The sequence below is a fragment of the Pontibacter burrus genome (assembly GCF_010686685.1).
Lineage (GTDB): Bacteria > Bacteroidota > Bacteroidia > Cytophagales > Hymenobacteraceae > Pontibacter > Pontibacter burrus.
This window is the reverse complement of record NZ_JAAGWD010000001.1, coordinates 919,085-976,755: the sequence shown is the minus strand read 5'-3', so window position 1 is coordinate 976,755 and position 57,671 is coordinate 919,085. Positions and strand designations below refer to the sequence as shown.

49 protein-coding genes (2 of these 49 running past the window's edge) are annotated in these 57,671 nt (G+C 46.4%); 22 read left to right on the top strand and 27 right to left on the bottom strand.

What is annotated here, in order from left to right:
• From GXP69_RS04480 to aspS, 9 genes are all read right to left on the bottom strand, one after another.
• Positions 1–893 carry the 5' portion of a 2Fe-2S iron-sulfur cluster-binding protein gene (locus tag GXP69_RS04480; protein WP_163912769.1) on the bottom strand. The gene continues 88 nt to the left of window position 1, outside the view, so the window shows 893 of its 981 coding nt (coding positions 1–893); its start codon is at positions 891–893; its stop codon lies beyond the left edge, outside the window.
• 152 nt (positions 894–1,045) lie between these two features.
• Positions 1,046–2,392, bottom strand: coding sequence for an NADH-quinone oxidoreductase subunit NuoF (gene nuoF, locus GXP69_RS04475; protein WP_163912768.1), 1,347 nt, complete (start codon positions 2,390–2,392; stop codon positions 1,046–1,048).
• Positions 2,393–2,518: 126 nt separating this feature from the next.
• Positions 2,519–3,049 carry an NADH-quinone oxidoreductase subunit NuoE family protein gene (locus GXP69_RS04470; RefSeq protein ID WP_163912766.1) on the bottom strand — a complete coding sequence of 177 codons (531 nt, stop codon included), beginning with the start codon at positions 3,047–3,049 and terminating at the stop codon, positions 2,519–2,521.
• A gap of 107 nt (positions 3,050–3,156) precedes the next feature.
• Entirely contained in the window at positions 3,157–4,407 is a 1,251-nt protein-coding gene (nuoD, locus tag GXP69_RS04465) for an NADH dehydrogenase (quinone) subunit D (protein WP_163912764.1), read from the bottom strand.
• Between the two features lie 51 nt (positions 4,408–4,458).
• On the bottom strand, positions 4,459–4,965 hold the full coding sequence (locus tag GXP69_RS04460) for an NADH-quinone oxidoreductase subunit C (RefSeq protein WP_163912762.1): 507 nt from the start codon (positions 4,963–4,965) through the stop codon (positions 4,459–4,461).
• Positions 4,966–4,970: 5 nt separating this feature from the next.
• A complete protein-coding gene (locus tag GXP69_RS04455; protein ID WP_163912759.1) occupies positions 4,971–5,525 on the bottom strand; it encodes an NADH-quinone oxidoreductase subunit B in 555 nt (184 codons plus the stop codon).
• Positions 5,526–5,610: 85 nt separating this feature from the next.
• A complete protein-coding gene (locus GXP69_RS04450) occupies positions 5,611–5,985 on the bottom strand; it encodes an NADH-quinone oxidoreductase subunit A (protein ID WP_163912757.1) in 375 nt (124 codons plus the stop codon).
• A gap of 205 nt (positions 5,986–6,190) precedes the next feature.
• Positions 6,191–7,825, bottom strand: coding sequence for an L-glutamate gamma-semialdehyde dehydrogenase (gene pruA, locus GXP69_RS04445; protein ID WP_163912755.1), 1,635 nt, complete (start codon positions 7,823–7,825; stop codon positions 6,191–6,193).
• A 1,000-nt stretch (positions 7,826–8,825) separates the two neighbouring features.
• Complete coding sequence (gene aspS / locus GXP69_RS04440; RefSeq protein ID WP_163912753.1) at positions 8,826–10,700, bottom strand: aspartate--tRNA ligase; 1,875 nt, start codon at positions 10,698–10,700, stop codon at positions 8,826–8,828.
• A 382-nt stretch (positions 10,701–11,082) separates the two neighbouring features.
• Here aspS and GXP69_RS04435 point away from each other — a divergent pair, with 382 nt between their 5' ends.
• On the top strand, positions 11,083–11,994 hold the full coding sequence (locus tag GXP69_RS04435) for an ABC transporter ATP-binding protein (RefSeq protein ID WP_163912751.1): 912 nt from the start codon (positions 11,083–11,085) through the stop codon (positions 11,992–11,994).
• 3 nt (positions 11,995–11,997) lie between these two features.
• On the opposite strand, the gene GXP69_RS04430 is transcribed toward GXP69_RS04435, so the two are convergent.
• Positions 11,998–12,357, bottom strand: coding sequence for a four helix bundle protein (locus GXP69_RS04430; protein WP_163912749.1), 360 nt, complete (start codon positions 12,355–12,357; stop codon positions 11,998–12,000).
• Positions 12,358–12,427: 70 nt separating this feature from the next.
• Between GXP69_RS04430 and GXP69_RS04425 the strand changes: the two genes are divergently transcribed.
• Complete coding sequence (locus GXP69_RS04425; protein WP_163912747.1) at positions 12,428–16,060, top strand: ABC transporter permease/M1 family aminopeptidase; 3,633 nt, start codon at positions 12,428–12,430, stop codon at positions 16,058–16,060.
• Between the two features lie 277 nt (positions 16,061–16,337).
• On the opposite strand, the gene GXP69_RS04420 is transcribed toward GXP69_RS04425, so the two are convergent.
• The gene (locus GXP69_RS04420) at positions 16,338–16,769 is read right to left on the bottom strand and encodes a hypothetical protein (protein WP_163912745.1); all 432 of its coding nucleotides are present in this window, start codon (positions 16,767–16,769) and stop codon (positions 16,338–16,340) included.
• Positions 16,770–16,948: 179 nt separating this feature from the next.
• Between GXP69_RS04420 and GXP69_RS04415 the strand changes: the two genes are divergently transcribed.
• The 5 genes from GXP69_RS04415 (at position 16,949) to GXP69_RS04395 (ending at position 22,930) form a co-directional block, all read left to right on the top strand.
• Positions 16,949–17,500, top strand: coding sequence for a hypothetical protein (locus GXP69_RS04415; RefSeq protein WP_235925551.1), 552 nt, complete (start codon positions 16,949–16,951; stop codon positions 17,498–17,500).
• Positions 17,501–17,926: 426 nt separating this feature from the next.
• The gene (locus GXP69_RS04410) at positions 17,927–18,382 is read left to right on the top strand and encodes a nucleoside deaminase (protein ID WP_235925550.1); all 456 of its coding nucleotides are present in this window, start codon (positions 17,927–17,929) and stop codon (positions 18,380–18,382) included.
• An 87-nt stretch (positions 18,383–18,469) separates the two neighbouring features.
• Complete coding sequence (locus GXP69_RS04405; RefSeq protein ID WP_163912741.1) at positions 18,470–19,078, top strand: superoxide dismutase; 609 nt, start codon at positions 18,470–18,472, stop codon at positions 19,076–19,078.
• A 155-nt stretch (positions 19,079–19,233) separates the two neighbouring features.
• The gene (locus GXP69_RS04400) at positions 19,234–21,687 is read left to right on the top strand and encodes a DUF2339 domain-containing protein (protein ID WP_163912739.1); all 2,454 of its coding nucleotides are present in this window, start codon (positions 19,234–19,236) and stop codon (positions 21,685–21,687) included.
• Positions 21,650–22,930, top strand: coding sequence for a hypothetical protein (locus tag GXP69_RS04395; protein ID WP_163912737.1), 1,281 nt, complete (start codon positions 21,650–21,652; stop codon positions 22,928–22,930). The genes GXP69_RS04400 and GXP69_RS04395 overlap by 38 nt, the downstream gene beginning before the upstream one ends.
• 82 nt (positions 22,931–23,012) lie before the next feature.
• On the opposite strand, the gene GXP69_RS04390 is transcribed toward GXP69_RS04395, so the two are convergent.
• On the bottom strand, positions 23,013–25,217 hold the full coding sequence (locus GXP69_RS04390) for a protein-disulfide reductase DsbD family protein (RefSeq protein ID WP_163912735.1): 2,205 nt from the start codon (positions 25,215–25,217) through the stop codon (positions 23,013–23,015).
• 570 nt (positions 25,218–25,787) lie between these two features.
• Here GXP69_RS04390 and GXP69_RS04385 point away from each other — a divergent pair.
• The gene (locus GXP69_RS04385; RefSeq protein WP_163912733.1) at positions 25,788–26,096 is read left to right on the top strand and encodes a hypothetical protein; all 309 of its coding nucleotides are present in this window, start codon (positions 25,788–25,790) and stop codon (positions 26,094–26,096) included.
• A gap of 179 nt (positions 26,097–26,275) precedes the next feature.
• Entirely contained in the window at positions 26,276–27,610 is a 1,335-nt protein-coding gene (locus tag GXP69_RS04380) for a hemolysin family protein (RefSeq protein WP_163912731.1), read from the top strand.
• A 70-nt stretch (positions 27,611–27,680) separates the two neighbouring features.
• On the opposite strand, the gene GXP69_RS04375 is transcribed toward GXP69_RS04380, so the two are convergent.
• Both GXP69_RS04375 and GXP69_RS04370 read right to left on the bottom strand, forming a co-directional pair.
• The gene (locus tag GXP69_RS04375; RefSeq protein WP_163912729.1) at positions 27,681–28,199 is read right to left on the bottom strand and encodes a gamma carbonic anhydrase family protein; all 519 of its coding nucleotides are present in this window, start codon (positions 28,197–28,199) and stop codon (positions 27,681–27,683) included.
• Between the two features lie 171 nt (positions 28,200–28,370).
• A complete protein-coding gene (locus GXP69_RS04370) occupies positions 28,371–29,351 on the bottom strand; it encodes a radical SAM protein (protein WP_163912727.1) in 981 nt (326 codons plus the stop codon).
• 190 nt (positions 29,352–29,541) lie between these two features.
• On the opposite strand from GXP69_RS04370, the gene GXP69_RS04365 reads away from it, so the two are divergent.
• Positions 29,542–29,961 carry a RidA family protein gene (locus GXP69_RS04365; protein WP_163912725.1) on the top strand — a complete coding sequence of 140 codons (420 nt, stop codon included), beginning with the start codon at positions 29,542–29,544 and terminating at the stop codon, positions 29,959–29,961.
• A gap of 791 nt (positions 29,962–30,752) precedes the next feature.
• Here the strand turns inward: GXP69_RS04365 and GXP69_RS04360 are convergent.
• Positions 30,753–32,282 carry an AbgT family transporter gene (locus tag GXP69_RS04360; protein ID WP_163912723.1) on the bottom strand — a complete coding sequence of 510 codons (1,530 nt, stop codon included), beginning with the start codon at positions 32,280–32,282 and terminating at the stop codon, positions 30,753–30,755.
• Between the two features lie 154 nt (positions 32,283–32,436).
• Here GXP69_RS04360 and GXP69_RS04355 point away from each other — a divergent pair, with 154 nt between their 5' ends.
• The 7 genes from GXP69_RS04355 to GXP69_RS04325 all read left to right on the top strand — a co-directional run bounded on the left by GXP69_RS04355 (position 32,437) and on the right by GXP69_RS04325 (position 39,583).
• Positions 32,437–33,339, top strand: coding sequence for a S66 peptidase family protein (locus GXP69_RS04355; protein WP_163912721.1), 903 nt, complete (start codon positions 32,437–32,439; stop codon positions 33,337–33,339).
• Positions 33,340–33,472: 133 nt separating this feature from the next.
• Complete coding sequence (locus tag GXP69_RS04350; RefSeq protein ID WP_163912719.1) at positions 33,473–34,222, top strand: hypothetical protein; 750 nt, start codon at positions 33,473–33,475, stop codon at positions 34,220–34,222.
• Positions 34,223–34,308: 86 nt separating this feature from the next.
• Positions 34,309–35,343: an alpha/beta hydrolase family protein gene (locus GXP69_RS04345; RefSeq protein WP_163912717.1), complete on the top strand. Its 1,035-nt coding sequence runs from the start codon at positions 34,309–34,311 to the stop codon at positions 35,341–35,343.
• Positions 35,344–35,424: 81 nt separating this feature from the next.
• Positions 35,425–36,600, top strand: a complete 1,176-nt coding sequence (locus tag GXP69_RS04340; RefSeq protein WP_163912715.1) for a hypothetical protein — start codon at positions 35,425–35,427, stop codon at positions 36,598–36,600.
• Between the two features lie 166 nt (positions 36,601–36,766).
• Complete coding sequence (locus GXP69_RS04335) at positions 36,767–37,750, top strand: glycosyltransferase family 4 protein (RefSeq protein WP_163912712.1); 984 nt, start codon at positions 36,767–36,769, stop codon at positions 37,748–37,750.
• Between the two features lie 287 nt (positions 37,751–38,037).
• A complete protein-coding gene (locus tag GXP69_RS04330) occupies positions 38,038–39,102 on the top strand; it encodes an acyltransferase family protein (RefSeq protein ID WP_204281894.1) in 1,065 nt (354 codons plus the stop codon).
• Positions 39,103–39,199: 97 nt separating this feature from the next.
• Positions 39,200–39,583 carry a hypothetical protein gene (locus tag GXP69_RS04325; protein ID WP_204281893.1) on the top strand — a complete coding sequence of 128 codons (384 nt, stop codon included), beginning with the start codon at positions 39,200–39,202 and terminating at the stop codon, positions 39,581–39,583.
• 18 nt (positions 39,584–39,601) lie between these two features.
• Here GXP69_RS04325 and GXP69_RS04320 read toward each other — a convergent pair whose 3' ends face one another.
• Positions 39,602–40,309 (bottom strand): endonuclease III domain-containing protein, encoded by a 708-nt coding sequence (locus GXP69_RS04320; RefSeq protein ID WP_163912708.1) that lies wholly within the window; start codon positions 40,307–40,309, stop codon positions 39,602–39,604.
• 214 nt (positions 40,310–40,523) lie between these two features.
• Here GXP69_RS04320 and GXP69_RS04315 point away from each other — a divergent pair, with 214 nt between their 5' ends.
• On the top strand, positions 40,524–41,213 hold the full coding sequence (locus GXP69_RS04315) for an MBL fold metallo-hydrolase (RefSeq protein WP_163912706.1): 690 nt from the start codon (positions 40,524–40,526) through the stop codon (positions 41,211–41,213).
• A gap of 132 nt (positions 41,214–41,345) precedes the next feature.
• On the opposite strand, the gene GXP69_RS04310 is transcribed toward GXP69_RS04315, so the two are convergent.
• The gene (locus GXP69_RS04310) at positions 41,346–42,668 is read right to left on the bottom strand and encodes an alkaline phosphatase D family protein (protein WP_163912704.1); all 1,323 of its coding nucleotides are present in this window, start codon (positions 42,666–42,668) and stop codon (positions 41,346–41,348) included.
• Positions 42,669–42,787: 119 nt separating this feature from the next.
• Between GXP69_RS04310 and GXP69_RS04305 the strand changes: the two genes are divergently transcribed.
• Positions 42,788–43,435 carry a DUF2238 domain-containing protein gene (locus GXP69_RS04305; protein ID WP_163912702.1) on the top strand — a complete coding sequence of 216 codons (648 nt, stop codon included), beginning with the start codon at positions 42,788–42,790 and terminating at the stop codon, positions 43,433–43,435.
• Between the two features lie 642 nt (positions 43,436–44,077).
• On the opposite strand, the gene GXP69_RS19130 is transcribed toward GXP69_RS04305, so the two are convergent.
• The 7 genes from GXP69_RS19130 to GXP69_RS04275 form a co-directional block, all read right to left on the bottom strand.
• Positions 44,078–44,209 carry a hypothetical protein gene (locus GXP69_RS19130; RefSeq protein WP_262887400.1) on the bottom strand — a complete coding sequence of 44 codons (132 nt, stop codon included), beginning with the start codon at positions 44,207–44,209 and terminating at the stop codon, positions 44,078–44,080.
• 72 nt (positions 44,210–44,281) lie between these two features.
• Positions 44,282–44,947 carry an OmpA family protein gene (locus GXP69_RS04300; RefSeq protein WP_163912700.1) on the bottom strand — a complete coding sequence of 222 codons (666 nt, stop codon included), beginning with the start codon at positions 44,945–44,947 and terminating at the stop codon, positions 44,282–44,284.
• 312 nt (positions 44,948–45,259) lie between these two features.
• On the bottom strand, positions 45,260–45,997 hold the full coding sequence (locus tag GXP69_RS04295; protein WP_235925549.1) for an OmpA family protein: 738 nt from the start codon (positions 45,995–45,997) through the stop codon (positions 45,260–45,262).
• A 257-nt stretch (positions 45,998–46,254) separates the two neighbouring features.
• Positions 46,255–47,151 carry an acetyl-CoA carboxylase, carboxyltransferase subunit beta gene (accD, locus tag GXP69_RS04290; RefSeq protein ID WP_163912963.1) on the bottom strand — a complete coding sequence of 299 codons (897 nt, stop codon included), beginning with the start codon at positions 47,149–47,151 and terminating at the stop codon, positions 46,255–46,257.
• A gap of 159 nt (positions 47,152–47,310) precedes the next feature.
• The gene (locus GXP69_RS04285; RefSeq protein WP_163912698.1) at positions 47,311–48,369 is read right to left on the bottom strand and encodes a class I fructose-bisphosphate aldolase; all 1,059 of its coding nucleotides are present in this window, start codon (positions 48,367–48,369) and stop codon (positions 47,311–47,313) included.
• A gap of 278 nt (positions 48,370–48,647) precedes the next feature.
• Complete coding sequence (locus tag GXP69_RS04280; protein ID WP_163912696.1) at positions 48,648–49,862, bottom strand: amidohydrolase family protein; 1,215 nt, start codon at positions 49,860–49,862, stop codon at positions 48,648–48,650.
• 98 nt (positions 49,863–49,960) lie between these two features.
• The gene (locus tag GXP69_RS04275) at positions 49,961–51,262 is read right to left on the bottom strand and encodes an amidohydrolase family protein (protein ID WP_163912695.1); all 1,302 of its coding nucleotides are present in this window, start codon (positions 51,260–51,262) and stop codon (positions 49,961–49,963) included.
• Between the two features lie 172 nt (positions 51,263–51,434).
• Here GXP69_RS04275 and GXP69_RS04270 point away from each other — a divergent pair, with 172 nt between their 5' ends.
• On the top strand, positions 51,435–52,103 hold the full coding sequence (locus GXP69_RS04270; RefSeq protein ID WP_163912693.1) for a DUF4136 domain-containing protein: 669 nt from the start codon (positions 51,435–51,437) through the stop codon (positions 52,101–52,103).
• Between the two features lie 51 nt (positions 52,104–52,154).
• Here the strand turns inward: GXP69_RS04270 and GXP69_RS04265 are convergent, their stop codons facing one another.
• From GXP69_RS04265 to GXP69_RS04255, 3 genes are all read right to left on the bottom strand, one after another.
• Positions 52,155–53,177, bottom strand: coding sequence for a M28 family peptidase (locus tag GXP69_RS04265; RefSeq protein ID WP_163912691.1), 1,023 nt, complete (start codon positions 53,175–53,177; stop codon positions 52,155–52,157).
• Positions 53,167–54,657, bottom strand: a complete 1,491-nt coding sequence (gene cysS, locus GXP69_RS04260) for a cysteine--tRNA ligase (protein WP_163912689.1) — start codon at positions 54,655–54,657, stop codon at positions 53,167–53,169. The genes GXP69_RS04265 and cysS overlap by 11 nt, the downstream gene beginning before the upstream one ends.
• A 103-nt stretch (positions 54,658–54,760) precedes the next feature.
• Complete coding sequence (locus GXP69_RS04255; RefSeq protein WP_163912687.1) at positions 54,761–55,879, bottom strand: endonuclease/exonuclease/phosphatase family protein; 1,119 nt, start codon at positions 55,877–55,879, stop codon at positions 54,761–54,763.
• A gap of 301 nt (positions 55,880–56,180) precedes the next feature.
• On the opposite strand from GXP69_RS04255, the gene GXP69_RS04250 reads away from it, so the two are divergent.
• Complete coding sequence (locus GXP69_RS04250) at positions 56,181–56,654, top strand: ribosome maturation factor RimP (protein ID WP_235925548.1); 474 nt, start codon at positions 56,181–56,183, stop codon at positions 56,652–56,654.
• Positions 56,655–56,661: 7 nt separating this feature from the next.
• Positions 56,662–57,671 carry the 5' portion of a transcription termination factor NusA gene (nusA, locus tag GXP69_RS04245; protein WP_163912685.1) on the top strand. 244 nt of this gene lie beyond the right edge of the window, so the window shows 1,010 of its 1,254 coding nt (coding positions 1–1,010); the start codon lies at positions 56,662–56,664; its stop codon lies off the right edge, out of view.

The window sequence follows — 57,671 nt, the reverse complement described above, 5'->3', positions numbered from 1 at the left end:
GAAATTACCGAGTTTCTGTTAATATGGCGCGGGCCTTCAATTGTCCAGTCTTTCGTCTCTTTTTTATCGAAGCGGCAGGTATTACAGATAAACTCCTCAACTTCGTTATACTGGTCTTTGCGAGCAGTTACGCGCAATACTTCTTCGCCACGTGTCCAAAGCGTTACTTTACCTGAGCAGGTTGGGCAATCGCGGTGCGCATCCATCGGCTTGGTAAACCAAACACGGTTTTTAAAGCGCCATGTTTTATCCGTAAGCGCTCCTACAGGGCACACATCAATCACGTTACCTGAGAAATCATTATCGATCACGTTCTCAATGTACGTTCCGATCTCAGCAGCATCGCCACGGCCAAGTACACCATGCACACGGTTCGGCGTGATCTGGTCAGCGGTATACACGCAACGGTAGCACAAAATGCAGCGCGTCATGTGCAGCTGAATGTATGGGCCCAGATCAACTTTATTGAAAGTACGACGCTCTTCTTCGTAGCGGGTTGCGCTCACGCCGTGCTCATAAGAAAGGTCCTGCAGGTCACACTCACCAGCCTGGTCACAGATCGGGCAATCCAGCGGGTGGTTGATCAGGAGCATTTCCACGATGCCTTTGCGGGCATTCATCACATCCTCGTTAGTAGTATTTTCTACCACCATGCCATCCTGCACCGGCGTAATGCACGACGCAACCAGTTTAGGCATAGGGCGCGGATCTTTGGCAGAACCCTGTGTTACTTTTACAAGGCACACACGGCACTTACCGCCACTGCCTTTTAATGGAGTATAGTAACACATGGCAGGCGGCACTACACTGCCACCGATTTTTCTGGCGGCCTGAAGAATGGTAGTTCCATCTTCTACCTCTACCTCAATGCCATCGAATGTTATTTTAGCCATTTTTATTATCGTTGTTCGTTATAGTTGCACTGCTATAGTTGAGTTGAGCAGTGTAACAAACGATTTAAGCTATACTTTCCTTTTTCAGGATATTTTATTTTAGCACTGGCAAAGAAGTCTTATGACTTTTGTCCGGTGTCTTATGTCTGATATTAGGCTTCTATAGTTGCCAGCTGACCTCTGTACACAGCACCTGGCAAGGTTGCTTCTTTCGGATGCTTGATATGCCACTCAAACTCATCACGGAAGTGACGGATCGCACTGGCTACCGGCCATGCTGCTGCATCACCCAGCGGACAGATGGTGTTACCTTCAATCTGCTTAGCTACACTTACCAGCAGGTCAATGTCCTGCTGATGACCATGGCCGTGCTCAATGCGGTGCAACACTTTCTCCATCCAGCCTGTACCTTCACGGCAAGGGCTGCACTGGCCGCACGACTCATGATGATAGAATCTTGCATAGTTCCACGTGTTACGCACGATGCACTGGTCTTCATCGAAAACTATAAAGGCACCTGAACCCAGCATAGAGCCGCTCACAAAACCACCGTCAGATAATGATTCATAAGACATCAGGCGGTCTTCGCCGGCAGCTGTCTTTAATATAAGGTTAGCAGGCAGAATCGGAACAGAAGAACCACCCGGCACTACAGCCTTCAGTTGCTTGCCTTTCCAGATACCACCGCAGTATTCGTCAGAGTAAATGAATTCTTCAACCGGAACACCCAGCTCTATTTCGTAAACACCTGGCTTGTTAATGTTACCGCTGGCAGAGATCAGTTTTGTACCTGTACTTCTACCGATACCGATCTTGGCATATTCCGCACCACCGTTGTTCACGATCCACGGCACAGACGCGATAGACTCCACGTTGTTTACTACTGTTGGCGAAGCAAACAAACCTTTCACAGCCGGGAATGGCGGCTTGTTACGCGGGTTACCACGCTTACCTTCCAATGATTCCAGCAAAGCAGTTTCCTCACCGCAGATATAAGCACCACCACCCGGAGCGACATGCAGGTCCAGGTCGTAACCAGAACCCAATATGTTTTTGCCCAGCAAGCCGGCCGCATACGCTTCCGCGATAGCTTTCTCCAGAATGCGTAACACAAACATCAATTCGCCACGGATGTAGATATAAGATGTGTTCGCGCCCAGCGCGTAGCTCGACGTGATCATACCTTCTATCAGCGCGTGCGGGTTTTTCTCCATAAACACACGGTCCTTAAAGGTACCGGGCTCAGACTCATCGGCATTGCAAACCAGGTAACGCGGAACACCTTCCGGCTTAGCCAAAAAGCTCCACTTCATACCAGTCGGGAAGCCGGCACCACCACGACCGCGCAGGCCTGATGTTTTCACTTCTTCCACCACCTCGTCCGGAGACATCGTTTTCAGGGCTTTCTCTACCGAGCGGTAGCCGCCATGCTTACGATATACTTCCAGGGTCTCGATGCCTGGTACGTTTATATGTTCGGTTAATATTTTAAGTCCCATTGTGTTGCTATTTACAGCTAACCAATTCTAATTCAAGATTATACTTTTCCTGACAAAAGACTTGATGACAAAGGACAAAAGAGATTAAGTTAAAGGTCCTTGGTCTTTTGTCAAATAGTCTATTATCTATTGAGCCTGATGATAAGGTGTTTCTACCTCAGTGTTGCGCAGCATCTCCAGGAACTGATCCAGTTTTTCTTCTGAATCGATGTTCTCGTAGTATTTCTCGCGCACTTGCAGCATAGGGCCTGTACCGCACGAAGCAAGGCATTCTACCGGTTTCAAGGTAAACATGCCATCAGCAGTAGTCTCCCCTTCTTCAATACCCAGTTTATCCTTGATCATCTCGATCATCTGATCAGCACCACGCAAGCAGCAAGGACCTGTACGGCATACTTCCAGCACGTGCTTGCCAACCGGCTTCAGGTTGAACATGGTATAGAACGTAGCCACTTCGTATACTTCGATCGGCTGTATGTTCAGGATTTCGGCAATTTTATCCATTACCTGTGGGCTCAACCAGCCACCAAACTCTGCCTGTGCTACGTGCATAATAGGCAGAATAGCAGATTTCTGGCGTCCTTCTGGGTAATGGCTGATGTAGCGCTGGATCTCGGCCATGCCTGCATCAGAAAACTTTACTTCGTTTATAGTCATTTCAGTTAACAATTAACAGTTAACAGTAATCAATTTATAGTTGGTAACAGATCGGTTATCGATATCAGCATTAACTGTTTACTGCTAACTGATAACTGTTCACTGTATTATGCGTCGAGCTCGCCGGCAATAACGTTCAGGCTACTCAGCGTCAGGATAGCATCAGCCAGCTGACCACCTTTAATCATCTCAGTATAAGCCTGGTAGTAAATAAAGCAAGGACGTCTGAAGTGCAGACGGTAAGGGGTGCGGCCACCATCGGAGATCAGGTAGAAACCAAGTTCACCGTTACCACCCTCAACTGAATAATATACTTCACCAACCGGAGCATCAATTTCACCCATTACAATTTTAAAGTGATAGATCAGGGCTTCCATGTTGCGGTATACCTCCTGTTTTGGTGGCAGGTAATAGTGCGGCGCATCTGCATGGAAAGAGCCTTCCGGCAGGTTTTTATATGCCTGCTCAATAATCTTTAAGCTTTGCCATACTTCTTCGTTGCGCACCAGGTAGCGATCATACGTATCGCCTTTGCCACCAACCGGAATTTCAAACTCGAAATCATCGTAAGACGAGTACGGGTTCATCACGCGCACATCGTAGTCAACACCTGTGGCACGCAGGTTAGGTCCTGTAAAGCCGTAGCTCAGGGCACGCTCCGCTGAAATGGCTCCAACGCCTACCGTACGATCGATGAAAATACGGTTGCGGGTAAGCATTTTCTCAAACTCAGCCCAAACCTTAGGGAAGCGCTTCAGAAACTCCCCGATCAGGTGCAATGCCTTCGGAGAAAGGTCGCGCTCCATACCACCGATACGCCCCATGTTCGTAGTCAGACGGGCACCACAAACCTCTTCGTAAATGTCGTAGATATGCTCACGCTCCTGCATCACGTACAGAAAGCCTGTAAAGGCACCAGAGTCCACACCCAGGATAGAGTTACAAATCAGGTGGTCGGAAATACGAGCCAGCTCCATCATGATCACACGGATATACTGTGCGCGTTTTGGCACTGTAATTCCCAACAGCTTCTCTACCGTCATCAGGTAGCCCATGTTATTGATAGGCGCCGAGCAGTAGTTCATGCGGTCGGTTAGTGGCGTGATCTGGTAGAACGCGCGACGCTCCGCTATTTTCTCAAATGCACGGTGAATGTAACCTATAGTTGGAACAGCGTCCATGATCACTTCACCATCCATCTGCAGGATGTTCTGGAAAATACCATGCGTAGCCGGGTGCGTTGGCCCCAGGTTCAGCGTGGTCAGGTTTTCGTTTTGTTTCGCCTGAAGCTTAAGATCCAGGTTCTCACGAAACTGCTCTAAACCATCAAGTTCAACTGTCTTTTTCTCAGTAGCCATAATATGCTCCTAACGTATAGCTGCCAACTATAAACTGGCAGCGAAAACGGCTTATCGTCCGAAAAACGTATTTATTTTATCTTCTCTTGTCTGATCTTCCAGCGGATACTGCTTCAGCATCGGGTGGTACTCCATATCTTCCACATTCAGGATGCGGATCAGGTTTGGATGTCCGGTAAAGATAACACCATAGAAGTCGTAAGCCTCGCGCTCCATCCAGTTGGCAGTAGCGTAAAGATCCGTCATCGTTGGCATTACCGGGTCCGAGATCGGGAAGTATACCTTAATGCGAAGGCGGTAATTATGACGCAGGCTGTGCAGCTGGTAAACCATGCAAAGCTCCTTGTCTTTCTGATCAGGGTAATGAACACCGCACATTGTGGTCAGGAAACTGATCTGCAGTTCTTTGTCGTCGCGCAGAAATCTGATCAGCTCATGAATAGTAGCACGGTTCGTCTGGAACGTCATGATACCATCCGGATCGTAAGCATCCCAGATGTTCTCTTCGCCAAACTGTTCAATGATCTTACCGAGTACGTTTTCGTTCGTAAGCTCCATTATGCTTATTTAATATTATAAGAGGCTAAAAGCGCCTGATATTCCGGTGAATTGCGGCGACGCAGTGATTCGTTCGCGGCCAGGTCCTGCACGCGCATCAGGCCGTCCAGTATCTGCTCAGGGCGAGGCGGGCAGCCAGGCACATATACATCTACAGGCACAATGCGGTCGATACCCTGCAACACAGAGTAAGTATCGAAAATACCACCTGATGTAGCACAAGCACCTACAGCAATAACCCAGCGCGGCTCGGCCATCTGCTCATACACCTGCTTTACAACAGGGCCCATTTTTTTGGCAATCGTTCCCATCACCATCAGGATATCTGCCTGGCGTGGCGAGAAGCTTGGGCGCTCAGAACCGAAACGGGAAATATCATAGTTGGCTCCCATAGTAGCCATGTACTCAATACCACAGCACGAGGTAGCAAAAGGCAGTGGCCAAAGCGAGTGCTTGCGCGCTAGTCCGATTACTTTCTCAAACGAAGTGGCAAAAAAGCCTGCACCAGAATATCCGTCCGGGGCTTCTACCAATGTTATGTCTTTATTTGAATCGCTCATGTCGAGATTTTTTTGTTCTTCTAAGCGGGGCAATTTACCCCAACTCTGAACAACGGTACGTTCTCAAAAGTTTAATGCACTGCTCTTACTTCAGGATACCTTTTTTAAGCTCATAATAGAATCCGGCAAGCAGCACAGACAAGAAAATGAGCATGGGCACAAAGAACGTCATGCCAAACTCTTTAAAGTTAACTGCCCATGGGTACATAAAGATGATCTCTACATCAAATAACACGAACAGGATAGCCGTCATGAAATATTTGTAAGAGATCGGGGTACGGGCATCGCCCACCGACTCAATACCACTTTCGAAAGCAGCACCCTTAACAGCACTTGTGCGCTTTGGGCCCAGCATATGGGTAGCCACCAACGCAAAAACCACAAAACCCAGGGCAGCTGCAAATTGTATTAAAATTGGCAGGTAGTCAGACGGTAAGTACTGATTTACAGCAGTTTCCATAAAGTTGTAACTCTTTCTTGAAATTTGGGAGCAAAATTAGGCATAAATAGCCAACAATCAAAAGTATAAGTTATCTGTAAATAACAGCCTGTAGCATGATTTATCTCACTTTTACAGGGGGTGTAACAAATCTAAATACCAGTATAACAAAACAAAGGGCCGCTACTCCCGAGAGTGCGGCCCTTTGCATTAAACTATAGGTTTGTTATTTGTTCTCGCCTAAGAACGGGTAGCGGTAATCTACCGGCGGTACAAATGTTTCTTTGATCGAACGGGCAGATACCCAACGCAGCAGGTTCAGCATAGAACCGGCCTTGTCGTTTGTACCGGATGCACGCGCACCACCAAACGGCTGCTGGCCAACTACAGCACCAGTCGGTTTGTCGTTGATGTAGAAGTTACCGGCTGCCTGGTCTAATTTCTTCGTAGCATACTCAACCGCGTAACGGTCCTGCCCGAAAATTGCACCAGTCAGGGCGTAAGGCGATGTAGTGTTCACCAATTCCAGCGTATCTTCGAAGTTATTCTCATCATACACATAGATGGTAATAACCGGCCCAAAGATCTCCTCGCACATGGTAACATACAGCGGGTTATGCGACAACAGTACAGTTGGCTCAACAAAATAACCCTTTGATTTATCGTAACCGCCACCAGCAATAATTTCTACCTCATTGCTGTTTTTCGCATTATCGATATACTTGGCAATCTTATCGAAAGACTTCTCGTCGATTACGGCGTTAACAAAGTTTCCGAAATCTTCCGGAGCACCCATTTTAAACGACTTCAGGTCTTCGATAATGTAGCCCTTCACTTCGTCCCAAAGGTTGCTTGGGATGTAGGCACGCGATGCTGCAGAGCACTTCTGACCCTGATACTCGAATGCACCACGCGAAATAGCCGTAGCAAGCGCTTTGGCATCAGCTGATTTATGAGCTAGGATAAAGTCTTTACCACCCGTTTCACCTACGATGCGTGGATATGATTTGTATTTATGGATGTTGGTACCAATGGTTTTCCAGATGTTCTGGAATACGCCTGTGCTACCGGTAAAGTGGATACCAGCAAAATCGGAGTGGTTAAAGATCACATCTCCGGCAGTCGGGCCATCAACAAACACTAGATTGATCACACCGTCCGGCAGGCCGGCCTCACGGAACAGCTCCATAATTACGTGTGCTGCGTAGATCTGGGTGTTGGCTGGTTTCCAAACTACTACGTTACCCATCAGGGCAACAGATGCAGGCAGGTTACCGGCAATAGCTGTAAAGTTGAATGGGGTTAACGCAAACACGAAACCTTCCAGTGGGCGGTGCTCCATGCGGTTCCAAACACCCGGCGAAGACTCCGGCTGCATGTGATAAATTTCAGTAGCGTACTGCACGTTAAAGCGCAGGAAGTCGATCAGTTCGCAAGCAGAGTCGATCTCAGCCTGGTAAGCGTTTTTAGACTGGCCCAGCATGGTAGCTGCATTCATACGCGCTCTCCAAGGACCTGCCAGCAACTCGGCCGCTTTCAGGAAAATAGAAGCACGGTGCTCCCAGCCCATATTTGCCCAGGCCTCACGAGCAGCCAAAGCAGCGTTAATCGCCTGCTCCACGTGCGTTGAATCGCCCTCGCTGAAATGACCCAGGATGTGCTTGTGGTCATGCGGCTGAAGCATTGGCTTCTTTTTATCGGTAAAAACTTTGTCGCCACCGATGTACATTGGCACATCGATTTCTTTCGACTTCATTTCTTTATAGGTGCGTTGTAGTTCTTCACGCTCCGGCGAGCCCGGCGCATAAGATTTTACAGGTTCGTTTATAGGTGTTGGTACTTTAAAAAATCCGGTTGCCATTTAGTTTATAGTTAAGGATTTAAAATATGCATTAAGTAAGGTTCTAAGACCTTATTACAAAGGTAAGGCTATTTCTGAAAATAAGCTTGTCTGGCAATAGGTTTAACCAGGAGAGGTAGTTAGTGCTTGTTTCATCTGATGATTTAACAGCTTGGCTGAGGTTTTGTTAGTTAATTGTTGGGATTAGTTTAGGGTTGATATTACCAGGTTATAGTTGGTGTTTTGCTACAGGCTATAGTTCTATAGATTTCCCTATTGTCATGTCGAGCGTAGTCGAGACATCTTATGTGTCCTATAGCTAACCATCGTTGCAACTGGGAACAAGTAGTTTCTTTCATAGTTGCAGTTTATCCTGGGAGCTTTACCAACCTACCGTTTTATAGTTGCTTTGGTGCGCTCACGGCCGCGGGGCCTCGTCTTCGGGCATCGCGCTGCTGCCTTCTTGCTACCCTCGCTCTGCTCGTGTTGCCTTGCGGCACCGCAACAAGTCAAAGGCGCTCAACCCAAAGACTGAAATCACTCGATAGCTAACCTATAGTTTGATTCTATAGCTATAGTTGCATCGCCTTTTCGTGGCGGTAATTCCTTGCGACAGGCTGCGCCTGCCTGTTCGTGATCCGTAACTATAGAACTATAACTCCAACTATAGTAATATCAGAGTTCCCCTCCTTGGATAAGGAGGGGGTAGGGGTGGTTTGATTAACCGCAACTATAAAACTATAGCCACAACTATAGTAAAGGCAGAAAGTCCCCCTACGAAGGGGGTAGGGGGATGACAAACGCTAACTATAGAACGATGGCTTCAACTATAGCAGTAGCCGAAAATTCCCCTCTTGGGAGGGGTTGGGGTGGGTTAATAAAGTAACCATAAAACCACAACTTCACCTATAATCAATACCAGATCTCGGCGAATCCTCAAAGTCCCCTTAACCACTGGTACAAACAAAAAGCCTGTAACATATCTGCTACAGGCTTTTTAAACCATAGTTTATAGTTACTGCTACTTCCCTTGCGGAGCAGTAATATTTCTCATTCTGATATGCAGTTCATCCAACTGCGTGTCTGAAATCGGAGACGGTGCATCGATCATCACATCGCGGCCGGAATTGTTTTTCGGGAAAGCGATGTAATCGCGAATGGAGTCTGAACCGCCGAAGATAGAGCAAAGTCTGTCGAAGCCGAAGGCAATACCACCATGTGGCGGCGCGCCATACTCAAAGGCCTCCATCAGGAACCCGAACTGCGCTTTTGCTTCGTCGTTTGAGAAGCCCAGTAAACGGAACATCTGCTCCTGCAAACGGCGATCGTGGATACGGATAGAGCCACCGCCTACTTCCACTCCATTAATTACCATGTCGTACGCGTTAGCACGAATGTCGCTTGGGCGATCATCGATCAGTTCCAGGTCTTCCGGCTTAGGCGACGTGAACGGGTGGTGCATGGCATGGTAACGGCCGGTTTCCTCATCCCACTCCAGCAGCGGGAAGTCAACTACCCATAGGGCCGAGAACGTATCTTTATCGCGTAGGCCAAGGCGGCTTCCCATTTCCAGACGTAGTTCGTTCAGGGCTTTACGGGTTTTATCTTTTCCGCCGGCCAATACAAGCAGCAGGTCGCCAGGTTTTGCATTAAATGCTCTCGCCCACTCTGCCAGGTCTTCCGGAGAGTAGAATTTATCTACCGACGATTTTACAGAGCCATCTTCGTTTACACGCGCATATACCAGACCGGTAGCACCAATCTGCGGACGCTTTACAAAGTCAGTCAGTTCATCCAGTTGCTTGCGGGTGTAATTTGCAGCGCCTTCGGCATTAATACCAACTATAAGCTCGGCATCATCAAATACTTTAAAGCCTTTGTTCTTTACCAGGTTATTCAGCTCCACAAACTGCATCCCGAAACGGGTATCAGGCTTGTCAGAACCATAGAGGCGCATCGCGTCGGCATAGGTCATGCGTGGCATCTTTGGCAGATTAATGCCTTTCACTTTCTGGAACAGGTGATGGATCAATCCTTCAAAGGTGTGCAGAATATCTTCCTGGGTCACAAACGAAAGCTCGCAGTCTATCTGGGTAAATTCCGGCTGGCGGTCGGCACGAAGGTCTTCGTCGCGGAAGCATTTCACGATCTGGTAATACTTATCGAAACCCGACACCATCAGCAGCTGCTTAAACGTTTGCGGCGACTGCGGCAGAGCGTAAAACTCCCCTGGGTTCATGCGGCTTGGCACCACAAAGTCGCGGGCACCTTCCGGCGTAGACTTAATCAGAACAGGCGTTTCTACTTCAATAAAATAATGCCCATCCAAATAATTGCGGGTTTCGCGCATCACGCGGTGGCGCAGCTCCAAGTTACGGCGTACCGGGTTACGACGCAGGTCCAGGTAGCGGTACTTCATGCGCAGGTCATCGCCCCCATCGGTTTCATCCTCTATCAGGAACGGTGGCAGCTTAGATGGGTTCAGCACCTGGATATACTTGTGCACGCCGTTTTTGATGGCATAGCCGCTCGCATTCAGCTCAGATTTAGGGCTCAGGTTTACAACTATTTCTATAGCCCCGGTAGGAATATCATTATTCTTACTGCTTCTTTCCTCCACTATACCCGATACCTTCAGCACGTATTCACGACCAATTTTACTCAGAAAAGCAGCCTTTTTATCCTTTGCTTCCATTTCGGAAATGATGATTTCACTTCCTGCATTTCTATAGAAATTGTTGACATCGACACGAATCTGCGTAATACCGTACCGGTCACGTAAATCAATAAAGATCATCGGCCCAAGGTCTCTGATCTTGGCTACCCAACCAGTCAGGATAACCTCTTCGCCTACATTATCTATTCGTAGTTCGCCGCAAGTATGAGTTCGGAGCATAGTAGTTTTTCTAAGTATATATAGCGCAAAAATAATAATTGTTACGTTAGGTTGCTCCTAAAATAGCAGGAGTATGCCAGATGTTAACAAGTAAGCTGATTATCAACTATAACTGATAGGGTTCTTCCCTATGTACCAAAAGTAACCGCATAAGTTTCGCCATTACAAGCTGCAACTTTAACTCAGGAGATTTTCCTGACAACACAAACCATAAGCCACTAATAATTAACCACATATAGACACAACTATAGTTGCGCCAAAAAACTTAAACAGCTATAACACAGGTTGGTCGGGAAAATAGCGGCATTAGTATAGTTTATTTTGAATAGCCTTATAGTTTGACTTTATTTAACTACAGTAATTTCACCTTAAAGTATAAACTATGGAACTCGTAATACAGAACCTGTCTAAAACTTACCCGAACGGTACAAAAGCCCTTAAGAACATTAACCTGACTATACCTAAAGGTATGTTTGGTTTACTGGGACCTAACGGTGCCGGAAAATCATCGCTGATGCGAACTATAGCAACACTACAGGAGGCAGATACCGGCAGCATTATGCTGGGAGACCTGGACGTGCTGCGCCAGAAAGAAGAGATGCGGAAAGTGCTGGGCTACCTGCCACAGGAGTTCGGAGTTTATCCAAAGGTGAGTGCCGAAGAAATGCTGGACCATTTTGCAGTATTAAAAGGCATCAGCAACCCGAAAGAACGTAAAGAAGTGGTGGCAGCGCTGCTGCAGCAAACCAACCTGTACGATGTGCGCAAGAAAAACCTGGGCGGCTACTCTGGTGGTATGAAACAGCGCTTCGGTATTGCACAGGCTTTGCTTGGTAATCCGCAACTGATTATAGTAGATGAGCCAACCGCCGGCCTGGACCCTGCAGAGCGTAACCGCTTCCATAACCTGTTAAGCGAAATTGGCGAGAACGTGATTGTGATCTTATCGACACACATTGTGGAAGACGTAACCGACCTGTGCCGCAATTTTGCCATCATTAACAAAGGCGAAGTGCTGTTAACCGGCGATCCGCTGGAAGTGATCAACAACCTGAACGGCCGTATCTGGCGCAAATTCATCCATAAGTCAGAACTGGCAGCGCACCAGGCCCAGTACGATGTTATCTCGTCGCGCCTTTTTGCGGGCAAAACCATTATCCACGTGCTCAGCGATGTGCAGCCAGGTGTAGAATTCGAGCCTGTAAATGCAGACTTAGAAGACGTGTACTTCAGCAGAATTTTTGAAGCTACAAAAGGCGAGCGTCATGAGCCTGCTGAAGTAATTATGAATTAAAAATTATGAATTATGAATGGCTTTGGTGGTTAGCAAAATGCTACTCAGGATTTTCTGAAGCTCGGTAGCATCCTGATGAACTGATTCGAAAGATTTAGCGGAAATAAATTCACTGTCTTTCAGTAGTCTCAGCCAATAAATTGTTTCGCGGGTCTCTTTAGCGGCAATATTCAGCTTGTTCACAAAATCGGCACGTGAACTGGCAGCAATAGCTTCGGCCACATTTGCTCCGATAGATGTTCCGCTTCTTAGCACTTGTTTTGAAAGGATGAATTCCTGTTCAGAAAAACGAAGATGCTTATACAATTTCACTACCCGCAAAGCAAAGGCATACGACTTATCTGCCACCACATTCTGTTTCATACAACATTCAAATTTTGACACAAGACATTAATTCATAATTAATAATTCATCATTCATAATTATTAAAGAGATGTTCAAAGAGATATTCTTGTTCGAACTGAAGTACCGGATGAAGCGCCCGGCTACTTATATCTATTTCTTCATCCTGTTCCTGATGGCCTTTTTTGCTATGCTGGGGCTGGGAGGTGCTTTTGGTGCCAGTGTTATAATAGGTGATGCCAGTGGCGGAAAGGTGTTTGCCAACTCGCCTTACCAGATCAATTGGATCGTTACCTTGCTCAGCTGGTTTGGTGTATTAATCACCTGTTCTATGATGGGTACGCCTATCTTCCGCGACTTTGAGCACAAAACCCATTCGCTATACTATACCACGCCTATCTCAAAGGCCGGTTATATTTTTGGCCGCTTTACAGGCTCGTTCCTGGTAACGCTGTTTGTGTTTATGGGCGTAGCACTAGGCGCTATGTTTGCCACCTTAATGCCCTGGATGCAGCCCGAAAAGTTAGGTCCATTTAACCTGATGTGGTACCTGCAGCCTTACCTGACGATCATTATCCCGAACCTGCTGCTTACAGGCGCCATCTTCTTTACTTTGGCAACTCTTACCCGCAGCGCGCTTTCTATTTATGTGGGTGGTGTCATTTTCCTGGTGATGTATGGCATTTCGAGTACCCTTACCAGTGACCTCGATAATGAGCTTATAGCTAACCTGACTGACCCGCTTGGCGCATCTGCCATATACTATACGCAACGTTACTGGACAACTGTGGAGCGCAACACCCTGATGCTGCCTTTCAGCGATTACCTGATCATGAACCGGGCGCTTTGGTTAAGCATTGGCCTGGGCTTGCTGGCATTTTGCTACTATAGATTCAGTTTCTCGTTTGCCAATACAGGCATTAAGCTGTTCCGTCGTCGTAGCAGTGCCGAGGCTGTTGGTGCCATTATTCCGTCTGAGCGTCTCAACCTGCCGAAAGTATCGCAGAGTTTTTCGTTTAACCTGAGCCTGAAGCAGTATTTTAAGCTGAGCAAACTGGAGTTCAACGGCATCATCAAAAGTGTTTACTTTATAGCTATAGTTACAGCCGGCATCATTTTCCTGTTCGTTTCAGGGGCGCAGGTAGGTAAAATGTATGATACCAATACCTTCCCGGTTACCTCGCAGGTGGTAACAGTCCTAAATGGCACCTTTGCGCTGTTTTTCTTGATCATCATTACCTTCTACTCTGGAGAACTGGTGTGGCGCGAGCGCGATAACCGCATTAACCAGATCTACGATGCTCTGCCTATTCCGAACTGGGTGCCCTTTGCCTCTAAAATGACTGCCCTGATGCTGGTACAGGTAGTGCTGCTTTTCGTGATCATGATCTGCGGTATCATCATCCAGACGTTTAAAGGCTACTATAAGTATGAGCTTAATGTGTACCTGCAGGGCCTGTTCGGCATTAACCTGGTAGATTACCTGCTGCTTTGCGTGCTGGCGATGCTGGTGCAAGTGATCGTGAACAACAAGTTTATCGGCCATTTTGTGATGGTGGTGTATTACCTGCTCAACATCTTTAAAGGCCAGCTTGGCTTTGAGCACACACTTTACTCCTATAGTTCCGATCCGGGCATTACGTACTCGGCTATGAACGGCTACGGGCACTTTGTGTGGCCTTTCACCATCTATAAAATTTACTGGGGAGCCTTTGCGCTACTATTAGCTATAGTTGCCAACATGCTTTGGTCGCGTGGTTCGGAAAACATGCTGAAATGGCGCCTGAAGCTAGCCAGCATGCAGCTTACCAGATCCACACTATTCGTTACCGCAGCCGGACTTATCGTTTTCCTGATCACAGGTAGCTTTATTTTCTACAACACCAATATCCTGAACAAGTACCGCACCTCGGATGACCAGGAAGAACGTCAGGCTTATTATGAAAAGACCTATAAAAAGTACGATGGCATTCCGCAGCCACGCATTACAGATGTGAACCTGAACGTGGACATTTACCCGGAAGAGCGCATTTTCGACTTTAAAGGCTACTTCTGGATCAAGAACACACACAGCCAGCCAATCGACTCGGTGCACATTAACCTGTCGGATGAAGCAGAAGTGCGCAAACTGGAATTTGATCAGCCTGCCGAACTAGCCCTGCATGACGAGGACTATGGTTACCGCATCTACAAACTGGATAAGCCATTGCAACCCGGCGACTCTATGCGCCTAAACATGGACCTACACTATGCTACCAAAGGTTTCCGTAACAGCGGGTCCAACACAGGCATCGTTTACAACGGTACGTTTATTAACAGCGATTACCTGCCTAAAATAGGTTACCAGTCTGGGCTGGAGCTGAGCCAGGATGATATGCGCAAAGAGCATGGACTGGAACCAAAACCACGCATGGCCGACGTAAACGACTCAGTAGCCCGCATGAATACCTACATCAGTAAAGAAGCGGATTGGGTTAACTTTGAAACTACCGTAAGCACCATCCCGAGCCAGATTGCCATTGCACCGGGTTACCTGCAGAAAGAATGGACAAAAGACGGCCGACGCTATTTCCACTATAAAATGGATGCGCCGATCCTGAATTTCTATTCCTTCCTAAGTGCAGATTACCAGGTAAAGAAAGACCACTGGAAAGGCAAGAACGGGCAGGATGTAGCCATCGAAATCTACTACCACAAAGGCCACGAATATAACCTGGACCGCATGATCAAGTCGGTGAAGAAGTCGCTGGATTACTTTACTGAGAACTTCAGCCCGTACCAGCATAAGCAGGTTCGTATCCTGGAGTTCCCGGGTTATCAGACGTTCGCCCAGTCCTTCCCGAATACTATTCCTTACTCCGAGGCCATCGGTTTTATAGCAGATGTGGACGATAACGACCCGGAGGATGTGGATTACCCGTTCTATGTAACGGCCCACGAGGTAGCACACCAGTGGTGGGCGCACCAGGTTATCGGCGGCGATGTGCAGGGTTCAGTGCTGATGTCGGAAACGATGAGCCAGTACAGCGCCCTGATGGTAATGAAGCACGAGTACGGCGAAGAGAAAATGAACAAGTTCCTGAAATACGAGCTGAACTCATATCTGCTTGGCCGCACTACAGAGCGCAAAAAAGAAATGCCGCTTTACCGCGTAGAGAACCAGGGATACATCCACTATCGCAAAGGCAGCGTGGTAATGTATGCACTGGCAGATTATATTGGCGAAGAAAACCTGAACAAAGCGCTGCAGAAGTATGTGCAAAAAGTAGCCTTCCAGCGGGCTCCATACACCAACTCTGTTGAGTTCCTGGGCTACATCCGCGAAGCTACCCCAGACTCGCTGCAGTACCTGGTAACAGATATGTTTGAGAACATTACCCTGTACGAGAACAAGACCACCGATGCCAAATACAAGAAGCTGCCTGATGGCAAGTATAAGGTAACCTTTACTGTTGATGCCAAAAAATGGTATGCCGATAGTTTAGGCGTAGAGTCTGCTGCTAAAATGGACGACTGGATAGATATTGGTGTGATTGCCCGTAACAAAGTGAATGGTCAGTGGCAGGATAAGCCGCTTTACCTGAAGAAACATAAGCTAAAGGCAGGCGAGCAGAAATTTGAGTTTGTGGTAGATGAAAAACCAGCCAAAGCCGGCATCGACCCAATGAATATGCTGATCGACCGAAACCCTACCGATAATACCAAGAACGTAACCGAAGGGTAAGAACCTTATAGTTTAGATTAAACACAGAAGCCATACCCCAACAGGTATGGCTTCGTTTTTATAGTTCGGTTTATAGTTACTTGGCCCCTTTTCCCTCGCTCGCGTCCCGCGAGTGTGAGCTACCAGCGGACTCTGGCCGCGCCGAACTATAGTTTATAGCTACAGCTATACTTTAAACCCGGATAGTAACGTGGCGAGACGCCACATAATAACGCACGCGCGCGGGACCCGAGCGAAGGCAGTAGCTTTTATGGTTTCATACAACTATAAACTATAGTTACTTAAACATGCCGCCTAACTTATCGCCTAGGCCGCCCGGTAGTTTATCTTTCAGGTTACCGCCCAGCATGCCCATCAGGTCTCCTTCCGATGATACTTTGCCCGAAAGTTTGCTCATTACAAAAGAGATAACAAACGGCCCAACCTGTTTGGCTACATTTTCAGGCACGCCAAGTTTCGAGCTCAGGTCATTCACGTACTTCCCGATCATGTTGTTTACAGCAGGCTGCTCCGTAGCGCCTTTGTTTCCTTTCAGCACATCCAGTATGCCGCCAAAGTTGCCGCTGGTTGCTTCGCTCTTCAAGCCAGTTTCCAGGTGGTCTTTTGCCAGGTCCACAGATTTGTTAGCCGTGTCGGGTTGAAGTTGAAATTTGTTTTGCAACTCGCCTGTGAGCTGGCCTTTTACAGAGTTTATTAAGTCGTTTAACATAGCTATAGTTTAGTAGTTGATCTATAGTTTGTAAACGGCTACATCAACTATAGGATACTTCAGAAGCAGTGATTGGCAATCGGTATTTCAAACTTTTAGCAAAGAAATTGCACCACTTTTACTTACATCCTGTTATTTGATCAATAATTTTTAGCTTTGCCTACACAATCCCTATGAACATGCGTTATCTAGCGTTTTTAGCCATCATCCTTATCGCAGGCGCTGCATTTGCTGCACCTAAACTTAAAAAAGTAAACCTTACCAAGGAAATTTCCATCCAGTTGCCCAAAGATTTCCTGCCCATGACTGATGATGATCTGGCACGGGATTACCCCGCAACTACAAGACCCTTAGCTGCTTACACCAGCCCGGACGGTAACATAGATTTCAGCCTGACACAGAAACGCACCACATTCCGCCAGAACGACCTGAGCATGCTGCGCGAGTTTTATAAGGCAAACCTGGTAGAGACTTTCACTAACATCGATTTTATCATACAGGAAGTAACTGAGATTAACGGCCGCCAGTTTATTGTTTTCGAGTTTGTATCGCATATGGCTGATGAGCGCGGCGCTTCTAACCTGCGCCCGGTTCAGAAATACAGCATTATTCAATACACCATCTCGGGTAACCAGTTGCAGATCTATACACTGCACATCCCGTTCCTGATGAAAAACCAGTGGCAGGAAACAGCCCGTGAGATCATGAACTCGGTTAAGTTTAAGAAGTAAATTACCACAAGTATAGTTTAAAAGCCTTTCCCTCACCTGGAAAGGCTTTTTTTATGGGCCGGGGCTAAAGTGGACTTTTAGGATTGGGCTTTAGCTATAGTTAGAGTTATCATTCTATAGCTGCTATTCTTTCTCTTGTTTATCATCCTGGAAGGATCTTGTAGGCTTATTGCAGAGGCTTCTACTATAGTTGCTGACATAAACCCACCCCTACCCCTCCCAAGAGGGGAATTGCTGCCACTGCTATAGTTTTGGCTATAGTTTTATGTTGTTAGTCATCCCCCTACCCCCTTCGAAGCGGGACTTTTCGGCTATTGCTGTAGTTTAGCTATAGTGCTATAGTTGCAGCCATTTTCTAACAACTATCAACCAATAACTAATAACCAAATCTTGCTTAACCAACCGGTAGCCTATACCTTTACAACTATGGCTACAGATTTTCTTTCGATTTATAGTGATGAGTATTTTATGCAGCAGGCTTATCGGCAGGCGCAGCAGGCTTTTGAAGAAGGCGAAGTACCGATTGGTGCTGTTATAGTTGCCAACAACCGCATTATAGCCAAAGCCTATAACCAGACCGAAAAATTGAACGACGTAACCGCCCACGCCGAGATGCTGGCCTTTACTGCCGCCGCCGAATGCCTGGGTAACAAATACCTGCACGATTGCACCCTTTATGTAACCGTAGAACCCTGCGTAATGTGTGCCGGCGCCAGCTACTGGGCACAGCTCAAGCGCGTAGTGTTCGGAACAAACGAGCCCAAACGCGGTTATAGAAGAGTAGGCAATTTACTACATCCTAAAACCGAGATGGTTAGTGGCATTTTGGCACACGAATGTGCCGACCTGATGGCAACTTTCTTTGCAGCCAGAAGAAAATAACTAATTTTGAAACTAAGAGTTTAAACGCATACGTACTCATACAACTGCTACGTATGTAATTGTTCACATATAAAAATATACAAAACTATGGCTTTCGAACTTCCGAAATTACCTTATGCTTACGATGCACTGGAGCCGCACATTGATGCACGCACCATGGAAATCCACCATACAAAACACCACCAGGCCTATACTGATAACCTGAATAAGGCTATTGCCGGCACTGACCTGGAAGGTAAGACTATCGAGGAAATCATGACCAGCATTGATGGCGAAAACAAAGCGGTTCGCAACAACGGTGGCGGTTACTATAACCACAACCTGTTCTGGACGATCCTTTCTCCAAATGGCGGCGGTCAGCCTTCAGGTGAACTGGCAGAAGCAATCAATTCAGCATTCGGTTCTTTCGACCAGATGAAAGAGAAATTTAATGCTGCTGCAGCTACGCGTTTCGGCTCTGGCTGGGCATGGCTATGTGTTAAAGATGGTAAACTGGAGATCTGCTCTACGCCTAACCAGGACAACACCCTGATGCCATTTGCTGAAGGTTGTGGCGGTCAGCCAATCCTGGGTCTGGACGTGTGGGAACACGCTTACTACCTGAACTACCAGAACCGTCGCCCAGATTACATCAATGCTTTCTGGAATGTAGTGAACTGGGAAGAAGTAACCCGTCGTTACAACGCAGCAAAATAGTCTTTAACAGACGTAAGACACCGGACAAAAGACATCAGACTTTTGGCCTGAACAAAAGCCCCACCAGAAATGGCGGGGCTTTTGTGTTATCAGATTGTCATTCTTTTATATTCAAAAGAAAATATATAATATAGAGTTGAAATATACCCAGCTCTATGGAATTACTCCTCCTGCTTTTAATAGCCATTTTAGTTATATGGTACGGAAAGCAACTTTCAGACAAACTTAATTCAAACCAACAGGATCTCTTTCAGCTGCACAAAGACATAATACGCTTAAGGGAGCAGCTGGAAAAACAAGCGACAAGACCTGCGCCGGATACTGTACCGGCAGCACCTAAAGCAGCTCCTGAACAACCGCAGGTTACAAAACCTGTAACACCGCCTGTAGCGGCTACACCTCCGCCTGTAATAGCAATACCAACACCACCCCGACCGGAGCCTTTACCAAGACCAGTTCCACAAGCGCAGCCACTGGAGCAGCCTGTAACAGCAACTATAGCAGCTTATACAGAGGTACCTGAACAACCGTACGAGCACGAGCCTTCTATTTTCGATAAGTTCAGGGAGAACTTGGATTGGGAGAAGTTTATTGGCGAGAACCTGATCAACAAATTAGGGATAGCTATTCTGGTACTGGGTATTGGCTTTTTTGTAAAGTATGCCATAGACCAGGACTGGATTAATGAAGTAGGACGCGTAGCGATAGGTATACTGGCTGGTGGCGTATTACTTGGGGTTGCGCACCGTTTACGTCAGTCTTACCAGGCGTTTAGTTCTGTGCTTGTGGGCGGTGGTATGGCCGTTTTATATTTCACAATTGCCATCGCCTTTCACGAGTACCGCTTGTTTAGCCAAACGGTTACCTTCCTGCTGATGGTGGGGATTACAGGTTTTACCATCTTCTTATCTATAGCTTATAACCGTATTGAGCTGGCTGTGCTGGCACTGGTTGGTGGCTTTGCAAGCCCTTTTATGGTGAGTACCGGCGAAGGCAATTACATCGTGTTATTCACCTTTATCTTGATCCTGAACCTCGGCATTCTGGTACTTGCTTACTTTAAGAAGTGGAACCTGCTGAATTACATCGCCTACGTTTTCACGATCATCCTTTACGGCGGCTGGCTTACAACAAGAGTTCTGGATGCGGCCAATCCTCCTTACCTGGGCGCACTTGTATTTGCCACCATCTTTTATCTGGTGTTCTTTGTGATGAACATCATTTACAATATTAGGGAGAAAAGAAACTTTACGGCTCCCGAAATTATGGTGCTGCTCAGCAATACGTTCCTGTATTACTCAGCGGGTATGTTTGTACTGCAGCATTTAGCAGGCGGTAATTACCAGGGCTTATTCACTATTGCTATCGCGGTATTCAACTTCATTTTCGTATACATTTTATACCAGAACCAGAAAACGGACCGTAACCTGGTGTACCTGCTCATCGGGCTTGTGCTCACGTTTGTAAGCTTAACGGCCCCTGTACAGCTAAAAGGAAACTATATTACTTTGTTCTGGGCTCTGGAATCGGTATTGCTGTTGTGGCTTTCGCAGCGTTCAGGAATAAAGCTGATCAGGGTGGCATCTGTTGTGGTGCTTGGACTCATGTTCTTTAGCCTCGTGCTGGACTGGAGCATTTACTACAACCAGCAACAGGAGCCGTTAACTATAGTTTTAAACAAGGTATTTATAACAGGTATAGTGGCAACTATAGCTTTAGCTGCAAACTTATGGTTACTCCAACGCGAACCTGAAGAGGAGCTGATCCTGATCAGGCTTTTACCGCTTGAGGTATACCGTGGGTTAATCACTTTTACGCTTGCCCTTACCCTATACCTTGTACTACTGTTTGAGCTCAACCACACGCTCGATCTGCTGGAAGTAAGTTATGCTACCTCCTATTTTATAGTTGGTTTCTATAATTACCTGTATCTGATCCTTTTATTATTCCTGAGTTTACGGCAGCCAAACCTGTTACTACAAAATGGTATAGAGGTGCTGGCCCTGGCAGGTATCTTTTTGTATTTTACTTTACTGCACCCCGCTACCTACCAGGCCAGAGATGCCTATTTAACTGCCGATGGCGAAACGTTGGGCAGCTTTATGCTTCATTACCTGCCTTTGGGTCTGGTACTGCTTATAGTAGCTCATCTGCTGCGCAGAGTGGCACAAAAGTTTGGCTTCAGCTCTACGGTAGGCAAGGTAGCTCTATGGGTTGCCAGCTTTATAGCAGTGTTTGTGGCAAGTGCCGAACTGGAACATCTGGCTCTACTACAATTTTATGAGCCTGAAACCAAATTGCATGCTCTGGTGGTACAGATCCGTAAAATAGGTTTCCCTATCCTTTGGGGCATCAGCTCATTTATGCTGATGATGATCGGGATGCAGCGCAAGCTTAAAACATTGCGGATTATTTCGCTCTCGCTTTTCTTTCTCACGCTGCTCAAACTCTTCCTGTTCGATATCAGAGGTATTTCTGAGGGAGGAAAGATTGCTGCCTTCATTTGCCTGGGTGTGCTGTTGCTGGTAATCTCTTTTATGTACCAGAAACTAAAAGTGCTGATCCTGAACGATGACAATACTACGCCGGATGTTGCCGAAAGTCAATAAGCTACAAATACTGCTCATTCTGGTGCTGGTTGGCTGTTTCAAGGTAACTGAAGCACAGCAGTATAACTGGCAATCGTCTGTAGCAACGCCAAAGCAGCAGGGCTACCACAGCATACTACTTAGCCCTGAAGTTATCGGCAGATTAAAGGCTGATCTTTCTGACATCAGGCTTTACAGTGGCGGGAAGGAAGTGCCTTACCTGCTTCGGGCTGAGGAACCTGTGCAGTATAAGCGCCTGTTCAAAAATTACGACATTGTTAGCTACACGCATCAGAAAGGCTGTTGCTCTGAGCTGCTTATCTCAAATCCTGAAAAGCGTAAGCTGAACAACATCAGCCTGCTGATCAGTAATGCCGATGCACGCAAGCAGGTAAAACTCAGCGGCAGCGATAACCGGCAGGATTGGTATGTGCTAAAGGAAAAGGATATCCTGTATGCTATAAATAACCGTGCAAGCACTGCAGAGGTTAAACTACTGGACTTCCCTTTAAGCAACTATCGTTACTTCCGGTTGCAGCTCAACGACTCTGCCAGTGCTCCGCTTAACATTCTACAGGCCGGGTATTACGATACCTATACCGAAGCTGGCAAACACATAGAGATACCGATTCGGGAGTTTACCCGCAAAGACAGCTTATCTACCAAAAGCTCTTATATACATGTGCGTTTTGCGCATCCGGTTTACCCCGAAAGACTGGAATTCACTATTTCATCGCCACAGTTATATTACCGTCATGGGCAGATCATTCTGGGGGCACCTGCACCTGAGAAACGCCGCAGAAGTAAGCGCAGAAAGCAGCGGCAGCAGCCCCGGCCAGCCGTGTCTTTTGTCCTTAACTCCAATGCTCCAGCTATAGTAGAACTTCCGCGGCAGAAGTTACGGGAGTTAACCATTGTTATTCAGAATGACGATAATCAGCCGCTGGAGATAACAGGATTAATAGCGCTCCAGCTTAACCGTTACCTGGTAGCAGAGCTATCTCCGGATCAGGAATACACATTACTTTTTGGCGACTCTACAGCTAAAGCTCCTGCTTATGAACTGGAGTATTTCCAGGACAGCATCCCTGCGAAATTGCCCGTGGTACAGACCGGAGAACTACAGCAGTTACAACCTGTCAAAAAAGAGAAAAACAAAACGTCCACTATACTTATCTGGTCAGCCATAGCCGTTGTTGTGGCCGGCCTCTCTTACATGACCGTTAAGCTGCTGAATGAAATGGACAAAAAGAAACAGGCATAACTTTAGAAATCATCTTATAAACAAGAAGGCCTGAAGCACAACTATAGCTTCAGGCCTTCTTGTTTATAAGATGTTCAGAAAATCAATTTTGTGCGATGCTGTTCTGCTTGTTCTTGTAAGCTTCCACTCCAGCATCCAGGAACTTCACAAAGTTGTTCACATTCAGGTCGTAGGCAGTTGGTTTAACCAGTACGTTCTCGTTCTCGTCCATCAGCACATAGTAAGGCTGGGCATTTACGTTAAACTTCGTGATCTGGTAATCAGCATACTTTCTGCCTATCGTTTTCTTTAACTTCCCATCATACGAACTCACATACTGCTCGCTTTCCGGAAGCTCGGTGCGGTCGTCCACATACAGAGCGGCGATTACGTACTCTTCGCGCAGGCGTTTCAGCACTTCAGGGTCCGACCATACGTTCTGCTCCATCTCGCGGCAGTTTACGCAACCATGGCCTGTAAAATCAATAAAGATCGGCTTGCCTTGTGCAGCGGCACACTTCTTAGCTTGCTCCAAGTCATAATAACCGGTTAATCCGTGTGCAATACCAGGCATGTTCTCGGCATATTTCGGTGCCTCGCACTGTTCGCTTTTATTGCCAGCCAATAAGCTTATGTTGTTACTGCTGCCGGCATTCTGCCTCACAATCTTGTTAATGTCGAAGTCTTGGGTAGTTTGCGGTGGCAGGTAACCAGAAAGCGCTTTTAAAGGTGCACCAAACATGCCCGGAACCAGATATACTACAAAGCCAAAGGTAACTATAGCAAAAAACAGGCGCGGCACGCTTATGTAGCTAACATCCGAGTCGTGCGAGAACTTGAGTTTGCCCAGCAGGTAAAAGCCCATCAGGGTGAAGATCACGATCCACAGGGCCAGGTAAACCTCGCGATCCAGGAGGCCCCAGTGGTAAACCTGGTCGGCAATGCTCAGGAACTTAAGCGCCAGTGCCAGCTCTAAAAAGCCCAGTACAACTTTCACGGAGTTTAGCCAGCCACCAGATTTAGGCAGGCTGCTCAGCCACGACGGGAAAATAGCAAATAGCGTAAATGGCAAAGCAAAGGCCATCGAGAAGGCGAACATGCCCAGAATCGGGCGTATAGTTTCGCCGCCGGCAGAGGCTACCAGTATGCTGCCAACTATAGGACCGGTGCACGAGAAAGAAACCAGCACCAGCGTAAATGCCATAAAGAACACCCCGATCCAGCCGCCACGGTCTGCCTGCGCATCTACTTTTGTGAGCCATGAGCTTGGCAATGTTATTTCAAACATCCCGAAGAAAGACATAGCAAACACTACAAACACCAGGAAGAACAGCACGTTAGGCAACCAGTGCGTGCTCAGGAAATTGGCGCCATCGGCACCAAACACACGGGCAACTATAGTTCCGATAATGGTATAAATGGCAATAATGGATAAACCATAAACCGCTGCTTTAATGATGCCTTGCGTGCGGCTGCCACTGCTGTTTGTAAAGAAGCTTACCGTCATAGGCACCATCGGGAACACGCACGGCGTCAACAACGCCACTAAACCAGAACCAAAAGCGATCAGCATAAAGGCCCAGATGCCCCCTTCGTCGGTAGCGGGTGCTGTAAAATCAACAGCATCAGCTTGTAGTGTTTCAGAAGGTGTGCCGGCAGCTGCATTGTTAATAGTTGTTGCACCACCCTGTGAAAATGCAGGAGAAAGCGCTGTATCAGCATTAGTTAAAGATGGCTGCGGCTGACCTATAGTTTGTGCATCGGCTGGCTCTTCAGGTTTTCCGGCGTCAGTAGCAGATGCTGCTGTTGCTTTGCCAGTTACTTTTATCTGCTTGTTAGTGAATGTAAATTCGTCGTCGAACGGAATGCAGCGGCCGTCTATATCAGTACAAACCTGGTATTCGTAAGAGCCTTTTACCTGCAGGTCCGGCTTAAGCACTTTAATTTTCTGACGGAACTGCGCGGTGCCTATAAAGTAAGTGTACTCACCTCCCCACAGGTCGTCGTACTTCTTTTTAGGATTAACAGGCTTTATTTTACCCACCAGCTCATACGACGGGTGTTTTACGAACGTGAATTCAGTAACCATCGGCCCCAGCTCCGGATCGAAGTCTGAAGAGTACAGGTACCAGTCTTTGTCGATTTTTACATTAAAGATGAGCTCTACCTCTTCTCCTACAGCTGCTTCTTTTTTAGAAACATCGTAGCTCCAGGTGGCAGGTTTTAGTACCTGTGCAGTGGCCGAAAAGGCAACCAGCCAGAACAGCGTGATGGCCAATAAGCTCTTTAGATATGTGTTGGTAAGCATATGTGCTTCTTAATTAATAGATTTTGCAGTTAATTCTGAATATAACCAATCTGCATGTGCTATGTTAGCGCAATTACAAAAGTAAAAAATATATCAGTGGTATGCCCAACTCAATTCAGGTATGCTACTAATCGCTGATGTAAAACCACCTGAACAGTACAAACTACGCCAACTATAAGACTAAAACTCCTGTACCTGCCCACCTGGTTCCGCCTTCAGCATGTTCCACGGATTTCTAAACTTTTATACTTTTCCATTACCCTTAGCTTACAACAATTAGTTATACAACTCACTGTTTAAACGACTATAACTATAACTTTAAAAATATTTATTTCAAAATATTAAATTAATATATAACTATTTTTAAATATATTCCGTATATTATACAAATACAGCAAAATAAAACCGACTCCAGATTAATCTGTTTTTTACACGCAAAAATTTGAAGTATACCATTATCAGCGCTCCATTCACGGGTAACTATAGTTTTATAGTGGCAGAGCCGGAATTTTAAGGCTAGCTTTAATGTACTGTAATAAAGAATAAATATAACTCGACCAACATTACACGATGAAACAAAGTCTACGTAACCAAGAAGTACAGCTACTACAGACCGAGTGCGGAAGAGTGTTTGATTACGTTTTTAAGGCCATGAAGCTTGTACGTGATGAAAAACATAACTTCCACGTCGTGTATAAGACCATGACGGATGAGTACATTTATTCTTTTTGCAATCCCTTCCAGGATACACTGGCAACAAACACGTATAAACTGATCTCGGAAGCAGAAGCCAAGAAAATTTTTCTGCCGCGACTCACTTCCGAAAACGCCCACGAGTTGTTCACAACCGCCAAGGCCTCTTTTGCACTGCATGCATAGTTTGATGCCAGCGTATCTATAAACCAAAGGTGCCCTACAAGCACCTTTGGTTTTTTTATGCTTATGCTGTATACCCTGTTATTTTAGCTAATATTTGCCGAACTATATACATTTGTAGCTTAATATCGTAAATTGGTTATTTTAACAACTATGGCAGCCAAACCCTGCCGCTACAAATTATGATCCTCGATATATTACTGACTATATTCCTGGTACTACTGAACGGCTTCTTTGTGGCTGCTGAGTTTGCTATAGTTAAGGTGCGCTCCTCACAGATCGAGCTGAAAGCACAGGCTGGCAACACAATGGCTAAACTGGCAGCGCACATGATCTCGCACCTGGATGCATACCTATCGGCTACGCAGCTGGGAATTACGCTGGCATCGCTGGGCCTGGGTTGGATCGGGGAAAGCGTGGTATCGCAGATCATTATCAACGTAATGGCAACTTTTGGCTTTGAGCCAAGCCCTGAGGTGGCACACAGAATTGCTCTGCCGGTTGCCTTTGCTCTTATTACGGTGCTACACATTGTGTTTGGTGAGCTGGCGCCAAAATCGCTGGCCATACAGCGCCCTGAGTCTACAACGCTGGCAATTGCACTGCCACTGCGTTTTTTCTACATTATCTTTATCCCGTTTATCTGGCTCCTCAACGGGTTCTCGAACTTTATTTTGCGCTCTATCGGCATCCGGCCTTTACATGGCGCTGAGGTACACTCTGCCGAAGAGTTGCGCCTGCTGTTTGAGCAAAGTGCCGAAGGGGGTGCCTTGCAAGACTCTCAGCATGAGCTCATAGAGAATGTATTTCAGTTTAACGAGCGCATGGTGAAGCAGATACTGGTGCCCCGCACTAAAATGGTAGCTGTAGACATCAACATTTCGGAGCACGATCTAATGGAGATCATCTTTAACGAAGGTTACTCCCGCCTGCCCGTGTATAGTGGCAACATCGATAATATTGTGGGTGTGCTGTATGTAAAAGACCTTCTGAGCCTGATGCGCCTCGGGGAAAAGATCGTGCTCGAAAACCTGATACGCCCGGCTTACTTTGTGCCTGAAACCAAGAAGATCAACCGCCTGCTAAAACAGTTTCAGCGCCGCCACCTGCACATGGCCATTGCTACCGATGAGTTTGGCGGTGTTTCGGGTATCGTAACGATAGAAGATATTATTGAAGAACTGGTTGGCGAAATACAGGACGAGTACGATGAAGAAGTGCCGCTGGTAGAAATGGTAGCCGACTTTGAGTATAAGGTAAGCGGTTCTGCCGCTATTTCAGATGCCAACGATTACCTGCCTTACCCGCTACCGGAAGGCGAGGACTATGAAACAGTGGGTGGCCTGGTGAGCGTGATCTATGGCCAGATCCCGGAAAACATTACCGACCCGATCGAATTTAACGAGTACGAAGTGCATGTGCTCGAAAAATCAGAAAGAAGCATAGACTCTGTATCGTTTAAGGTGCGGGACGAATTACGCGAAAGCACCGTGCAGCGCGAAATGCCGGAGCATTAAGCCACAACTATAGTTTATAGCTTTTAAGCCTGCTTTGTCAGTTTATAGTCTGCAAAGCAGGCTTCTTTTTTTACTCTTTACCCGTAAACCAGCCACTGTACATCACATAGTTATTGGCTACTTTGTCCAGGCCATCAATCTGCTCCTGGCTTAGCTGCTTTACTTTTTTAGCCGGTATACCTGCGTAAATCCACCCTGATTCGCAAACGGTGTTCTCCAATACTATAGCGCCGGCAGCAACGATGCAATTCTTCTGAACTATCGCATTATCCATCACAATTGAGCCCATGCCTATCAGCACGTTGTCTTCTACGGTGCAGCCATGCACAATAGCATTGTGCCCCACCGATACGTTGCTACCAATGGTTGTAGCGGCTTTCTGGTAAGTGCAATGTATCACGGCGCCATCCTGAATGTTGGTTTTATCGCCAATCCGGATCGCGTTCACATCTCCGCGGATAACGGCGTTAAACCAGACAGAACATTCGCGCCCCATCACCACATCGCCAACTATAGTTGCGTTTTCTGCTACAAAAGTCTCTTCGCCTATCTGAGGCATCACGCCTTTAACCGGAAGTATAAGGGGCATAGTTTTAATTGTTGATGGTTAAATTGTTGATTGTTTATCTGGTAAAGTTATAGTTTATTGTTGAGGGTTGAATTGTTATATGATTGTGATCACACCGGGGTAAATTTATTATTTATCCTGCCAATCCTAAAATTCTGGTAATCCTGATTCCGACAATTTAATAATCTGCGATTAAACCAATAATCTTTTCCAGGTGCCTTTGCTATAGTTGTATTTCAGGGTGCTGGGCAGGGCTTTCCAGAAGTACTTGTTTATGTTTACGGCAAAGCTGGGCTGCATGTAGCAATTTATAGTACAACCTTCGCACGCAGGCAGGCGGCCTTCCTGTTGTTTTAGCTGCTCTACTTCGGGACTATAGTATAGCTGGTGCAGGTTACCATTTATGGGGTAGCTTTTAGTACCCAGGTGGTAACATGGCAGCACCAGCTCATTCTCGGGAGAGATAACTATAGTTGTACTGGCAGCCTTACAAACCGGCTTATCTATATGATTTCCACCATCGCGACGTAGTTGTATAAAGCCATCGTTCAGGTACACGCCTTTGCGCTTGCCAAATTGGGTCAGGTAATCCAGTTCTTCTGCTGTTAATCTTTCGCCGGTTTCAACAGTATTGTATTCAAAAGCCGGGTTCAGAATCAGTACTAGTTTGTTGGGTTGTGTTATGGTTCGGTACACCTCCTCCAGTTCGTGCAGATTATGCTTAAAAACGGTAAAAAGTATATCTGGCCGCTCTCCCAACTCCTTCGCTACTTTAATAGATTCCATCACAAAATCGTAACAAGCTACTCCCCTGCCGGTATCATGCTTTTCCCTGTCAGCGGAATCGAGGGAGAAATGCAGCATGTCCACCTTGCCTTTTAAGCGTTCAGCGTACTTTGGGTAAAGCAAGGCATTGGTGGTGAGCGTCGTGATGAAACCCATATCATGTGCCATGCCCAGCATCCGGTCTATTTCGCGATGCAGCAACGGTTCGCCACCTGTAAAGTCTATCACCTGTACGCCCAGCTTTTTCAGATCGCGCAGGTTTTGTTGCACATCTTCCAGCGTAATGTAAGGCGAAGGTTTCTCCCAGATGTCGCAGAACGAGCACTTTGCGTTACAGCGGTAGGTAACGTAGTAGTTGCAAAGCACAGGTCTGGTTCTCAGGAGCATATTAGGGGAATTTTCCGAAATTATGAATTCAAAATTATGAATTATGAATTAGTTATTACGAGTTTTAGAACACAAGAATGGAAATGGCTTAAAGGCTGAATTGTTAAATGGCTGATTGCTGTATTTAAAGTCTAAAAACTTTCTAACTTTCTAACTCCAAAACTCTTAAATTCCTAAACTTTCTAAGGCTTTGAAAAGACAGAACATCTCATCTGGCGTAATCTGGGAAGATATTGTTGGTTACAGTCGTGCCGTGCGTGTAGGCAATGTAATTGAAGTAGCAGGAACTACCGCAACCAATGGTGACCAGGTAATTGGCAAAGGCAATGCGTATGAGCAGACAAAATTCATTTTCCAGAAAATAGAAAAAGCTTTAAAAGAAGCTGGCGCAACTTTAGAAGATGTTGTTCGCACACGCATGTTCGTTACTGACATCAGACAGTGGGAAGAGATTGGCCGCGCCCACGGCGAAGTGTTCCGAACTATAAAACCTGCCGCAACGATGGTACAGGTAAGTGCCCTCATTAACCCCGAGCTTTTAGTGGAGATAGAGGTCACCGCCCTGTTAGCAGCAGAACACCAGCAAACCGAAGGCTTCTCGCTCAGGTAAAGCGAAGGCTTATAGTTGTATAGTTGCTGTTGGTCCAACCACCCCTGCCCCTCCTTGTCCAAGGAGGGGAGCTTTAAGCTTATGCTATAGTTAAGCTTAAAGTTCTATAGTTAGCATTAGTCATCCCCCTACCCCCTTCAAAGGGGGACTTTTCTGCCTTCGCTATAGTTTCAGCTATAGTTCTATAGTTTCTCTTTTAACCCACCCTTACCCCTCCCAAGAGGGGAATTCCCACTAGGGCTATAGTTTGAGCTCTCGTGCTATAGTTACAAACCAGGAGCAGGCAGGCGCAGCCTGCCCCACGAAACTACTACCACGGAAAGGCGATACAACTATAACCTATTAATAAACTATAGCTTAGCTATCGAAGTGATCACAGTCTTTGGGTTGAGCGCCTTGTAGATTTCTGGTGCCGTCAGGCATTGCGACAATAGGAGCAAAAGAAATGTACACCGCGCGATGCCCGAAGACGAGGCCCCGCGGCCGGGAGCGCACCAAAGCAACTATGCCAACTGTAGGCTGGTAGAGCTCCTAGGGTAGAAGGAAATTATAGCACAAACTGCTTGTGGCAATAGATAACAGACTTTAACTATAGGACCTATAAGATGTCTCGACTAACGCTCGACATGACAAAAGAGAGCTATAGTCAGTAATAGATTTCTCGTTACACGCGAAATGACAGTAGAAGAAAACTATATAACATTTAAGATCCCTGTAAACTTAAAACAGTAACGCCGGAAAGCAGTTAGCTCTCCGGCGTTACTATAGTTACAAAGTCTTCTCTCAAAACCTTATTTCGGCATATACATCTCGGCGCCAGGTCCTACCGGCCATCCGAAAATGATCCAGACGATAAACAATAAGGTCCAGCCGATCAGGAATACAACCGTGTATGGCAACATGGTAGAGATAACCGTTCCGATACCCGCTTTCTTATCATAGCGCTGTATAAAGGCCACAATCAGGGCGAAGTACGACATCATGGGTGAGATAATGTTGGTAACACTATCACCGATGCGGTAAGCTGTTTGCGTGAATTCTGGTGTGTAGCCCAGGAGCATAAACATCGGGATGAAAACAGGTGCCATAATAGCCCATTTAGCCGAAGCCGAGCCCATTACCAGGTTTATAGTTGCTGCCACCAGAATGAACATGATCATCAGCGGGATATCGCTCAGACCCATGGTTTGCAGTACTTCAGCGCCGTTAATAGCCAGTATAAGCCCCAGGTTAGTCCAGTTGAAGTAGGCTACGAACTGCGCTGCAAAAAATACCAGTACAATGTAGGAGCCCAGTGTTTCCATTGATTTAGCCATGCCACGCATCACATCGCTGTCGTTTTTGATGGTTTTAGCACCAATACCGTAAGCAATACCGGCCACACCAGCCAGGATGAAGATGAACGCCACAATGCCCGACATAAACGGTGAATTCAGGATATCACCAGTTTCAGGGTCGCGCAGATAACCATTTTCCGGAATAAGGCCGCCCAGTATAAATGCCGACATAAGCAGCACCGCTATAGTTGCGTAAAGTATGCCGCGCTTTTCCAGCGGGTTCAGGCGGTCGATGCTTTCCGGTTTTTCTTCACCCGTATACTCGCCAAGGCGCGGAACTACGATTTTCTCGGTTACCCAGGTGCCCAGGCCAGCAATCAGGAACGTAGATACGAACATAAAATAATAGTTAGCGGCAGGGTTTACCACATAGTTCGGATCGATGATTTTGGCAGCTTCCGTGGAAAGGCCGGCAAGCAAAGGATCAACAGTGCCGAGTAACAGGTTGGCACTATAGCCACCCGACACGCCGGCAAACGCAGCAGCCAGACCGGCCAGCGGATGACGTCCCGCAGCAAGGAAAATAATAGCAGCCAAAGGCACTAAAAGGACATAACCCACTTCAGAAGCCGTATTAGACATAACACCGGCAAATACAATTACGAACGTTAGCAATCGCTTCGGCGAGGCCAGCACCACTAAACGCAGTACCGCACCTATCAGGCCGGTGCCTTCAGCAATACCAATACCAAGCAACGACACCAGTACTGTACCCAGCGGCGCAAAGCCGGTAAAGTTGGTAACCATACGCGTCAGGATCATGTGCAACCCATCGGCAGAGAGCAGGTTTACGGGTGTAACGGTTTCGCCGGTGCCCGGGTGTACCACGGCCATATCAAAGAGGCTGGCAACCCACGATAAAATAATGATTAAGAGCGCGAAACCGGCAAACAAAGTAGCAGGGTGAGGCAAGGCATTTCCGATTCGTTCTATAACAGATAAAAATCTGTCGATACCGGACTTTTTCTTTTGTAAGGTGGTCATAGGTTAGGGTGATGTGCGTTTAGCCGGGCAGGAAAAAGTAAGATGCCCGGCAGTTTAAATTTAGTTTAGCTCCTGAAATTGCTTAAAAACACGGACACCTGCAAACTTTACCGGAAATCCCTAACTTGGCAACCGCTTATAGTTTAACCTGATTATGATACCAGCCCTGCAACCCGGCGACAAGATTGCCATCGTTTCTACTGCCCGTAAAATAACCGCACAAGAGCTTGTGCCTGCAATCCAAACCTTCGAAAACTGGGGCCTTCAGGTGGTGTTAGGGCAAACAATCGATGCCAGCTATAATCAGTTTGCCGGCGAGGATGCATTGCGTTTGCAGGACTTCCAGCAGATGCTTGATGATGAAACGGTAAAAGCCATCGTTTGCGCACGCGGCGGTTACGGCACCACCCGAATCATCGATCAGGTTGATTTCACAAAGTTCCGGCAGCGCCCCAAGTGGGTAGTTGGCTTCAGCGATGTAACCACCATTCACAGCCATATCCATAACCTGGGCATCGAAACCATACATGCCATTATGCCCGTGCTGTTTGGCCGTGAAGGAACGATTGATTCTGTAGAAACGCTAAGAAAAACCCTGTTCGGGGAAAACTTAAATTATAGCTCGGCTCCACATCCCTTCAATCGCACCGGCACCGCCCAAGGCCAGTTGGTAGGCGGCAACCTTTCCATGCTGCACACGCTCACCGGCACTAAATCCGACATCAATACCGAAGGCAAAATTCTGTTCCTCGAAGACCTGGACGAATACCTTTACCATATAGACCGTATGCTGGTGCACCTCGACCGCAGCGGCAAGCTCAGCAACCTGGCCGGTCTTATAGTTGGCGACATGAGCGACATGAAAGACAACTCCATCCCTTTCGGTAAAACAGCTTATGAAATTATAGCAGAACATACCGGCAAGTACAACTACCCTGTTTGTTACAACTTTCCGGTGGGCCACGAACCCCTGAACCTGGCACTGATCTGCGGCAGAAACGCGATGCTTAACGTGAGTGACCTAGGAGCTAAATTGGAGTATGTTCTATGTAAATAAAATCGTATATTAAACTTCTTGTATATAGTATATTCGTTAATCCAGTTCCGTTTATCCGCCGTATTTGGCCCTATAAACGGAATAAACTCCTGTTATACTATAGTTAGCTGCAACCTGAATACAGAAGAACTAAATGAACATAGAAGATAAAATTGAATGGAGTGGTTGGATGTTACTCGTTGCAGTTCTTGCTCTCGTTGCTTCTGTTATAATTCCTTTTGCTCAAAAGAAGTATGAAGAATATAGAGCAAGGAGAAATTTTCAATACTATCTAAAGAAGCAGATTGGTTTGATATTGAATATACTCACTTCAGAAAAGTTAGAATATCATGAACCAAGTGTTAAAAATGAACCCAAAAAAGAGTATTTATTCATTAATGACTTCATCGAAACATTGCAAAAAGACTTTAAGGAACACAAGAATACAGTTCAGCCAAGAGTGATTTTCATGCTGCTAATGAATGTCCAAAAGCTTTGTCACTTTGCATATCAATTACGAAGAATAATATCCACAATTGACTTACAGGGAATTACAGACAAAACATTAGAACATGGAAAAGAATTATCAAAGCACGAATTGAATAAAATCTATGGCTTAATTCTAATTTGTGAGAGCTTTATGGGGATTAGTTTATTTCATGACAAGTTTGATTCAATTAAATCAATCAGCCGAGATGTTGAAAACGACATATGGAAAGGACTTAAGGTTGAAAAGGACTTGCTAACCAATCAAAACAGACTTAATGAAGATTTACTGATTTTAAATGATAACGAGAACAGCCTGAAAGAACTCTCAGATATTTTGCTCATCATCAATCAAGAGACAAAAAAGTATTTTGATTACGATATTCTACTGAAGAAAAGAAAAAAAGGCAGCAGCTAACAAGACCTATAAGCCATAGCGCCCTGTGGGACGCTACTGCTCATAGCCAAGCCGTTACCGCCCAAAACCATAAAACAAACCGAAGCTTGAAACGACTTTACCTCCTGTTCTTATTATTTCTATTCTCGGTTTTACAGGCTGCTGCCCAAACGCAAAAGCCAGAAGACTTTGGATACCGCCATCTGCAGATAAGCTTCCTGAAAGATCCCGTAGATATTCTCATACTTTCTAAGAAAGACGAAGAACAGAAAGCGAAACCAGTTATCCTTTTCGACCAGGGCTCACAGGCGCGGCCATTAATATTGTTAGATACTGAAGGAAAACCTTACAGGGTGTTTCCATTCCAGACAGATAGTTTGCTGGTTAATTTCCACCTGGCCATCATCAGTAAGCCTTTTGTGCCATTGATCGCATACCAGAAGGATCTGAAAAATGGTGCTTATGCTGACCCCAAAACAGGTATCCCTCCTGCCCAGTTCTACTCCAGAGACAACGTAGATTACTATGTTAACCGCGCGCAGGCAGTGATAAAACACCTGAAGAAACAGCAGTGGGTAAAAAAAGATAAACTAATAGCGGCAGGCCATTCCGCGGGCTCAACCGTGGCAGCCAAGCTTGCCCTCGAAAGCAAAGACGTAACGCACCTCATTTATTCAGGTGGCAACCCCTTCGGTCGGATGGCTACCATGGTCGCGCAGGCCCGGGCATACGACGACTCCACCGGTACCAGATCAGAAGAGATGTTCAGGTACTGGGAAAACATTGTAAGCGACCCAACAAGTGTAGCCTCTCAGGGCGGAGACGCCTACAAAACCACCTACGACTTTTCTATCCCTCCTATTGATTACCTGATGAAGTTTAAGATTCCGGTACTGATTAGTTATGGCACAAAAGATTATGGGGTCACCTTTAACGATTACCTATGGCTTGAGACAATCAGAAAAGGGAAGAGCAACTTTACCTTTAAGCCATACATTGGAGTGGAGCACAACTACTTTGGTTTTGACAAAGAAGGGAAAATAGACTACGGCAAGTTTGGTTGGGACCAGGTGGCAAATGACTGGAACAACTGGCTTACAAAAGAAGCTGATGTTCACTCAGTAAAACCTATAGTTCCCTGAACTACTTCTTAGCCCAGTCCATTAACCTAAACTTAACATTCCATATTGCAGGTCTATTGTTCCTAATACTCCTCCCCTGATATGAAAACTATAAGATTCAGCCTGCCGGTAATATTTGTGGTTCTGTTTTCCTGTAGTGCTTTTGGCCAGGTAAAACCGGCCATTACAGCCCGCATAGACACTACCCGTTCCGAAGTAAAAGCAGTTTACCAGCTTATTGGCAACTACTTCAACTCCAGCCCCGATAGCGTGTACCAGAACCCTTACTGGAACGAGCAGGAAGTGAATTATTACTATAAGCAGCAGAATGGCAACTTCGACCTGGCCGCTCATTTTCTGTTTGCCCACATGAACGCAAAGCAATTATTCAGCACCTTTAAACCGACTGTGCTGAGCATAGAACCTGCTGGCGAGAAGTATGTAGCCCGCATATTGCTCGCCGCCGACACCGTGCAGCAATGGATGGTCGACTATAAAATGAATCCGCCGTTTCTGTTGCGTTACTATGCCGCAAGAGATAAAACAGGAACCTGGAAACTGGAGAATACTTGGTCGAACGAGTTGAGCCGATGGGGCAACTATAAAACCAAATGGGTTACATTTTATTACCCGCCCACTTTCAACTTTTCAGCAGCTAACGCCGAGAAAGCAAGCCGGTTTGTTGAGGATGTAGTAGCCAGGATGGAGCTAAAGGAAGCCAGACCATTCGATTTTTATGTGATGAGCTCGGAAGAAGAATTGGGCAGGCTGCATAACCTCGATTACTGGCTCTCTTACAGCACCGGTTTTACTCAGAAACTATACAACAGGGCCTTATCAGCAAAAGGGCGCGAGGAGCACCTGCACGAGTTTGTGCACATGGTTTACCCGCTGCTGCAAAACCACTTTCTGGCAGAAGGGGTTGCCACCTGGCTGGGCGGAGTTGATGGCTATACTCCCTTCCAGGAAACGCTGCACGCCGTATCGAAAGACATTTACGAGAATCATCCTAACGTCACTTTCCATGACCTGTACAGCAACAAATTCAGGTATGCTACGGAGCAGAGTCCGCGTTATGTAGCTGGTGCTGTTGTGTATCAGCTGGTTTATGAAGAGAGAGGACTACAGGGAATAAGGCAGTTTGAGAAAAGCCAGAACACGTACGAGTCCCTTATAAAAACTTTTGCCAGCGTCATGAAAATGAAAGAAAGCAAGGTAGAAGGATTCCTGACAAACTATATCCGGCAGTATCACTTAACAGGCGGCGCCAAGTCTTAGCAACTATAATTTCCGGCTTACAGTACAATGCAAACTATAGCTGAAACTATAGTTGCATAGGTTACCTGTTTGTACGCCATAGGCAGCTTATCAAAAGTGTTCAACCATAACACGGGAACATTTAAGTTATCTAAATTTAACGCTGCTTTTTTTAAGTTAAGACTGCATGCATATCCTGATCGTTAACAGTGGGCAGCTACCTGTTACAACCTATGGCGGCACCGAAAGAGTAATCTGGTACCTGGGCAAGGAACTGGTGCGCATGGGGCATAAAGTAACTTTCTTGGTTAAGCCGGGCTCCTATTGCCCCTTTGCAGATGTATTACCTCTTAACCCGGTAAAACCAGTTGTAGTGCAGATACCAGACTCGGTGGATGTGGTGCATTTTAACATTGTGCCGCCCGCTGATGTGCCCAAGCCCTACATTTTTACCATGCACAGCAACTACAACGTGTACGATGAATTCGACCTCAACACGGTGTTTGTATCGCGTAACCATGCCAGCCGTTTCAATTCCACGTCTTTTGTATACAACGGCCTCGACTGGAACGACTATGGCCCTGTGCAGCTCGATAATGAACGGAGCTATTTTCATTTTCTGGGCAATGCAGCCTGGCGCGTAAAAAATGTAAGAGGCGCCATACAAGTGATCAGTGCGGTGAAAGGTGAGAAGCTGAAGGTGCTTGGCGGCAACCGACTGAATATAAAAATGGGCTTCCGGCTTACGCTTAACCCTAACATACATTTCCATGGTATGGTAGGCGGCCCCGAAAAGCTGAGATTGCTGCAGAACTCCAAGGGGTTAATTTTCCCGGTAAGGTGGTCCGAACCCTTTGGGCTGGCCATTACAGAAAGCTTATACTTCGGCTGTCCTGTGCTGGGCACACCTTATGGCTCGTTGCCCGAGCTTGTAACTTCGGATGTAGGCTACCTTTCTAATAACAGTGCTGAGCTGGCAGAGGCGGTAAAAACGATAGACCGGTTCTCGCGCAGGCGCTGCCACGAATATGCCGCAGATGTTTTTAACTCCAGAAAAATGGCCGAAGCATATCTTGAAAAATACACTTCCGTACTAAACGGCCAAACGCTTAACCCTGTAAAACCACGCTTAAAAGAAAAGCAGACCGTTAAGTTCCTGGACTGGCATTAAACCATAGTTTGAGGTCTACTTCAGCAGTTCGCTCTAACCATTCATCCTGCGAAATACCAACTATAAACTATAGTAAAATTGCCCCCTCAGCCCCTCAGATAAGAGTGGCTACGAGGCTGAGAAAATACCCTGCAATTAAGTGACCGAAGGCCAAGAACTAAATATAGGTTATAGTCTATATTATTTATATTAGCAAAAACCTATATTGCACGGTTCCTAATTCTAGCCCGCTTAGCTATAAACTTAGATATAAAGCAAGACTGAGATTTCTGTTATTAGCCACCATCATGAAGAGCTCAACTGATAGACTAATTTACATCGACCTGATCAAAGTTTTCCTGACTTGTATGGTGGTAATCCATCATGCCGGGCAAGCTTATGGAAATACTGGCGGGGTCTGGATAGTTGATGAAGCTCAGAAGGTAGACTACTTACGTCCGTTTTTCTTCTTTAACGCTGCCTATATGATGGGTTTCTATTTCTTTATATCCGGCTTTTTTATCCATTTTTCGCTAAAACGAAAGACCAAAACTAAACTTATTGGAGAAAGACTGATTAAACTCGGCGTGCCTTTAGCTGTTTTTATATTCCTGATTTTTACACCACTTCATTTTCTTTTAAGTGATAGCAAAAGCAGCTACATCAATTTTGCCCTTGACCTGCACTTTAATCAGCCACCACTTTCAGTTGGGCACCTTTGGTTTGTGGCCTCATTACTCGTTTATTCTATTATTTATCTGTTCTTTAAAAGAGCCGATACAGTAAATAAGCAAGCACAACCATTTAAGGTATGGTATCCCTTAATTTATCTTGCTTTTTTAATTCCGATTAACGTTTTGGTCAGACAGCAATACCCCATTGATAAATGGGTAACCTGGGGTTTCCCGTTAGAAGTTGCACACCTGCCTCAATATTTTAGCTTGTTTATTCTGGGCACTGTATTTAATAAATACAAATGGTTGGATAGCATTAAAACATCTACAGGTTTTATGTATCTGGCATTAGCCATTCTGCTATTTGTATCTCAGAAATTCATATATGGTTATTTACCACAGCTCTGGGCCGAGTCAATCATCGAATCCTTTATTTGTGTCGGGTTATGTTTAGGGTTTATTGTTGTTTTTAAAAAGTATTTTAACACAATGAATTCCTTTACAAAAGTATTATCCAATAATTCGTATGGCATCTACCTGTTTCATTTACTTATTGTAATTGGTTTACAGTTAGCGTTTAAGCCCTTTATTCTAAGCAGCCATATAAAATTTATTCTGGTTAGCGTATTAGGAATTGCACTGTCCTGCGCATTAAGTTCTGTGTTAAGAAGAAACAGAATTATACAGAAAGTAATATAGCAACTGAACATATAGCAACTCACCAAAGGAGGCAGCAAAACTATGGATCTTCTTAATTGCCACCTTTGCTGAGCCGGGAGGGTTAATCTATAAACTCATGCTCAAATATTTCCTTCTATGGTTCCCGATGATTGTGCTGGCTGTTATAAATGGCACAGCGAGAGACTTGTGGTATAAGAACTATACAGGAGAGCTAGCTGCCCGCCAGATTTCGACAATCACACTCCTGTTACTTTTTGCGGTTTATATCTGGTTTTTAATTAAAAAATACCCACCTACTACATCGGAGCAAGCCATAACCATCGGGACTCTCTGGCTGATTTTGACACTGGTTTTTGAGTTTGGCATGGGCTATATGTCGGGCAAAACATGGCCGCAAATGCTCGAAGACTATAACATCGTTAAAGGCCGCCTTTGGGTGCTGATTCCAATATGGGTTGCCTTTGCACCATACCTGTTCTTCAGAATTCTGAAAGAGTAACTATAGTTTACCTGAGCTCTACGCCGCCTTATCAATTTCCTTAAACCGTACATCCTCGTAATAATTGCAGATGTTGTGCAGCACGCACTCTTCGCATTTAGGCGCGAAAAACGTGCATACCCGCTGGCCATGGCGCAGCATGTGCACATGAAAGTTAAACAGCTCAACCGGCTCTTCGGGGAGCATTTTAAGCAGCAGGTCATGGGCCTTATTGGCAGTAACTTTTGCACCGATCAACCCCACGCGCTGGCTTATCCGGAACACGTGCGTATCAACGGGCATTACCGGTTTATGAAAGTTAAAGAGTAAAAGTAAGGTTGCTGTTTTTGGTCCCACGCCCGGCAGTTTGGTCAGCCAGGCCAGTGCTTCGGGCACAGGCAGGTCATCCAGAAAATCGATGTTAAATTCTCCGCGCTCTGCTTTTATAATCCGTAGCGTTTCCTGTATCTGTGGCCCCTTCTGGCCGGGGTAGCGGGTGGTTTTAATGGCATCGGCCAGGGCTTCAAAATCCGCATTCATAACGCCCTCCCAATCCCCGAAGCGCTCCATCATGGTATAAAATGCCGTTTCTTCGTCTTTGTGGTTTGTGCGGTGTGAGAGCATGGTTGAGATAAGCTCGTGCATGTGGTCGCGACGCTTCTCTAACTTCAGCCGTTTATAGGTCTTGTTCAGCAGCTCGTGCGTAAGCAAAGCTTTTTCCTGTGGTGGTAGTTCGTGTGCATCCATGGGCCTCTGTTTTGCACATTTTCTTACGCACTTTCGTTCTGTTCAGTTAATTTGCAGGCAGCTATAGTTGTAAAAAGAGCTTTGCAGGCACGCAGCTATAGTTTGGCAGAGCAAACGGGCAACTTCTATAGTTGAACTTTCTGTACAACTATTTGCAGGTTTATACGCTATACGATAAAGCAAAATTCAGAGCAGATGTATTAAACAGGAACGTATGCAGATAAAATTTCTAGGCACCGGTGGCGCTTTTGATGTTGATTACCTGAACTCGGCGGCGCTGCTTTCTTTCAGGGGAAAGAATATTTTGATCGACTGCGGTTTTACCGTTTTTACGACACTGGTACATAAAAGCCTGATCTCGAAGGTAAGCTACATCCTGCTAACGCATCTGCACAACGACCACATCGGTAGCCTTCCCACACTGCTTCTCTACAAAAGCATTATCGAAAAGAGCCCGCGCCCGGTTATCCTTTACCAGTCGGAGCAGTTTAAGCAACAGCTCTGTAGTTGGCTGGAGCCTCAGCTAAAAGATCCGGATAAATATGCGGAGTTTGTACCCCTGGAGCAGGTGGAGGGCATAAGCGCCATCGATACGCTAAACCTCCACTCTGAAAACCTGCAGACTTATGCTTTCGTGTTTGAAGATGAAACCAGATTAGTTTACTCGGGAGATCTGGGCAAGCCCGAGCCACTGTTCGAACGGCTGGATAAAATGCCAATCATGCGCACCTGCGTGTACCACGACATCACGTTTAATGCAGAAAACACCGGCCATACTTTTTACAAGAAACTACTGCCTTATATCAGCAACTACGAAATATTCGGCTACCACTGCGACCCCACCAAAAATCCGTCAGACAACCCGATCCGCTTAGTGCATTACCAACCGGGCCTGATGGCTTGAACTATAGCCTGAACTATACAGGGCTTTCTTACCTTGGTGCCTACTGCCTTCGCTCGCATCCTGCGAGTGTGAGCTACAAATGGTGTCCCGGCATGTTACTGGGTAGCTATAGTAGCACGTTTAAACTATAGTTTACTGCAACTCCGATGCTTTCACTTCCCGCGTCCAGATCTCAGCTCCTTTTGCGTTGTAAATTGTTACTTTAAAAGCGCGCTCTTTGGCCGGCCCATGCACACTAACTATAGCAAAGTTGTGCTCCTGCACCAGCGTACCCGGCACACGCAGTGTGTTGGCTTCATCCCTTGGGTTAGAAATACCGGCAGTAAGCGGCGATACCGTGAAATCGTAAAGCGGGTAAGTGCCAGGGCGCTCCAGTTTGGTGAGTTCTGTAAAGTGGCGGTCGCCATCCATAAAGATCACACCTTTAATTTTTGCCTGTGCAATGGCGTCCAGTAGTTTCTGGCGCTCTTCGGGGTGGTTGCTATAGTTTTCCTTAACGGCAGCCGGGTTTAGTACCTGCCCGCCCACACAAATCACCTTAAAGGTAGCCGGGCTTGCATGCAGCGCATCTATCAGCCAGTTCAGCTGTTCTTCGCCTAAATAAGCTTTGTCAGTAGTGCGGCTGTTCGGGCTTTTAAACCAGCGGTCATCCATCATAAAGAACTGTACATCGTTCCACTGGAAAGTGCCGGTAATGGCTCCATTGTCGAAAATATAGTTTGGGTTAGCCCAGAAAGTCTTGAAAGCTTCCGAAGTCAGGTTTTTCTCCCAGAAGCTACGGTCAGCGTTGTTGGGGCCGTAATCGTGGTCGTCCCAGATGGCATAGTTGTGCACCGAGCCCAGTAGCGGCTGTAACTCTGGCACCGAGCGGGTATGCGTGTAGCGGTATTGTATTCCTGTTTTGCTGTTCCAGTCTGGTTCACGCAGGTAGGTATTGTCGCCAATCCAGAGCATAAAGTCCGGTTTTTTCTGGTGTATCGAGGTCAGGATCTCGAAGCTGGTGCTGCCATACGGTTTGCCCGGACGGTCGTAATGCGGGTCGTTTACATAAAAGCAGCTGCCCACAGCAAAACTGAAATCCGGGGCATCTTTGCGGTGCTGCCACAAATCCTGCGTCTGAAACTCTAAAAGATAATTGCGCTTTACTTTCTTGTTGTTGATATAAAGTTCATAACTATACTTCTTGCCATAGTTTACCTGATCTGCAACTAAATGCGTGGCAAAGGCATTGTCAGCCTCGGTACGCACCTCAGCAGTAGTAAATACTTTTGCGGGTTCGTCTTTGGCCCAGTATTTTATTTTTACTTTGGCTGCCTCTTTTGTCTGCACCCATAGTTTTACTTCACGCATTTCGGAGTAGCCTACCATCGGTCCCGATTGCAAAAATTTTTCCTGTGCTGCTGCCGTAAAGCTTACACACACAAAGTATAATGCTGCCAGTAATCGTAATGTCATGGTCTTCTGGTTTAATTCAGAATAGGTTAATTTTTGCCAAAGATACACGCCCTGTATCAATTTTAAGAAAACAGGTGTATTAGTTTTTAAGACTTCAAAAAGCTGTAACAGTTTCTGATATGCCCATAACCTCTAGACAACACATCACCCGGAAGCCATTTCTGCAAAGGCCGCTTCATGTTGCGTATATGGCGCTGTTTCTGATTTATTGGGTTTATTCAGCTATTACAACACCTGACCTGCTCAACTGGGCTACTGAAAACCTGCTTACCTTGTCGCTGCTCATCTGCCTGGTGGCCTTCTACAACATTTTCCGCTTCTCCGATACCAGCTATACTTTCATCTTCCTGTTTCTGCTTCTGCATGTGTACGGCAGCCAGTATCAGTACCCTGACGCTCCCGTCGGCGAATGGCTTAAACAACAGTTCAACCTGAACCGCAACCACTACGACCGGATGGTGCATTTCGGTTTTGGTTTGCTGCTCTCCTACCCTATGCACGATGTGCTGGTGCGCGGCCTTAAGGTGAAACGTTCCCTAAGTTACCTGCTACCCATAGAATTTGTGCTCTCGCTGGGCGCATTATATGAGTTGATAGAGTGGGCTGTAGCTGATTTACTTTACAAGGGCAACGAGCAGGCTATGGACTTTTTAGGAATGCAGGGAGATATCTGGGACGCGCAGAAGGATATTGCTTTAGGTTTGCTGGGGAGTATGATCACAATGTCGATTGTGTTTTTGCTCCACAATAGAAAGAAGCGTCTATAGTTTCTCTATTGTCATGTCGAGCGTTAGTCGAGACATCTTATTTGCCCTCTAGCTAACTATAGTTGCCACTTGCCACGAGCAGTTTGTGTTATAGTTACCTCTGATCCTGGGAGCTCTACTCACCTATCGTTTTATAGTTGCTTTGGTGCGCTCACGGCCGCGAGGCCCCGTATTCGGGCATCGCGCTGCGTACATTTCTTTTGCTCCTATCGTCGCAATGCCTAACGGCACCAGAAATCTACAAGGCGCTCAACCCAAAGACTGACATCTTTCGATAGCTAACCTATAGTTTGTTCAAGAGCTATAGTTCTGTCGCCCTTCCATGGTCATATTTTCGTGGGGCCAAGTAAACCTGCCCTGCTCTTGGTGTGTAACTTTAGCACGATAACCTAAACTATAACTATAGCCGAAATTCCCCTCTCGGGAGGGGTTAGCGGTGGGTTAAAATGCTAACTATAAAACTAAAAGAACCTACTATAGCAAAGACAGAGTTCCCCGCCTTAGACAAGGAGGGGATAACGGGGTGGTTGGACCAACAGGAACTATAAAACTATAGCCTCAACTATAGCAACGGCCTTAATCCAAATAATCCAAATAATCCTAATTAATCTGCGGCTCAGCCAGAAATAACTGCACAAACACTTACTTCAGAAAGGCTGGCAGGAGTGTCGTTTTCTGCTTTTGTATAGGGTTGAATTGGGTAAAACGTTCGCAGGCACTTGCAACCAGTACAATACCGGCGCTCAGTAAAGCCATTTTTAAGTATCGTTTCATAGGTAGGGTACAAAAAACAGCCGCACCCAAGGGTACGGCTGAAAAATCAACTAATCACACTTTTAATTTACACTATAGCTCACCGCGTTCTGCGGCTTTTTTCATCTTTTCGTTCGCGAAAATGGCAATCTCCACACGGCGGTTCTGCTGACGACCGGCTGCTGTTGAGTTATCAGCAACTGGCTGGTCAAAGGCATAGCCTTGTGTAGTCATACGGTTGCGGGCTACTCCCTGCTGAGACAAGAAGTTAGAAACAGACTCGGCACGACGCTCTGATAAACGCTGGTTCAAGTCACGGGCACCTGTATTGTCTGTATGGCCTTCAATCAGGATGTTGGTGTCAGGATATTTCTGCAGGGTTTGGGCCAGCTGTGTAATCTCGGTTCTGGCGTTAGATTGCAAGTCTGAAGAGTTAGTGGCAAACAGGATACCGGAGTTAAATGTAATTTTGATACCCTCGCCTACACGCTCAACTTTAGCATTTTCAAGGTCGCGCTGCAGTTCTGCAGCCTGCTTGTCCATATGGCGGCCAATCAGGGCACCGGCAGTCCCACCCACGGCAGCACCTATAATGGCACCCGCAGCTGTGTTACCGGCAGCTTTACCAATTACACCACCTACTACAGCACCGGAACCGGCACCAATAGCACCACCCTTAACTGTTTTGCTGGCATTACATCCGGTAATTAGTAAACCAACTACTACCAGCAACGATAAATAAATTCTCAATCTTTTCATATGTCTTATTCTTTTGGTCTGTGTTACGAATCCTCAGGATTCAAATTCAAGTGCTTATTACTGTTTCTTTCAAAAAATGTTCAGGATTTTGCACCGCTTTCTTTGCTAATCCTGAACCCAACTATAGGCTATTTTTCTATAGTTTACTGATTATCATCTTTTTATATAGTTTTTATAGTATACATTAACGTCTAATATATTTCACAGGTTTTTAAAAAAAGCTAAAGCATCATTACACAACATATCCGCCTTTAAAACAAAAATGCCCGCCAACCGAAGCTGACGGGCATTTCTTACTTTTCTAAACAGTTATTACTTCAGCTGACCACTTTCAGCAGCCTTTTTCATTTCATCATTCGCAATAATGATGATCTCTACACGACGGTTCTGCGAACGGCCTTCTACAGTAGTGTTATCAGCAATTGGCTGGTCGTAGCTATAGCCTTTTGCCTGTAAACGCGAAGCATCTACACCCAAGCTTCTGGCATAGTTAAGCACAGACTGGGCACGACGCTCAGACAGCTTCTGGTTAAGCTCATAGCTACCGGTGTTGTCGGTGTGGCCTTCAATAATTACGTTAGTACCTTCGTACTCTTTCAAGGTTTGCGCGAGTTTGGCAATGTCCTTTTTAGCAGATGCGCTCAGCTCAGCAGAGTTAGTAGCGAACAGGATACCAGAGTCAAAATTGATACGGATTGCTTCGCCTACACGCTCTACGTTCGCATTCTCCATGCTCTTCTCCAGTTCAGCAGCTTGCTTGTCCATACGGCGGCCAATAACAGCACCTGTTGCACCACCTACAGCAGCACCAACTATAGCGCCGGCAGCAGTGTTGCCCATTCTGTTACCAATAATACCACCGATTACGGCACCAGAACCAGCACCTATAATACCACCTTTCGTGGTCTTGTTCATTCCTTTTTTATCGCCGGTCTGAGTTGTCTGAGTTGTTGATCCCGAGTTATCAGCTACAGGGCGTGTGCTCTGGCATGATGTAAAGAGCATGGCAGCAGCCAAAAATGATGTCAGAGATAATTTTAAAGCTTTCATGTTTTTTGTAGTTGGTAAAAGTTGGTTTACGGTTTTTAATAGCTTAATGATAAAAATTTATTTGCTTTTGCTACGGAGGCACTTGCAATACAAGTGCCAACTTTTCAGAAACGACCAGAATCCTTAAAACAATACAAGTATCCTGAAAATAATATTTACTTCTATAAATATATAGATCTTATTGTAAGAGTTGTTGCAACACAAAAAAGCCTGCCACCAAGTGCTGGAAGCAGGCTTTAGAAAAATTATATTTATCCTTAAGATGCTTTGGTAGCTTTCTTGGTTTTTACTTTTTCAGGTTCAGCTGCTGGCTGGCTGATCATGCTCAACAGGTCTGTCAGTTTCTGCTTCAGCTCTTTGCGGTCAACTATAAAATCAAGGAAGCCGTGCTCCAATACAAACTCAGCACTCTGGAAGCCTTTAGGCAGATCTTTACCTATAGTTTCTTTAATTACACGCGGGCCGGCAAAACCAATAAGTGCGCCCGGCTCTGCAATGTTAAAATCGCCCAGCATGGCGTAAGATGCCGTTACACCACCCGTAGTCGGGTCTGTCAGCATCGAGATATATGGCAGGCCTTCTTCAGACAACTGTGCCAGCTTAGCCGACGTTTTCGCCATCTGCATCAATGAGAAACCAGCTTCCATCATACGTGCACCACCCGATTTTGAGATCATCATAAACGGAGTGCGTGTTTGGCGGGCATGGTCAATAGCACGGGCTATCTTCTCTCCTACCACCGATCCCATCGAACCACCTATAAAGTTGAAGTCCATACAGGCGATGGTTATTTCCTGTCCATTCATTTTACCATAAGCTGTTCGCACAGCATCCTTCAGGCCGGTAGCTTTCTGGGTAGCAACTATACGGTTCGGGTATGGCTTGGAATCAACGAAATCCAGCGGGTCGCCTGAGGTAAGGTTAGCATCCAGTTCTGTAAACTCGTTGTTATCGAAAAGTATGGCAAAGTACTCTTTAGAGCCTACCCGGTCGTGGTGGTTACACTTAACGCAGGTGCTCAGATTTTTGCGATGCTCGGCCATGCTGGTTACAGCTTTGCAGCTCGGGCACTTATACCATAGGCCATCGGGGGTTTCCTTCTTCTGCTCTGTAGGCGTGTGTATTCCTTTTTCTACGCGTTTAAACCAAGGCATCATAGGTTAAAAGTGTGCTCAGGGCACATAAAATGTGATAAAATACTTGCAGCCACCCGGCTGGGTACATCAAAAAAGTGACCTGCCTTTCTGGGCTCCGGAGAGCTTTGTAAAAGACAGGTCACAAAATTATGTAATTATCAGCAGTTCTGCTACAAATTACGCTAATGTAATCTCGTTGCTCAGGTAAACATCCTGAATTGCGTTCAGCAACTCAACGCCAACTTTCATATCTTTCTGGAACGCTTTACGGCCAGAGATGAGGCCCATACCGCCCGCACGCTTGTTAATTACAGCTGTACGAACTGCATCTGCCAGATCCGATTCGCCTTTAGACTCACCACCGGAGTTGATAAGACCTGCACGGCCCATATAGCAGTTTGCCACCTGATAACGTGTTAAATCAATCGGGTTGTCGGTAGTCAGCTTATCATACATCGCCTTATGAGACTTCGCGAAGTTGATCGCTGTGAAGCCACCGTTGTTCTCAGGCAGTTTCTGCTTGATGATATCGGCCTGGATGGTTACGCCCAGGTGGTTGGCCTGTGCTGTAATATCGGCAGCTACGTGGTAGTCTACACCGTCTTTTTTGAAGGCATTGTTACGCGCATAGCACCATAGGATGGTTGCCATACCTAGCTGGTGTGCTCTTTCAAAAGCCTCAGCTACTTCAATTATCTGGCGCGAAGACTCTTCTGAACCAAAGTATATAGTTGCGCCAACGGCAGCAGCACCTAAGTTCCAGGCTTCATCTACAGAACCGAACATGATCTGGTCGAACTTGTTAGGGTAAGTCAGTAGCTCATTGTGGTTGATTTTTACGATGAACGGAATGCGGTGCGCATATTTTCTGGACATCATAGCCAGGTTACCAAATGTGGTTGCAACCGCGTTACAGCCACCTTCAATAGCCAGTTTAATGATGTTCTCTGGGTCGAAATAAATAGGGTTTGGTGCGAACGATGCACCGGCAGTATGCTCAATACCCTGGTCAACCGGTAGGATAGACAGGTAACCCGTGCCACCAAGGCGGCCATGGTCGAACAGTTGCTGTAAGCTGCGCAGTACTTGTGGGTTGCGGTTGCTCTGCGCAAAAATACGGTCCACGAAATCAGGGCCCGGCGCATGCAGCTGCTCTTTAGAAATAGTTTTGCTTTCATACTGAAGCAGGCTTTCCCCTTCAGAACCAAGTAAAGAAACGATGTTATCGTAATTCATTTGTCTTTTAATAATTTGTGGTAAGAGACACTTTAGGTTTGGTGGTACAAATATAGCAAGGTTAATATTATTTCTGTTATACTTTTCAGGAACAATATTGCAATTTACAGGCTTTATGCCGAAACATGGTTCGTCCGCGACAGACGTATCCTAACACAGCCTGCACAACAACTCCCACATCATACTTGGTCGCGCTGAAAAAGTTGCTAAAATAAACAGCGCCTGCTTCTGATAAAGCAGGCGCTGTTTATTTTAGCTAAACTATAGTTCAGTTGTTCTTACATACATTCTTCACTTACCACCTTGCCGTTCACCAGCACCGTGCATACGTGGGTTGTATACTCAAACGGGTCACCATCAAAGAGTACCACATCAGCATCCTTGCCTTTCTCCAATGAGCCTATACGCTTTTCGTGGCCCAGCATTTTGGCAGGCGTGGTGGTGATAGCGGCCAGCGCCTGTTCTGGTTTCATGCCGTTGGCTACGGCCACGCTAGCCTCAAACAAAAACACGCGGGCACGCGGCACATACGCCTCGAAACCAGTTTGGATCGCTACCGGCACACCAGCATTAGCAAGTACAGCAGCCGTTTCGAAAGAGATGTTCTTGTTATCGCCATTTGCACGCGCCATTGTTGGGTGAACGATGACCGGTATGCCGGCAGCTTTGATTTCATCTACCAGCAAGTAAGCTTCAGCAGCGCCATCCAGCACCAGGTCGAGGTTAAATTCTTTTGCCAGACGCAGGGCCGCCATAATGTCCTGTGCCTTGTTTGCTGTGATCAGAGCTTTGTATTTTCTGTTCAGTACATCGGCAAGGGTTTCCATTTTCAGGTTTCGGTCGGGGCGCTTGGCAGCATCGGTGTTTGCCATTTTTCTGGCATAAGCTTGTGCCGCCTGTAGTTCTGCCCGCAGCATAGCCATCCCTTTAGCTGATGTTTTCGGCGAATTGTAGTTATCAGCAACGGTAGTACCCAGCGTAAAAGCTACCATGCTGGTCGTGTCCAGCACACTGCCAAAACCATCTTCCGAGGTTTTCAGTGTCATAAGTTGCCCGCTGGCAAGTGCGCCGGGTGCATGGCCTGTATTTATAGTTGTGGTGCCATAGCTACGCACGTATTTTACAAGCTCCTCATTTGGGTTATAGGCATCTATGGCACGTAGTTCCGGTTGTATGGGAGCCGTTTTCTCGAGCTGCTGCTGATCGGCAGGCACATTGTAAATACCCGCTAACCCTACTGAGGTGTGAGCATCTACAAAACCTGGTGTAACTACTTTGGCACTATAAGTTTTATAGTTTTGCGGTACCTGCAGGTTAGCTCCTACGGCCTCAATTTTACCGTCTTTTATCAGCACTACGCCATTTTTTATAGGAGTTCCTGCCATGGTATAAACGGTTTCGCCTTTTATAGCTACCTGCGCCTGCACCTGCTGCACGCCAACTATAGCCAGGCCGGCAATTATAGCTGCAGCAAATTGTATATGTTTTTTCATGATGATTTTCTTGGTTGATTACCTGACAAAAGACTGTTTGACAAAGGACAAAAGAGAAAAAGCACATCTCTTAAAAAGTCCTATGTCTTTTGTCAAAATTAATGTGCGTGATAATGGAGCTCGCTTTGATAGGCATTGTAGCCGCCGGTAGCAAACTTCTTGTCGTCCGGGTTTTGAATATCGAAGCGTTTTTTGCCTTCTACCCAGGTTTGCTCTACTTTGGTGTATACACTAAATGGCTCTCCGCTCAACACTATAAAGTCAGCATCTTTTCCTTTCTCCAAAGAGCCAACGCGACTATCTAGCTCCAGCATTTTGGCTCCGGCTATAGTTAGAGCTTCCAGGGCTTTTTCACGGCTCATGCCGGCACGCACACCCAATGCAGCACCACGCATAAACAGGCGCGAATCAGTGATACCATCATCTGTATGGAAGGCTGTTAACACACCCGCTTTCTCCAGCGCGGCACCATTTGTATTGCTTATCTCTACGGTCTCGGCTTTACCGCCCGGTGAGTCCAGGGTGATGATGGATGCAGGGATACCAGCTTTGGCAATTTCGTCGGCTGATTTCCAGGCTTCGCTTACGTGGTGTAGTACCATTTTAAAGCCAAACTCTTTCTGCAGGCGCAGCGCTGTCATTATATCATCCTTCCGATGTGTATGGAAATGTACAATGCGCTTGCCTTCCAGAATTTCAACCATTGGCTCAAGGTTAGGTTTGCGCTCCGGCATTTTATCGGCTTTGCCTTTCGCTGCCTTTATTTTGCTCTGGTACTGTTGCGCATCTAAAAAGAGCTGCCTTGCCATAGCTGCCGATTTTGCCCGCGTGCCCGGAAACGGAGCGGCTTTCATGGGGTTAGTACCATTGGCCATTTTCATACCGCCACAGATGCCACTTCCCGGGTCTTCGCAAAAGGTCAGGTCGCCTATGGTTTTGCCTTCGCGCATTTTCAGGTACACGGTTTGTCCGCTCATCAGGTGACCCGAACCTGGCATCACGTTTACTGTGGTGATACCACCCGCCAATGCCCGCTTAAACGAATCGCTCATTGGGTTTATGCCATCTATAATGCGTACATCCGGGTGCAGCGCGCCGGAGCCATCGCCCCCCGAACCTTCGCCAATATGGGAGTGTGTATCCACCAGCCCGGGCATCAGCACTTTGCCGGTTACATCGATTTCAGTGGCACCTTTGGGCAGTTTTACCTGGCCGGCAGCACCAACAGCAGTTATTTTACCGTGCTGTACTACCAGCACGCCATTCTCGATTGGCTTGCCGGCAATAGGAATAATGCGTGCGCCTTTAAATACGTGGGGTTGCTCCTGGGCCATCGCGGTGCCGGATAACAGAAAGCCTGCCATGCCAAGCGCTGCCAGCAACTTGTTTCTTTTTTTCATGAGTAAGGGTAAAGTATAGATAAGGTTAGTTTTAGCACCATTAACATAGTCATTTTAATATATATTTAAAACAGATACCCCTCTATTTCCCTTCACTAAATGTATTCACGGTTTTATTACCCATTTCTGAGCTTGTATCGTTAAATAAATGTACTATAACACAAGGCAAATCATGAAAGCAACTATAGAAAAACTTTGCAAAATTGTGTGGGTTTGGATGCTGCCATTGCTGCTAACCGGCTGTGCCTCATCTACCCGCATTACAGGCACCTGGAAGAGCCCCGAAGCCACAAGCACTTACAATAATATTGTTGTAGCCGCCTTAACCGAAAACATTCTGGCCCGCCAGAAAGTGGAAACCGACATGCAGAACCAATTGCGTCAGCATGGGGTAAATGCCACGCGTAGCATGGATATCTTTCCGCCTGCCAGAAGCAGCAAAAATGGACCGGATGTAAACCTGCTGTTGGAGAAAATGCGCAACGATAATTATGACGCTGTCCTGACAGTAGCCTTAGTTGATGAAGAAACACAAACGCGCTACGTTCCGGGCAATGTAGGCTACAGACCTGTAACAACCTTTGCGTGGTATGGCAATTTCAGAAGGTACTATACTTACTGGTACCCGATTATGTATGACCCGGGCTACTATACCGAAGACAAGGTTTACTTTCTGGAAACGAACTTGTATAACGTGAAGGATGATAACCTGCTCTGGTCTGCGCAATCGCGGTCCTATAGTCCGTCAAGTATGCGCAAAGCTGCCGAAAAACTTGCTGAGATAACGATAAACCAGTTAGCTACCGAGGGCCTGATACATGCGCAGGCAAATCCGCAATAAAAAAAGGACGCTCTTTACAGGAGCGTCCTTTATAGTTTGCTATAGTTTGGGCTATTCGTTGTAAACCACGTGCAGTACCGTTTGCCCTACAGCCTTCAGTGTTTTCGGGCTGATGATAGCCATACTGTCGGAGTGGCGGTGGTGGTAATCGCCGAAGTAGTCGCCATCCGTGCTGCTCATGTTATATTCCACAATATCGATCATCGGGATCTTGGCCCAGGTGTTAATGTATAGGTGATCATCGGTAATTGAAGGTGCATTTACGTACTGAAAGTAGTCTGAATACCCTAACTGACTTCCGGCTTTCCATACCTTGTTTACCACATTGCGGGCATATTGCATCGAAACGCCTTCGCGGGCAAAGCGGGCATTCTGTGCGCCAACCATATCCAGCAAAATACCATACTTAGCCTTATAGTTTGGCTTGTGCATGTTGCGGCTCCAGTACTGCGACCCTAGGCACCAGGTATCATCCTGATAAGGAAGATTGCTGTTGTCCGGCTGGCCGTAGTCTTCCCCATCAAAAAAGAACAGGTCTACCCCTACTTCCGGATTTTGCTCGGCTGCATTTATCGTTCTGGCAATTTCTAAAAGCACTGCTACACCACTGCCGCCATCGTTTGCACCATCTATCGGCTTATTTGTGTTATGGCTGTCTTTATCTGCAAAGGGGCGGGTATCCCAGTGGGCAGCCAGCATAATGCGCGTTTTTGCTTCCGGGTTATAAGAAGCAATGATGTTGCGCAGATCGAGCATGGTACCATCAAAGGCACGCATCTTAAATTCCTGCACCTGCACATCGGCTCCAAGCTCTTTTAGCTTGGCAATGATCCAGTCGCCGGTAGCTTTATGCTCTGGCGTATTGGGTACGCGCGGCCCGAAGGCTACCTGCTTTGCTACAAACCTGTAGGCCGAATCGGCATTAAACTCCGGGGCAGTAACTCCGGTTGGTTCTGCTGTCTCTTCTGTAGCTACCGTATTTTGCTCTGCGTTCCCCTTGTCAGCTGAGTCACAACTATAGAGTGCCAGCGCACCGCAGAATATGGCAGTTATCAGGTTCAATTTATTCTTCATAAGCCCAGTCGATACCGGTTTTTAAATCTTTTATTACAATGCCCTGCTTCTTTAGTTCGGCACGGATGGCATCTACTTTATCATACGCTTTAGCTTCTTTGGCTTCCTTGTAGAACTCCAGCACCAGGTGCAGCATTTCTTCCTGGTCGCCCAGCGGCTCTTCTTTCAGACCGAGAATATCCAGCACCAGCGTATTGTAAGTCTCCTTTATCGTATCAAATGTTCCACGTGTGAGACTGCCAATCTGCAGCTGACCCAGGTATAAACTGTTGATCTTTTTGAGCAGGTTGAACAGTGACGCTATAGTTCGGGCCGTGTTCATATCATCATTCAGGCCACGGAAGCAATCCTCCGTTAGCTTCAACAGTTCTTCATTCAGCTTCTCGTCTGGTGTAGCGGCTTCATCCGGGTACTGGATCTTCTGCAGCACGCGCAAGCCATTCATCAGTTTGGTGTAACCTTTGCGGGCAGCCTGCAGCGCTTCGTTGCTAAAGTCGAGGGTGCTTCTATAGTGTGCCTGTAATATAAAGAAACGCACCGTCATAGGCGTATAAGCCTGCTCCAGTAGCTCCTTGTTACCACTAAATAACTCGCCCAGCGTAATAAAATTCCCAAGCGACTTACCCATCTTCTGACCATTTATCGTGATCATGTTGTTGTGCACCCAGTACTTGGCTTCATCAGATTTACTGTTACTGGCCTGACTTTGTGCTATCTCGCATTCGTGGTGCGGGAACATCAGGTCCAGGCCGCCGCCGTGTATATCAAATATCTGCCCTAAGTATTTGCGACTCATGGCCGAGCACTCCAAATGCCATCCCGGAAAACCATTGCCCCACGGCGAAGGCCAGCGCATGATGTGCTCAGGAGAAGCATTTTTCCAGAGAGCAAAATCAAGCGGCGAACGCTTCTCATGCTGCCCCTCTGTTTCGCGGGTATTGCTTAGCAAATCTTCAATAATGCGGCCTGAAAGTTTGCCATAGTTATGGTCTTTGTTGTAAGCCGGCACATCAAAGTATACCGAACCATTTACTTCGTAAGCAAAACCGTTGGCTATAATCTCCTGGATCATCTCGATCTGCTCTAGAATGTGGCCCGAAGCTCTGGGCTCAATATCCGGCGAAAGTATGTTCAGCAAGGCCATATCCTCATGGAAACGATTAGTATAATGCTGTACCACTTCCATGGGTTCCAGGTGTTGCACTTTAGCAATTTTGGCAATTTTGTCTTCGCCTTCGTCGGCGTCGTTCACCAGGTGGCCTACATCGGTAATGTTGCGCACATAACGCACCTTATAGTTCAGGTATTTCAGATAGCGGTAAAGTACATCAAACGTTACATAAGCACGTGCATGCCCTAAATGCGCTTCTCCATAAACTGTAGGTCCGCAGACATACATACCCACAAACGGAGCATGTAGCGGTTCAAATACTTCCTTCTTGCGCGTGAGCGTATTGTATAGATTCAGTTTCTGTTGCATAGTTATAAGTATAGGCACCAGCGGTGCCGCACTTTATAGTTTGTTTAGCCTGTTACGGCTTTTATAGTTCAAAATTAAAAAGATTGGCTTCTAACTCCTAACCTTACTCCTTTTCCAGCACATATTCGGCAGTAATCGGGAAGTGGTCGGATAGCCCCATCTCGTAATGCGTTTCGAAGCGGATGGCTCGCAGGCCTTCGCTGTAAAATTGGTTGTCGATGCGCAGGAACGGCAGTGGTCCGTTATAAGTTGCCCCTATACCGGCACCGGCTTCTACAAAAGCATTCTGCAGGGTACGCGCTAGTTTGTTATAGGTATAGCTGGTAGGTATATCGTTAAGATCACCGCAAACTATAACCGGGTATGGCGATTCCTGTATGTGTTCCAGCAGTTTCTCTACCTGGTGGCCGCGGGCTACAAAACCTTTCTTCAGCCGCCTGGCCAGGTTGCGGCCTTCCTTCTTAAAGCTCTCTTCGTTCCCAATTGCCGAATAGGTATTTTCAATGTCCTGCGACTTGATGCTCATAGACTGAAGGTGCGCCGTGTATACCCGTATCGTATCGCCTTCCACATTCAGGTCGGCCCAGATAGCGCGGTTGTGGCTCGATTCACCAAACCTGATCACACCTTTGTTTACAATAGGGTAACGCGAAAAAATAACCGTACCGATATCGGCTTTGTTGCGGTCCACAAACGAAACGGAAAAATAGCGGTGCTTGTCGTAGCGGTTACCAATGCGGCTTATCGTGTTATAAATGCTGGAACCACGGTTACTATAGAACTCTTGCAGGCAATAGACATCGGCCGGATGTGTTGCCACCCAATCTATCATTTCGCTGGAGGCTTCGCGCTCACTGCCGTCGCGGTCGGCGTAGGCATTAAACACATGCACGTTATAGCTAAGCACCGTCAGTGTTCTTGCTCCTTCGGGCGCTTCATTTTCTCCTAAATTAAAAGCTATTAACCGGTTATAGTATCCCCAGCCCAGCACAATTACCAGCAGCGGCAGCACCAGCAACCAGGAGCGCTTAATAAGCCAGTATAGCAGGAAAAGCACATTCAGTAACAGGGCGCCGGGCAGGGTCAGGGCAAGGAACCCGGCAGGCCAGAACTCGTGTGGCGGCACCTGCAGGCACAGCACGCCGAGCAGTACCCAAAACACAACCAGTATGTTCAGGATAAGCCATATTCTGCGACGTATTCTCTTAAATGTGCCGGGCATAAAACAAACATACAAAGAATCATTTTACCTACACTATGCCGCCTGCAGAAAATGAAATGAGGAAACCTGAAAGGCTCATCAGAACTATAATCCTACTGCTGCTGTTATCTCCCAGGCCACCCTCCTGCCACAGGTATTCAGACACCTGTAAAAGCTCGCCACAGATTTAAACTATAAATTAATCCGGCTCCAAAACGGACTGTATTGTATATATAATGTTTTTGTTGTAAATTTGTGGCATTATTTCCAAGGAGATGAGGGGACATGAAGTCCCCTTCTTTATTTCTTATACTTGTAAACAATGGCAATAACTGCTAAAATCATACAGGAAATGGCGGAGGCCAGCCTCCCGGACAACGAGCTGTTTATAGTTGACGTTACCGTGTCAGATTCAGCTGTAAGGCCAAAAATAACAGTACTGGCTGATGGCGAGCAGGGCATAACGATAGACCAGTGTGCTACGATCAGCCGCCGCATAAATGCCAAGATCGCCGAAACTTTTGGCGATGAGCTGTCTTATGTGCTGGAAGTGAGCTCACCGGGCGTGGATTTTCCGCTTACACAGCCAAAGCAGTTTAAGCGTAATATCGGTCGTAACCTGAAGCTTAAACTACAGGATGGAACCGAAAAAACCGGCAAACTGGAAGAAGTAACCGAAACAGGCTTAAACCTGACACAAGAAATAAAACAAAAAGGCAAAAAGGCAACGTATGAGCCTGTGCAAATACCTTTCGGGGAGATTGTAAAAGCAAATGTTGTAATATCATTTAAATAAAAAGATAATGAACAGTTCAGTCCTGATCGAGTCGTTCGCTGAATTTGCGAAATTCAAGAACATAGACCGCCCGACCATGATGCGTATACTTGAAGACGTATTCCGCACCATGATCCGTAAGAAATGGGGTACCGACGAGAACTTTGACATCATCCTGAACGTGGAGAAAGGTGACCTGGAGATCTGGCGTAACCGCGAAATCGTGGACGACAATTCGGAGGATATCTGGGATCACGATAAGATCGCTTTATCGGATGCACGCAAGATAGAACCTGACTTTGAAGTGGGTGAAGAAGTATCGGAAGAGATACAGCTGGAAGACTTCGGACGCCGTGCTGTACTTACTGCCCGCCAGACGCTGATCCAGCGCATCAAGGACATGGAGAAGGAACTGCTGTTCCAGAAGTATAAAGACCTGGTAGGTGAGATCATCTCCGGAGAAGTATATCAGGTTTGGAACCGTGAGGTATTGTTACTTGATCAGGAAGAGAACGAACTGCTTATACCAAAGGGCGAGCAGATCCCGAAAGACCGTTACCGCAAAGGCGATGTAGTTCGTGCTGTGGTACAGCGTGTTGAGATCGTAAATGGTAATCCGAAAATCATTCTTTCCCGTACATCACCATCGTTCCTGGAGCGTTTGTTCGAGAACGAAGTACCGGAAATCTATGATGGTCTGATCGCGATTAAAAAAATCGTGCGTGAGCCGGGCGAACGTGCCAAAGTAGCCGTAGAATCTTTTGATGATCGTATTGACCCGGTGGGTGCCTGCGTGGGTATGAAAGGATCGCGCATACATAGCATTGTACGTGAGCTGGAAAACGAAAACATCGACGTAATCAACTATACTGATAACCTGGAACTATACATTCAGCGTGCGCTTAGCCCGGCTAAGATCACAAGCATGAAGATCGATAACGAGAACAAACGTGTATCGGTGTTCCTAAAGCCGGACCAGGTATCGCTTGCAATTGGTAAAGGTGGCCAGAACATTAAACTGGCAAGCCGTCTGGTTGA

Bases quoted from the DNA above. Each gene is read 5' to 3' on its own strand.
- nuoF (WP_163912768.1), bottom strand. From the start codon at position 2,392: ATGGGACTTAAAATATTAACCGAACATATAAACGTACCAGGCATCGAG.
- GXP69_RS04470 (WP_163912766.1), bottom strand. From the start codon at position 3,049: ATGACTATAAACGAAGTAAAGTTTTCTGATGCAGGCATGGCCGAGATC.
- nuoD (WP_163912764.1), bottom strand. From the start codon at position 4,407: ATGGCTACTGAGAAAAAGACAGTTGAACTTGATGGTTTAGAGCAGTTT.
- GXP69_RS04460 (WP_163912762.1), bottom strand. From the start codon at position 4,965: ATGGAGCTTACGAACGAAAACGTACTCGGTAAGATCATTGAACAGTTT.
- GXP69_RS04455 (WP_163912759.1), bottom strand. From the start codon at position 5,525: ATGAGCGATTCAAATAAAGACATAACATTGGTAGAAGCCCCGGACGGA.
- GXP69_RS04450 (WP_163912757.1), bottom strand. From the start codon at position 5,985: ATGGAAACTGCTGTAAATCAGTACTTACCGTCTGACTACCTGCCAATT.
- pruA (WP_163912755.1), bottom strand. From the start codon at position 7,825: ATGGCAACCGGATTTTTTAAAGTACCAACACCTATAAACGAACCTGTA.
- aspS (WP_163912753.1), bottom strand. From the start codon at position 10,700: ATGCTCCGAACTCATACTTGCGGCGAACTACGAATAGATAATGTAGGC.
- GXP69_RS04435 (WP_163912751.1), top strand. From the start codon at position 11,083: ATGGAACTCGTAATACAGAACCTGTCTAAAACTTACCCGAACGGTACA.
- GXP69_RS04430 (WP_163912749.1), bottom strand. From the start codon at position 12,357: ATGAAACAGAATGTGGTGGCAGATAAGTCGTATGCCTTTGCTTTGCGG.
- GXP69_RS04425 (WP_163912747.1), top strand. From the start codon at position 12,428: ATGTTCAAAGAGATATTCTTGTTCGAACTGAAGTACCGGATGAAGCGC.
- GXP69_RS04420 (WP_163912745.1), bottom strand. From the start codon at position 16,769: ATGTTAAACGACTTAATAAACTCTGTAAAAGGCCAGCTCACAGGCGAG.
- GXP69_RS04415 (WP_235925551.1), top strand. From the start codon at position 16,949: ATGCGTTATCTAGCGTTTTTAGCCATCATCCTTATCGCAGGCGCTGCA.
- GXP69_RS04410 (WP_235925550.1), top strand. From the start codon at position 17,927: ATGGCTACAGATTTTCTTTCGATTTATAGTGATGAGTATTTTATGCAG.
- GXP69_RS04405 (WP_163912741.1), top strand. From the start codon at position 18,470: ATGGCTTTCGAACTTCCGAAATTACCTTATGCTTACGATGCACTGGAG.
- GXP69_RS04400 (WP_163912739.1), top strand. From the start codon at position 19,234: ATGGAATTACTCCTCCTGCTTTTAATAGCCATTTTAGTTATATGGTAC.
- GXP69_RS04395 (WP_163912737.1), top strand. From the start codon at position 21,650: ATGACAATACTACGCCGGATGTTGCCGAAAGTCAATAAGCTACAAATA.
- GXP69_RS04390 (WP_163912735.1), bottom strand. From the start codon at position 25,217: ATGCTTACCAACACATATCTAAAGAGCTTATTGGCCATCACGCTGTTC.
- GXP69_RS04385 (WP_163912733.1), top strand. From the start codon at position 25,788: ATGAAACAAAGTCTACGTAACCAAGAAGTACAGCTACTACAGACCGAG.
- GXP69_RS04380 (WP_163912731.1), top strand. From the start codon at position 26,276: ATGATCCTCGATATATTACTGACTATATTCCTGGTACTACTGAACGGC.
- GXP69_RS04375 (WP_163912729.1), bottom strand. From the start codon at position 28,199: ATGCCCCTTATACTTCCGGTTAAAGGCGTGATGCCTCAGATAGGCGAA.
- GXP69_RS04370 (WP_163912727.1), bottom strand. From the start codon at position 29,351: ATGCTCCTGAGAACCAGACCTGTGCTTTGCAACTACTACGTTACCTAC.
- GXP69_RS04360 (WP_163912723.1), bottom strand. From the start codon at position 32,282: ATGACCACCTTACAAAAGAAAAAGTCCGGTATCGACAGATTTTTATCT.
- GXP69_RS04355 (WP_163912721.1), top strand. From the start codon at position 32,437: ATGATACCAGCCCTGCAACCCGGCGACAAGATTGCCATCGTTTCTACT.
- GXP69_RS04350 (WP_163912719.1), top strand. From the start codon at position 33,473: ATGAACATAGAAGATAAAATTGAATGGAGTGGTTGGATGTTACTCGTT.
- GXP69_RS04340 (WP_163912715.1), top strand. From the start codon at position 35,425: ATGAAAACTATAAGATTCAGCCTGCCGGTAATATTTGTGGTTCTGTTT.
- GXP69_RS04335 (WP_163912712.1), top strand. From the start codon at position 36,767: ATGCATATCCTGATCGTTAACAGTGGGCAGCTACCTGTTACAACCTAT.
- GXP69_RS04330 (WP_204281894.1), top strand. From the start codon at position 38,038: ATGAAGAGCTCAACTGATAGACTAATTTACATCGACCTGATCAAAGTT.
- GXP69_RS04325 (WP_204281893.1), top strand. From the start codon at position 39,200: ATGCTCAAATATTTCCTTCTATGGTTCCCGATGATTGTGCTGGCTGTT.
- GXP69_RS04320 (WP_163912708.1), bottom strand. From the start codon at position 40,309: ATGGATGCACACGAACTACCACCACAGGAAAAAGCTTTGCTTACGCAC.
- GXP69_RS04315 (WP_163912706.1), top strand. From the start codon at position 40,524: ATGCAGATAAAATTTCTAGGCACCGGTGGCGCTTTTGATGTTGATTAC.
- GXP69_RS04310 (WP_163912704.1), bottom strand. From the start codon at position 42,668: ATGACATTACGATTACTGGCAGCATTATACTTTGTGTGTGTAAGCTTT.
- GXP69_RS04305 (WP_163912702.1), top strand. From the start codon at position 42,788: ATGCCCATAACCTCTAGACAACACATCACCCGGAAGCCATTTCTGCAA.
- GXP69_RS19130 (WP_262887400.1), bottom strand. From the start codon at position 44,209: ATGAAACGATACTTAAAAATGGCTTTACTGAGCGCCGGTATTGTACTG.
- GXP69_RS04300 (WP_163912700.1), bottom strand. From the start codon at position 44,947: ATGAAAAGATTGAGAATTTATTTATCGTTGCTGGTAGTAGTTGGTTTA.
- GXP69_RS04295 (WP_235925549.1), bottom strand. From the start codon at position 45,997: ATGAAAGCTTTAAAATTATCTCTGACATCATTTTTGGCTGCTGCCATG.
- accD (WP_163912963.1), bottom strand. From the start codon at position 47,151: ATGCCTTGGTTTAAACGCGTAGAAAAAGGAATACACACGCCTACAGAG.
- GXP69_RS04285 (WP_163912698.1), bottom strand. From the start codon at position 48,369: ATGAATTACGATAACATCGTTTCTTTACTTGGTTCTGAAGGGGAAAGC.
- GXP69_RS04280 (WP_163912696.1), bottom strand. From the start codon at position 49,862: ATGAAAAAACATATACAATTTGCTGCAGCTATAATTGCCGGCCTGGCT.
- GXP69_RS04275 (WP_163912695.1), bottom strand. From the start codon at position 51,262: ATGAAAAAAAGAAACAAGTTGCTGGCAGCGCTTGGCATGGCAGGCTTT.
- GXP69_RS04270 (WP_163912693.1), top strand. From the start codon at position 51,435: ATGAAAGCAACTATAGAAAAACTTTGCAAAATTGTGTGGGTTTGGATG.
- GXP69_RS04265 (WP_163912691.1), bottom strand. From the start codon at position 53,177: ATGAAGAATAAATTGAACCTGATAACTGCCATATTCTGCGGTGCGCTG.
- cysS (WP_163912689.1), bottom strand. From the start codon at position 54,657: ATGCAACAGAAACTGAATCTATACAATACGCTCACGCGCAAGAAGGAA.
- GXP69_RS04255 (WP_163912687.1), bottom strand. From the start codon at position 55,879: ATGCCCGGCACATTTAAGAGAATACGTCGCAGAATATGGCTTATCCTG.
- GXP69_RS04250 (WP_235925548.1), top strand. From the start codon at position 56,181: ATGGCAATAACTGCTAAAATCATACAGGAAATGGCGGAGGCCAGCCTC.